Genomic DNA, 54473 nt, shown 5'->3' with positions numbered 1-54473 from the left:
TCCACGGGGCTCCCCGACGGCGACGCTCGTTCAGTGGGAGGATCGAACCATGACCACGCCGCCCTCCGACGACGCCCTGCTCGCCCTGCCGAAAGCCGAGCTCCACCTGCACATCGAGGGCACCCTCGAGCCCGATCTGGCGTTCGAGCTCGCCGGGCGCAACGGGGTGGACCTGCCCTACGCCTCGGTCGAGGAGCTCGCCGCGCAGTACGACTTCTCCGACCTGCAGTCGTTCCTCGACCTCTACTACGCGACGATGGCCGTGCTGCGCACCGAGGACGACTTCGCCGAGCTCACCCGCCGGTACCTCCGGACGGCCGCCGCGCAGGGCGTGCGGCACGCCGAGCTGTTCTTCGATCCGCAGGCGCACGTGGCGCGCGGCGTCCCGATCGAGGCGGTCGTGGACGGGATCAGCGGAGCCCTGGCGGAGGCCGAACGCGACCTCGGGATGTCGGGCGGGCTCATCCTGTGCTTCCTGCGCGACCAGCCGGTGGAGTCCGCCGACGCCATCCTCACCGCCGCGCTCACCCGGCCCGAGCGGTTGCTCGGGGTCGGGCTCGACTCGGCCGAGGTCGGCTATCCGCCCGAGCTGTTCACGGATGTGTTCGCCCGGGCGAAGGACGCCGGGCTGCGCGCGGTGGCGCACGCGGGCGAGGAGGGTCCGCCCTCCTACATCGTCCAGGCGCTCGACCTGCTCGGCGTGGAGCGCATCGACCACGGCATCCGGGCGGCAGAGGACCCGGAGCTGTTGGCGCGCCTGGCCGCGGACGGCATCCCGCTCACCGTGTGCCCGCTGTCCAACGTCCGCCTCCGCACCGTCCCCGAGCTGAGCGACCACCCGCTGCTGCGGCTCGACCGCGCTGGGGTCCGCGTCACGGTGAACTCGGACGACCCGGCGTACTTCGGCGGCTACGCCGGCGACAACTACCTCGCGATCCGGGACGCGCTCGGAGTCACGTCCGAACAGGCCGAGCGGTTCGCGCGCACCTCCATCGCCGCCTCGTTCGCGACCGCAGAGCGGAAAGCCGAACTGCAGCGGGAGGTCGACGCGTGGCGGAGCTGACGGGAGGCCGGGTCGGGAGCATCATCCGGCCCGACGGACGCTCCGTGCGGTTCTTCGACACCGGAGCCCCGGAGGGCCCCGGAGCAGCGGACGACACCGACGCGCCGGTCGTCGTCTGGCACCACGGCACTCCCCAGACCGGGGCCGTCATCCAGCCCGTCGCTGACGCGGCCGCAGCCCGCGGCCTCCGCGTCGTCTCGGTCGCCCGGCCCGGCTACCCGGGGTCCGCCGCCCGGGCCGGACGCACGGTCGCCGACGCGGCGGCCGATGTGCTCGCCGTCCTCGACGCGCTCGGCGTCGACGGCTTCACCACGCTCGGCGCCTCCGGCGGCGGCCCGCACGCACTCGCCTGCGCCGCGCTCGCCCCGTCACGCGTGAGAGCGGTGGTGTCGCTCGCCGGCATCGCTCCGTTCTGGGGCGACGTCGACTGGTTCGCCGGGATGGCCGACCCGGGCGGCCTCCGCGCCGCGCTCGCCGGCCGGGACGCCCGCGCAGCGCACGCCGAGACCGCCGAGTTCGAGCCGGAGTCGTTCACCGACCGCGACTACGAGACCCTCAAAGGCCCGTGGGCCGCGCTCGGTGCCGACGCCGGAGCCGGCGCCGCCGAGGGGCACGCCGGCGAGGTGGACGACGACCTCGCCTTCGTCACCCCCTGGGGCGTCGAGCTGGGCGCGGTGTCCGCCCCGACCCTCCTCGTGCAGGGCGGACGCGACCGCGTCGTCCCGGCCACGCACGCCGGCTGGATGCTCGAACGGCTCCGCCGCGGCGAGCTCTGGCTGCGTCCGCGCGAGGGCCACGTCTCGGTGCTGACCGCGCTCCCCGTTGCGCTGGACTGGGTGGTCGCGACCTCCACCCGCTGACCGAAACGCTCACGTTTCTGTGGGTTCTTTCAGAAAAGCGCCCTTCTCCTGCTAGGGTCGCGGGAAGTCACCGGCTGGGCCACTGCGAGGCACGCCGCCACCCCGTTCCCGAAGGAGAGCTCATGACGACGACGTCCACTGCGCCCGCGCCCGCACGCTCCGGCACGCTGCGCCGCAGCCTGGGGCTGTGGGCCATCGTCGGCCTCGGCCTCGGGTACATGACGCCGACCGTCGTCTTCGACACCTTCGGCATCGTCTCCGATGAGACCAGCGGCGCCGTCCCCGCCGCGTACCTGGTCGCGCTCATTGTGATGATGTTCACGGCCGTCAGCTACGGCAAGATGGCGGGCGCCATCCCGAGCGCCGGGTCGGCGTACACGTATGTGCGGGAGTCCATCCACCCGAACCTCGGCTTCATGGTCGGCTGGACCTCCCTCATCGACTACGTGCTGCTGCCGATGGTGAACTGCCTGATCATCCGGCTCTACCTGGAGCAGGTCTTCCCCGGCGTCCCCGGCTGGATCTGGGTCGTGATCTACTGCGCAGCGGTCACGACGCTCATCTACTTCACGATGCGCGGCACCTCGAACATCAACATGATTTTGCTCGTCTTCGCCATCGTCGTGATGACCGTGTTCGTGGTCATGGTGATCGCGCAGCTCGCGAACGGCGCGGGCGACGGCACGGTCGCCTCGGTGAAGCCGTTCTTCCACGACGGCGTCACCCTGTCGGCCGTGCTCACCGGCGCGACGGTGGTCTGCTTCTCGTTCATCGGCTTCGACGCGGTGACCATGTACGCCGAGGAGGCAAAGACTCCGAAGGTGATGCCGCGGGCGATCCTGCTGACGGTGGCGATCGGCGGGGCGATCTTCCTCATCGCCGGTTTCTTCACGCAGCTCCGGTTCCCGACGAACGCTCCGTTCGGCGAGTTCACCGACGACCCGCTCCCCCAGATCGGCCTCATCGTCGGCGGCCCGGTCTTCCAGGCCATCTTCGTCTCGGCCGGCTTCGCTGCCACGCTCGCTTCCGGCCTCGCGTCGCACGCGTCGGTGTCCCGGATGCTGCTGGTGATGGGCCGCAACAACGTCCTCCCCCGCCGGTTCTTCGGCTACGTCCACCCCCGGACGCACACGCCGACGCTGAACATCGTGCTCGTCGGGGTGATCTGCCTGCTGGCGGCGTCGTTCACGCTCGAGATGATTTCGGCCTTCATCAACTTCGGCGCGCTGATCGCCTTCACCTTCGTGAACATCTCGGTGATCGCGTGGTTCGCGGTCCGCCAGGGCCGTCGCAAGACCGTCCGCGACGTCGTGAGCTTCATCGTCCTCCCGGCGATCGGCATGGCGCTGACGGGCGTCCTCTGGGCGAACCTCCACGCGGACGCGCTGATCGGCGGCCTGATCTGGACCGCGATCGGCTTCGCGTACCTGCTCGTGCTCACGCGCGGCTTCCGCCGCCGGGCCGCGGCCTTCGACGAGAACCAGCCGGTCACCGGGTTCACGACGGCGGTCGGGAAGGACCGGGAGCCGACGCCGTAGGGTCGGCGGATCGTCCACTCACCTGCGAGTCACCCGAACCGCGCGCCCGCACCGCACTGTTCGTTCTAGTGTTGGCTCAAGTGTCTTGTCGTCGGGCGCCGCACGTTTCCGCGCCCGACCCCGGGGAGGAGTTACCGATGTCCGAGCTCGACCTCAATCAGCCGTTGACGCCGCCGGATCAGCCGGCGGCCGGGGTGAGCCTCACGCCTCCCGCCGCGGTGCCGGAGGTCGGCGGCGACCAGGCCGTCGGGATGGTCGCCGTGCCCGCCGACAAGCGGGCGGAGCTCGCCGCGAAGGCGGACGAGTTCGTCTCCGGGCTCGCCGGGGTGGAGCCGGGGAGCCCCGAGTTCACCCGCCGCGTCGACGAGATCGCGCGGATGGGCGTGCAGGAGATCCGGTCGTCCTCCGAGGTGTCCAACCGGATGCTGCAGCGGCCGGAGTCCTCGCTCGCCGCCGCCCGCGGTCGCGGCGGCCCCTCCGACCCGCAGACCCAGGTCGCCCAGACCCTGCAGCAGCTCCGCACGACGATCACCGACCTCGACCCTGGCCACTCGAACCTGTCCGGCTCGAAGGGCTTCCTCGGGAAGCTGCCGGGCGGCAAGTCCCTGATGCGCTACTTCGAGCGCTACCAGCCGGCGCAGAAGCAGCTCGACGCGATCATCACCGCCCTCATCTCCGGTCAGGACGCCCTCCTCAAGGACAACGCCGCCATCGACCTGGAGCGCACCAACCTGTGGGCGACGATGGGCAAGCTCGGCGAGTACACCACGCTCGCGAAGGCCCTGGACGACTCGATCGAGGCGCGCGCAGCGCAGCTCCGCGCCAGCGACCCGCGCCGGGCGGACGCCCTGCTCGCCGACGCGCTCTTCCCGATCCGCCAGCGCAGGCAGGACCTGACGACGCAGATCGCGGTGTCCGTGCAGGGCTACCTCGCGCTCGACGCCATCCGCAAGAACAACCTGGAGCTGATCAAGGGCGTCGAGCGCGCTCGCACGACCACCGTCGCAGCCCTGCGCACAGCGATCATCGTCGCGCAGGCGCTCGGCAATCAGGAGTTGGTGCTCGACCAGATCAGCGCGCTCAACGATGCGACGAACTCCATGATCGACCGCACCGGCGAGTTGCTGCGCCAGCAGACGGCGCGCGTCCACGAGGACGCCGTCTCCACCGGCGTCAGCCTGGAGACGCTGCAGCACGCCTTCGACAACGTCTTCGCGACGATGGACTCCATCGACAGCTACCGCGTGAAGGCGGTCGAGAGCATGGCGAAGACAGTGGACGCCTTGGAGCAGCAGATCTCGCGCTCGCGCAGCTACCTGGACCGGTCGCACTCGGGCACGAGCAGCTGACCCGGCGCCCGGCTCGCGTGCGCGTCGCGCCCGGGGCAATCGAGCTCAGGGCAGGTCGAGCCGCGACGCCCCGAACCGCTCCGACAGGAACCGCCCGTTGACCAGCAGCGCCGACGCGTCCTGCTCGATCGCGGCGTCCCGCATCCGCTTCGCCGCGCGCTCCAGCTCGGAGAGCTGACCGACCAGTGCCCCCGACGCGGTCGTCCCGTCCGGGAAGACGTGGTCGGCCGCCCAGTCGGCCGGCAGCGACAGGTACGCGCGCAGCGTGTCAGGGAGGTAGACGGTTGCCGTCCGCCGCACCACGACCTCCGGCTCACCTTGCCCTGCGACCCGCGGGAGGGCGTCGATGAGGAGGTCCCCGATCCGCCCGACCTGCGCGACCGCCTCGTCCGGCACCCGGTGGCCGAGGCGCGCAGGCAGAGTCCGGAGGTCGCCCTCGATCGTGGCGTCCCGCACCTGGATCTCCGACCCGGCCGGCTCCAGGCCCAGCGTCTGAAGCGCGCGCGAGGAGGTCGCGGCGTCCCCGGCCGCCTCCGCGGCGAGCGCGGCGACCCTGCCGGCGAACGCGGTGAGCCAGTCCCCGAGGCCGAGGGCGCGGCGCGCGATCGTCACGCCGCCGTAGACGCGGTGCGCCTCCCCTTTCCAGTGCGGCCCCGGCTCGTAGCCGAGCGTGAGCGTCTCCTCCGTGCCGATCAGGCTGACCCGGGAGATCACGCCCGGCCTGCCGGAGACGCGGTCGGCGAGCGTCCGTCTGCGCTCGACGACCAGCACCCGGGCGGCGAGCGCTGGTGGCAGCGCGCGCCCGACGCTCTCGACCAAGTCGGTCAGGAACGTCTGCGGGTCGGCCGCCGCCTCAGCGGGTCCGGTCATCGTCCGCCGTCGGTGAGCGGGAGGACGAGGTTCGGTGTCGCGATGACGTGGTCGTCGCGAAGCGGGCGCACCGCGGTGCCGATGGCGAAGAACTCGGTGGTGTGGCCGCCCCAGCGGTGCGGCAGCGACAGGAGCTGGACGCCGACGACGCCCTCCGCGTCGAGCGCCTCCGCCTCGGCCTGCATGCGGCCCATCGCCAGCTCGCGGGCGTCGTAGAGCGCCTCGGTGAACGCCGTGATCTCCACGTTCGAACCGAGGTTGTTCATCGTCGCCATCATGCCCTGGTGGGCGATGTGGTACACGCAGGTGCCCATGACGAGGCCCTGCGGGACATAGCCGGACTGGATGAGCGTCCAGAAGTCCTGACCGGACAGGTCGGAGGTGAACGGCATCCGCTTGTTGTTGCGCCACGTGCCCGTCGGCGGCTTCTCGTCGGCGACGACGGCCGTTCCGACCGCGACGAACTCGGCGAGATCGTTGCCGTACTCCTTGAACTCGATCTCGAGCCGCACGCCGACGATCCCGTCCGCGCCGAGCGCGTCGGCCTCGGCCTCCATGCGGGTCATCGCGAGCTCGCGGGCGTGGTACATCGCCTCGCTCAGCTTCTCGAGTTCCATGTTCTTGCTCCACTTACGAGCCTGGATGCCCACATGGTAGACGCTGGAGCCGAGCACGAGGCCGACGGGACGGAATCCCGCCTGCCGGACCAGGAGGAACTCGTTCACCGACAGGTCGGAGGTGAACAGCCGCGCGCGCCCGTCGGCGAGGCGGGCCCGTGCGTCGCTGGGCAGGGTGACGCTGGAGAACGGGTCGGACACGGTGGTTCCTCTCGGGTGGTGGGTCTCAGGCTCGCGGACGCAGGTCGCTGAGCGGGATCACGGTGGTGACGGCGGACAGCTCGGCGCGGCGGCTGTAGCGCGGGACCGGGATCAGGGTGGCCCCGACCACTGTCGCCTCGGCGTGGAGGTCCTTCTCCTCGCCACAGGGCGTCTCGAACTCGCCGAGGTCGAGGTCGGTCACGACGAGCTGGGCGCCGGCGGTCGCTGTGGCGCGCGTCTCCAGCCGGTGCAGGGCCTCCGCGCGCGCCGCCTGGACGAGCTCGGTCATCCCGGTCACCTCGCCGTTCACCCAGCTCGTCCGCTGGGTGCGCAGCTCGTAGTCCTCGTGCTTGGTGGAGATGGAGATCCCGAGCAGCAGCTCGCCGGGCGAGTACCCGCTGAGGATGGCGGACGCCGTGTCCTCGACCGTCAGGTTCGTGCTCCACACATCGCCGCGGTTCTTCGGGTACGGCACGAGCAGCGGGTCGTCGGAGCGCACCGCTGTGCCGAGCGCCGTGAACTCCCACGTCGACCCGTCCAGCCGGGTGCGCTGCACGGTCGCGCCCACCACGCCGTGGGCTCCGAGCGCGCGGGCCTCGGCGAGCATCCGCCGCACGGCGCCGTACCAGGCGGACTCGAACGCCTTCACGTAGGGCGCGTAGCCCGCGTAGGTGCTGCCGCCGGAGGTCGTGACCGGCGAGCGCCAGGCGGTGCGGCTCAGCATGCCCGGCCCCAGCGTCGGTCCGGTCGCGCTCCACCAGGCGCAGCCCGTTCCGGTCCAGCCGAGGTTGACGACAAGGCCGCCGAAGACCTCGCCGACCGGGAGCAGCCCCGCGCTGCGCGCAGCTGCCGCCGCAGGGGCGGAGAAGAGCGACGACCGCACCCCGCTCGCGGCCTGCCGCTCCACGCGCGAGCGCGCAGCCGCGGGGAGGCCGTCCGGAGTCTGGGTCACGCGCTCATCCAATCACGTCCGCGGCCCCGACGCGTACTGTCGCGGAGGGGCCGAGCCGTGTCAGCGTCCGACGGCCGTGCGGAGGATCTGCGCGACGCGCTCCTTGTCGGCGTCGTCGAGCTTCGTCAGGGCGAACCCGACCGGCCAGAGGCTGCCGTCGTCGAGCGTCGCGGCCTGCTGGAACTCGATCGTGGCGTAGCGGATCTTGAACTTGGAGCCCGGCTTGAACGCGACGACCGTCCTGCCCTCGGCGTCGGCGTACGCCGGCATCCCGTACCAGGTCTTCGCCGCGAGGTCGGTGTTGTCCCTGACGAGCTGATGGAAGGCCTCCGCGAACTCCCTGTCGGTGCCGGTCATCGCGGCGATGGCCTCCTCGCACGCCGCAGCGGCGTCGGCGCCCGCCTTCATCGCCTTCTGTTCGGCGACGGTGGCCCTGATCGCGGCCTTCTCCTCTTTGCTGAATGTGGTGTCGGCCATGATGGTCCCCTTCGTCCGAGTTCGGCGCCGTTCGATCGGCTGAGACACAATCTACGGTCGCGGGAGGCGTGGGCGCTTCTCCAGAACTGCTCGATCGTGGTCGCCCGTGCCGGGGGCCCCAGCGGGTCAGCGGCGCGGCGCGTAATCGATCGGACGCGCTCCGGCGTGCTGGAACGGGTCGACGACGACGACTGCCGTGCTCCGGTCGACCGGGACGACGGCACGGTTCTGCGGCGCTGCCGGCATCGCCAGCAGAGTCGCTGCCACGACCGCGCAGACGGCCGCCCGGATGAGCATCGCGCACCCCCGATCGCTGCGATCGTCGCCGATCCGCGGCGGGCGGCGCCATACGCAGAACTACGGACCGCCGAGCCGGCCCGCGGCGAGGAGCGCGGCCGAGACCCGGTCGTGCACGCCCAGCTTCGCGTAGATGTGCTCGAGGTGCTTCTGGACGGTGCGCGGGCTGACGCGCGTCACGTACGCGATCGAGCTGGCGGTCATCCCGGAGCCGAGCATCCCGAGGATCTCCGCCTCGCGGACGGTCAGACCGGACCGCGCGGCGAACGCCGGCGAGGCAACGGACGATTGCGTGGCGACCGCGACCCGGTCGACCGCGGCCAGGAGCGGCTGCAGCCGGCGGGCGAGCTCGAGCTCGTCGTCGCCGAAGTCGCGGTCCGCCCGGTTGAACACCCACGTCCGCAGCCTGCCGGTGGCCAGCGGCTGGACGGGGAGGGCGACCTGATAGGTGGTGCCCATCAGGCTGAAGAGCTCGGAGTAGACCTCGTGCCGGCGCCACTCCCGCAGCCCGATCCGGTCGCTCAAACGGATCGGGTCCACCGAGCGCGGGCGGCTGCGGAAGGCCAGCATCGTCGGATGCGCGTCCGCCGTCCGCTTCACCGCGTCGACGATGACGGCGCGTTCCGGCCCGTAACGGGCGATCAGGGTGACGTCACCGGGCAGCGACCCGATGTCGGCCCACCCGGAGTGCTCCGACGGCAGGAGCGCGTCGAGCGACTCGGCGATGGCGCGCACACGCGCGTCCCTCCCGGCGACGCCGTCGACGTCGTAGCTGACCGACAGAACCTGCGCCCGAACGTCCATGATCGCGCCCGCGCTGCGCCCCCAACGCACCTGCGCGACAGGATACGACCGTCCCCGGACCCGCGGGGAGGGAGTCTTCGAGGATTCTCAGTGAGGATCGCTCAGGAGCGGTCCGCGGCGTGCGGGACCACGAGGTGCGATCCGTAACCGACCGCGACCCTCATGGTGGGAGACCCGGAGTGCGAAGGGCATACGTGAAGTGCGTAGGCGCGCGGCGAACGGGAACGGGCGACCCGATTCGCCCGTCCCCGCGCTCTACCGGCTGGCGGGCTCGTTCGCGGGATGGGGTTCCGGACCGGTCGCAGGCATCTGAACCTGCTCCCAGTCGATGATGACGCAGTCGATGGCGACGGGCTCGACCGGCGTGCTCAGGACGTTCATGGTGATCGCCTCCGCTGTCATGGTGCGCCGGCGGGGGCGTGAACGGTATTCGCAGTTCTACGCAGAGGGCGACGGGGCGGATGGCCTCACGTCACGAGCGCCCGCATCAATGACGCCGAGCGTTGGCGATAGCGAGGTTCACGTATGAGGCTCTCACAGCCAGCGGGAACTTCACCTCGGGTGAGACAGCTCCCGGATCGGCGAGGCACGCCTCGACATCCCCGACATTCGTGTGCGTGAGTAGCGCGATGTTCTGCGGGGTGAGCTCGAACTGGATAGTGAGTCCTTCGAGGATCCCGCGGAGTCGATCGTCGTCGGCGATCTCCATCCCCTGGATGAGTTGCCCGGCGAGCACCGAGAGACGCACACTCTCGTCGCCGGAAAGGATCGGCGTCCGCGTCGAGAGCCCCACTTCCGAGCGGTGCACCTCGTCGAGGAACGTCGCAAGGCGCTCGCCGTCGATGCTGGTGATGACCTGCAGCGCGGCTTCCGAGATGCGACCCTCAGCAATCGCGCGCCGTAGCTCGTCCGCCGGGTTGTGCATCGTGCTAGTCATTGCAACGTCTTCCCACTTCTTTCGGTCTGGATGACCGAATGCTAGCCGCGCCGCTACGCGATCCCCGCAGACTCAAGAGCCCTATGTGCGGCGAGAAAGGCCTGACGACCCGTCGGCGTGCCGCAATAGACCGAGACATGGGTCAGCACGTCCCGGAGTTCATCGACAGTGACGCCAGTGGCAAGTGCACCGTTCGTGTAGATCTCGACCTCCTCGAAACGGCCGAGAGCGGCAAGGATGCCGATGCTCAGGATCGATTTCGTCTTCTTATCCAGGGCTGCGCCATCCCATGCGAGCCCCCACGCCAATTCCGTCACGATGTGCTGGAAGGTCATCATGAATTCGTCTGACCCGGACAGATTGTTGTCGACGTATTCGTCTCCCAGCACTTCACGACGAATTTCAAGGCCCCTGGTGAACCTTTCACTGTCTTGCATGCGAACGCCCCCCTGCCAACTCTGCTCTCGCCCTCAGGAATGAGGCACGGACGGCCACCAGTGCTAATGCGCTGGCAACCTCTCTAGAGGCTCCACCCGTCGGACGCGGAGGGCAACGGGTCGCTCCGAGCGATGGTCGGCGTGCGAGAGGCGCCAGTCGCAAGCCGAGACAAAACTGGGGCCCTCTCCGAAACCGGAGAAGGCCCCAACTTCCGCGGAATTCCGCGAACCTCAACAACGCGCGACGACGACCGATTGGTGGAGATGGGGGGAATCGAACCCCCGTCCACTGCTGTGGTCATGTGCCTTCTACGGGTGTAGCCAGTTAAGTCGCTTTCTCAGCCCCGGAACTTGTCTCTGGCACCTGCTCCGACGGGCTCAGTATCAGTGTGAGTCCCTCTGCGCCCTGATGCTCAACGCAGAAGCAAGTCTTCTAGCTGACGTCAGGATCCGGGTAGAAGACAGTTCCCGGTCTGACGGTCTCTTATATAGCGAAGGGGAACTTACGCCGCGAGGGCGAAGTCGGCCTTGGCCGAGACAGTGCTCTTGTTATTGGCACTTATTGTTTTGCATGGATCGTTTACGAGATAACCATGCATCCTCGACCCGCTTCTCACACTCGTGCAGACAATGTCGAAACCGATCATCCCCATGCGACGGCCGTGAGGCCGGGTCGTCATCGCGCGCTGTTGAGTTGTCCAGATACACACCGCTCCTGGCGGCGAGCTTCTCATCCTACAACAACACCGCTCCCACATCTATGCCACGATCGATGGATGGCCGACACCATCATCACCGTCCAGGGCGAGTTCGAGTTGACGCATCCGGCCGAGCGGGGAGCGGTGCGGCTGAGCGTGTCCTACGAGGGCGAGGAGCGCAGCGAGACGCTCGCCCTCGCCACCCAGCGGCATGCCTCCCTCGCCTCCGAGCTGCGCGAGCTGCACAACCCGCAGACCGGACCGGTGACCGCGTGGGCCTCCGATCAGCTCCGCGTCTGGGGCGACCGGCCGTGGAACCAGGACGGGCGGCGGCTCTCACCCGTCTATCACGCGGAGGTCGGGATGGACGTCACCTTCAGCGAGCTGACCGCGCTCTCCGACTGGGTGGGCGTGGTCTCCCTGCTCGACGGCGTCACGATCCAGGGCGTCACGTGGAGTCTGACGGAGGCGCGGCGGCAGTCGATCACGCAGGAGGCACGGCGCCGGGCGGTGGAGAACGCGGTGGCCAAGGCGACGGTCTACGCGACCAGCCTCGGCCTCACGGCCGTGAAGCCGCTCGCGCTCAGCGACCCGGGGATGCTCGGCGACGGGCCGGCGAACGGGCAGCCGCAGCCGCTCATCGCGCGCGCGATGTCCGCCGACTTCGGCGGCGCGACGCTCGCGCTCAAGCCGGAGGACATCACGGTCTCGGTGCAGGTGCACGCGCGGTTCGCGGCGTCCTGAGGCGAGCGCCGGTCGCTAGCTGCTCGGCTTCGGCGTGGGCGTCGCGCTGGACTGGCCTGGCCGCAGCGGGAGGTCGGCGACGTTGAGGATGCGGAGCGCCGTCACGGTGCTGCCCGAGCGCGTGCCGACGATGATCACCTCGTCGCCGACGGCGAAGTCGGACGCCTTCTGGGTCTGGCCGGGGGCGCCGTACAACGTGGACGAGGAGGTCTCGACGGTCAGGGTCGCGCCGCGCTGAGTCGTGATGGTCCAGGACGCGCTGGAGATCTGCGTCACTGTTCCGCGGACGACGCCCTTCGCGATCGGGCCCTCGTCCTGCCTGCCGCTCTGGCCGGAGCCGTTGCCCTTGCCGTTCTGACCGGGGAACCCGGGAGCTCCCGGCTTCACCTGCACCGGGCCGCGGTTGCCGTCGTGCAGCAGCCGGGACACGGACGAACCCGAGTGGAACACGACGGAGCCCACCGCGAACGCGCCTGCACCGGCGATGCCGAACAGCACGATGGCGCCGAGCACCAGCGTCGAGATGGCGAACGCCAGCCCGTGGCGCTTGTAGAACGGCTCCCCCACCGGTCGCGCTGCCGCACCGTAGTGCGGCGGCTGCGGTCCGTACGCGTTCCCGGCCTGCTGCGGCGGGACGTTCTGCTGCGGCGGAACGCCCTGCGGCTGCTGCGCACCGGGCTGCTGCGCGCCGGGCTGCTGCGGGTACAGCGGCTCGGTGGGTTGATTCTCGTCCATGCTCACAAGAACACCTGATCCAGCCGCGATACCGCTGAACGCCGGTTATGGCTTCGATGTGAACTCACGCGGGCTCTACGAGCACGGAGCGCAGCTTCGCCAGCTCCAGCTCGTCCAGCCCGGTGGCGAGCAGGTACGCGCGCACGCTCCCGAACCGGCGCTCGACCAGGTCGAGCGCCTCCTCGAGCGCCTCGGGCGGGCTGCCGCCGAGGATGATGCGGAGGTCGGGCGTGACCTCCACCCCGTGACTGCGCACCAGTTCGAGCATGGCGTCCAGCCAGGGGCCGCGAAGGTTGGCCTGCGTCGCGGAGTAGTCGGCGACGACCAGGTCGCGGTCGACGCCGACGGCGAGCAGGGCGAGCGCGACGACGATGCCGGTGCGGTCCTTGCCGGCCGTGCAGTGCACGACGACGGCCTCCTCCCCGGTGTCCGCGATCTCGCGCAGCGCGGTCACGACGACGTCGCCGTGCTGCAGCAGGATCTTCTCGTAGAGCCCCACCAGCGTGATGCCGATGGTCGACTGCGACGCGCCGGAGCCCTCGAACACCGGCAGGTGGAGGCGCTGGAGGCCGAGGCCCGCGACGTCGTCCGGCAGCACGGAGACCTCGAAGTCGTCGCGCAGGTCGATCACGACGCGCACGTCCAGGTCGCGCAGCGCCTGCCGCCCCTCGTCGCCGAGCCGCGCCAGCCCGTCCGAGCGGAACAGCTTGCCGCGGCGCACCACGCCCTCCGCGACCGGATACCCGCCCGCGTCGCGGAAGTTGTAGGTGCCGTTCACCGGGATGCGCGCGGCGACGACGCCCGCCGTCACCTCGTCGTTCGTACTCATGCCCTCATCCTGCCACCGGGGGCCGACAGGGCGTCGTGCGCCCGCCGTCACTCGCCGAGATGACGCCTGCTGGACATCGCCCGTTCGGCCTCGCGGTTGTCCTGCCGCTCGCGGAGGGCCTGGCGCTTGTCGTACTCTCGCTTGCCCTTGGCGACCGCGATCTCGACCTTCGCGCGCCCGTCGCTGAAGTAGATCTGCAGCGGGACGATCGTGTAGCCGCCCTGCTTGACCTTGTTCTCGATCTTGACGATCTGCGCCTTGTGCAGCAGGAGCTTGCGCTTGCGCCGCGGAGCGTGGTTGTTCCAGGTGCCGTCGAGGTACTCGGGGATGTGCACGGCGTCGAGCCAGGCCTCCCCGCCGTCGACGAACGCGTACCCGTCGACCAGCGACGCACGGCCCTCCCGCAGCGACTTCACCTCGGTGCCGGTGAGCACGAGGCCCGCCTCGTAGGTGTCCTCGATGGTGTAGTCGTGGCGCGCTCGGCGATTGGTGGCCACGACCTTCTGACCACGTTCCCTGGGCACAGCGTCTCCTGACGTCAAGATGGTGCTGCCCGGCACAGCGCCGGGCAGCAGATCAGTCTATCGGGTCAGACCCTCAAGTACCGCTTGATCGCGAAGTTCGCGGCGCCCGCCGCCAGCACCACGCCGACGACGATCAGCAGCGGTATCACCAGCCAGCCCTGATCCATCCCGACGAAGTTGATCGACGGGATCTTCGGGCCGAGGAAGCCGCGCACGAAGTACTGCACCAGCAGCCAGATCACCACGCAGCTCAGGATCGATCCGATCAGCGCGGCGATCACGCCCTCGATGATGAACGGAGTCTGGATGAAGCGGTTGGACGCGCCGACCAGCCGCATGATCCCGATCTCCCTTCGTCGCGAGAACGCCGAGAGCCGGATCGTGGTCGCGATCAGCAGCACCGCGGCCACCAGCATGAGTATCGCGATGCCGACCGCGGTGATGCTGGCCGCGTTGAGGATGCTGAAGATCTGGTCGAGGTAGCTGCGTTGGTCCACGACGCTCTGCACGCCCGGCGTGCTGGACAGCGTCTCGCTCAGCACGTCGGAGCGGTTCGGGTCCTTGAGGTTCACCCAGAACGTCTGCGGGATCATCTCCGGCGTGACGTAGTTCGCGATCTGGTTGCCCTTGAACTGCTGCTTGAACTGCTCGTAGCCCTGCTTCTGATCCTGGAAGTAGAACTTCTGGATATAGGGCGCGATCTCCGGGGACTGGAGCTGCTTCTGGACGGCCGCCACCGACTGCGCGGTCGCCGCGCCGCCCGGGCAGTTGTCGGTCTCGGTGCACATGTACACCGCGACCTGGGCTCGGTCGTACCAGTACGTCTTCATCTGCGCGATCTGCAGCTGGAGCAGCGCGGCCGTGCCGACGAAGGTCAGCGAGATGAAGGTGACGAGCACGACGGAGATGACCATCGAGAGGTTGCGGCGCAGGCCGTTGCCGACCTCGGACCAGATGAGCCCGAATCTCATTTCGTGGGCCCCACATTCTGTTCGCCGTCGCGGTCGGACGCGTCGCGCAGCCCGCTCAGGTCGAGGTTGGCGGTGAAGTTCAGGTGATCCGGGAGGTCCTCGCCCGCGGAGGCGGGCACGGCGACCGGGACGGGAGCGGGGACAGCCGGAGCGGGCGCAGGCGGCTGCTGCGCGGGAGGCTGCTGGTATGCAGGCGGCTGCTGGTACGCCGGAGGCTGCTGGTACGCCGGAGGCTGCTGGTACGCCGGAGGCTGCTGGTATGCAGGCGGCTGCTGCACGGGCGCGGCCTGCACCGGCTGCACCGGACCGGTCGCACCGACCGGGACCGGCCCCGTCGGGTTCGCGACCGGCGTGTGCGGGCGCGTCATCGGCTCCGACGGCGCGGGCGCCGCCGCAGCGGCCTGCACCGGTACGACAGGCAGTGGCGCCGACGCGACCTGGGTGTGACCGGCCGGAGCCGCCAATCCCTCCGCGGTCGGCCGCGGCAGCGGGATGGCGGCCGTCACGCCGTAGCCGCCGTGACGCTCGTCGCGGACGATCTGGCCGCCGACGAGCTCGATCACGCGCTGCTTCATCTGGTCGACGATCGCCGCCTCGTGCGTGGCCATCAGCACCGTGGTGCCGCCGGCGTTGATCTGGGCGAGCACCGACATGATCCCCGCGCTGGTGGCGGGGTCGAGGTTTCCGGTCGGCTCGTCGGCGAGGAGGATCTGCGGCTTGTTGACGACCGCCCTGGCGATCGCAACGCGCTGCTGCTCACCGCCGGAGAGCTCGTGCGGCAGGCGCTGCGCCTTGCCGTCGAGGCCGACCATCGCGAGCACATCGGGCACGGCCTCCTGGATGAAGCCACGCGACTTGCCGATCACCTGGAGGGTGAACGCGACGTTCTGGAAGACCGTCTTGTTCGGCAGGAGCCGGAAGTCCTGGAAGACCACGCCGATGTTGCGGCGGAAGTAGGGGACCTTGCGCGACGAGATCGTGCCGAGGTCCTGGCCCAGGACATGGATGCCGCCCTTGGTGGGCCGCTCCTCCTTGAGGATCAGCCGCAGGCAGCTCGATTTACCCGAGCCGGACGCGCCGACCAGGAAGACGAACTCGCCGCGCAGCACTTCCAGGTTGATGCCGTTGAGTGCCGGGCGTGCGGTTCCCGGATACTGCTTGGATACGTGTTCGAACCGGATCATGACTGTTAGAGACTAAGCAACACTTCCGCGTTCCACAGTAGCGACATGCCAGCGGGCCGCAAGCCTGACAGTCCCCGGCACACGCGCTGAGCGCCGGCGACGGGAGGGCTGTGACCCGGTCTAGTCCTCGTCCTTGGATCCTGCGCGCCAGCGGATGCCCGCCGCGATGAAGCCGTCCAGGTCGCCGTCGAACACCGACGCCGGGTTTCCGGACTCGTAGCCCGTGCGCAGATCCTTGACGAGCTGCTGTCCGTAGAGGAAGTAGGAGCGCATCTGGTCGCCCCAGCTCGCGGTGATGGTGCCGGCGAGCTCCTTCTTCTTGGCGGCCTCCTCCTCCTTCTGGAGGAGGAGCAGACGAGTCTGGAGCACGCGCATCGCTGCCGCGCGGTTCTGGATCTGCGACTTCTCGTTCTGCATCGAGACGACGATGCCGGTCGGGAGGTGCGTGATGCGGACCGCGGAGTCGGTCGTGTTGACCGACTGGCCGCCTGGGCCGGAGGAGCGGAACACGTCGACGCGGATGTCGCCCTCGGGGACCTCGACCGCCGTCGCCTCCTCCATCAGCGGGATGACCTCCACCGCCGCGAAGGAGGTCTGGCGCTTGTCCGCCGACCCGAACGGGCTGATCCGGGCGAGCCGGTGCGTGCCGGCCTCGACCGAGAGCGTGCCGAACGCGTACGGGGCCTCGACCTCGAAGGTCGCCGACTTGATGCCCGCGCCTTCCGCGTAGGAGGTGTCCATGACCTTCACCGGGTACTTGTGCTGCTCCGCCCAGCGCAGGTACATGCGCATGAGCATCTCGGCGAAGTCGGTGGCGTCGTCGCCGCCTGCGCCGGAGCGGATGGTGACGATCGCCGAGCGCTCGTCGTACTCGCCGCTCAGCAGCGTCTGCACCTCGAGGTCGCCCAGCGACTTCTGGAGGGACTCCAGCTCGGTGCGCGCCTCGGCGGCCGACTCCTCGTCGTCGCCCTCGTTGGCGAGCTCGACGAGCACCTCGAGGTCGTCGAGGCGCCGCTCCACCGACGTGATGCGGCCGAGCTCGGCCTGGCGGTGGCTGAGCGCGCTGGTGACCTTCTGCGCGTTCACCGTGTCGTCCCAGAGGTCGGGCGCCCCGGCCTTCTCGCTGAGGTCGGCGATGTCGGCGCGGAGCTTCTCGACGTTGACGACGGCGATGATGTCGTCGAGGGTCGAGCGGAGCTCCGCGATCTGCGGGGAGAGGTCTAGTTCGATCATGGCGTCCTCCAGCCTACCGGCGACGACCGGCGAGGCACCCACCGGACAGTTGTACTGTGTTAAGCAAATGACTTCCGACGAGCGACCGTTCTCCTTCCGCTCCGTCGCACTCGCCGCCTTCCTCCCTACGCTGCTCTTCTCGATCGGCGAGGGCGCGATCATCCCGATCATCCCGATCGCCGCAGGCAACCTCGGCGCGACCCTGGCGATGGCGGGCTTCATCGCGTCGATGCTCATGCTCGGCGAGCTGGCCGGCGACATCCCGAGCGGCTGGGTGGTCTCCCGGATCGGCGAGCGCACCGCCATGATCGGCGCCGCCGCGGTCGCGGTGGCGGGCGTGGTGGTCTGCCTGCTCGCCCCGAACTACTGGGTGCTCATGGTGGGCATCTTCGTTGTCGGGCTCGCGACCGCCGTCTTCGCCCTCGCCCGGCACGCGTTCATGACGACGTACGTCCCTGTGCGCTACCGGGCACGCGCCCTGTCCACGCTCGGCGGCATCTTCCGCGCCGGCTGGTTCATCGGCCCGCTGATCGCCTCCGTCGTGATCGCCGCAACCGGATCGACGCAGTCGGTGTTCTGGATCTTCATCGTGAGCTGCCTCGGCTCCGTCGTCGTCCTGCTGGTGCTCCCCGACCCCGAGCGCATGTTCGGCCCGGCGCCGACCACTGCCGGCCACGGCGGCGAGCTGCTGACGGAGGGCGAGGAGGACGCCGACGAGCGCACCCGCGGGCTCTTCGCGACGATCTGGGCGTTCCGCGGCGTGCTCGCGCGGATGGGCTCCGGCGTCTCCCTCGTCGCGGCCGTCCGGTCGGCGCGGACCGTGATGATGCCGCTCTGGGCCGTCTCGATCGGACTGAGCGAGGCGAACACCGCCCTCATCATCGGCATCGCCGGCGCCGTGGACTTCGCCCTGTTCTACGCCAGCGGCCAGCTCATGGACCGGTTCGGCCGGATGTGGAGCGTCGTGCCCTCGATGCTGGGCCTCGGCCTCGGCTTCCTCGTGCTCTCGGTCAGCCACGACCTGCCCGGCGCGGTGGTCTGGTACATCGGCGTCTCACTGTTCCTCGCGTTCGCGAACGGCATCGGCTCGGGCATCATCATGACGCTCGGGGCCGACCTGGCCCCCAAGGAGAGCCCTGCGGCGTTCCTCGGCGCGTGGCGGTTCACCGGCGACGCGGGCCAGGCCGTCGCGCCGCTCGTGGTCTCGCTGTTGACCGCCCTGGTCTCGATCGCGTTCGCGAGCGGAGTGATGGGCGTGCTCGGCCTGGTCGGCGCCGGGCTGCTCGCCCGGTTCATCCCGCGCTACATCCCGCGCCGGGCCCGGTCGGCGGACGGCCCCGCTGAAGGGCTGACGGAATAGCGCCGGCTCCCGTACCGTTCGATTCGTATGCATACGCATCGAGCAGGAGGACGGACATGGCCGCACGGCTGGAGATCGGGATCGACACGTTCGGCGACATCACGCTGGACGCCGACGGGAAGCCGCTGCCGCACGCGCAGGTGCTGCGCAACGTCGTCGCGGAGGGCGTAGCGGCCGACCAGGCGGGTCTCGACTTCATCGGCGTCGGCGAGCACCACCGCAAGGACTTCTCCGTAGCAGCCCCGGAGGTCGTCCTCGCGGCGATCGCGGGCCAGACCGAGCGCATCCACCTCGGCTCGGCGGTCACCGTGCTCAGCTCGGACGACCCGGTCCGGGTGTTCCAGCGCTTCGCGACCCTCGACGGCGTCTCGAACGGACGGGCGGAGGTCATCCTCGGCCGCGGCTCGTTCATCGAGTCCTTCCCGCTGTTCGGGTTCGACCTCGGCCAGTACGAGGAGCTCTTCGACGAGAAGCTCGACCTGTTCGCCGCCGTCCGGCAGCAGGAGCCCGTGACGTGGAGCGGCACGCTGCGACCCCCGCTCGACGGGCAGTCCGTCTACCCGCCGGTCGAGCACGGCCTCCTGAAGACCTGGATCGGCGTCGGAGGCAGCCCGGAGTCCGTGGTCCGCGCCGCGCGGTACAGCCTCCCGCTCATGGTCGCGATCATCGGAGGAGGACCGATGCGCTTCCAGCCGCTGACGCAGCTCTACCGCAACGCGCTGGAGCAGTTCGGCCAGGACACCGACCTCCCGATCGGCGTGCACTCCCCCGGCTTCGTCGCCGAGACCGACCAGGAGGCCAAGGACCTGCTCTGGCCGCACTGGGAGGCCATGACGAACCGGATCGGCCGCGAGCGCGGCTGGCCGCCCGCGACCCGCGCGCGCTTCGAGCACGAGGCGGCCGAGGACGGCGCCCTCGTCGTCGGCTCGCCGGAGACGGTCGCGCAGAAGATCGCCTACGCCGCGCGCGGCCTCGGACTCACCCGGTTCGACGTCAAGCTCAGCAACGGCACCCTCGGGCACGACCACATCATGCGGGCCATCGACCTGCTCGGCCGCGAGGTCGCGCCGCGCGTGGATGAGCTATTGTCGTAGCCGCGCGCAGCGCGAGCGCGGGAGTGGTGAAACTGGCAGACACGCAGGATTTAGGTTCCTGTGCTTCACGGCGTGAGGGTTCGAGTCCCTTCTCCCGCACTTCATCGTCCATCCACGGGATGAACACCGACCGCATTCAGTGGGTCCACAGGGTGATGTTGGCCGGGAGAGCCCTGATTCGCACGGTTCATGGAGGTTGCGCCCACTAAACTCGGGGCTGAATCCACCACCCGAAACCCTGGAGACACGTGATCCATCACGCCGGCCTCATCCCCTGGCTCGACCCCACCACGATCATCGGCGCGGCCGGCCCGTGGGCGCTGCTCGTGGTGTGCGGCATCGTGTTCGCCGAGACGGGCCTCCTGGTCGGCTTCCTGCTGCCCGGCGACACGCTGCTGGTGATCTCCGGCCTGCTCACCCACACGTCGCGCGTCTTCGGCGTCGACATCTGGTGGGTCTGCCTGGCGATCTCGTTCGCGGCGTTCCTCGGCGGCGAGGTCGGCTACCTGATCGGGCACAAGGCGGGTCCGCGCGTGTTCGAACGCAAGGAGACCGGGCTGTTCAGCATGGAGAACGTGCGGCGCACCAACGCGTTCTTCGACCGGTTCGGCGCGCTCGCGGTCATCCTGGCGCGGTTCGTGCCGATCGTGCGCACCTTCGCCCCGGTCGCCGCGGGCGTCGGGCACATGAACTACAAGAAGTACTCGCTCTACAACGCGATCGGCGCGCTGCTCTGGGGCGCGGGACTCACCCTCTTCGGATTCCTCATCGGCTACATCCCGCCGATCGCGAACTTCGTCACCCATTACATCGACCTGATCCTCATCGGTGCGGTGGTGATCACGCTCATCCCGACGCTGTTCCACTACTTCCAGTCGCTGCACAAGGCGAAGAAGAAGCGCCAAGCCGCCGAGGCGACCGTCACCGAGCCGCGCCCCACCCCCGACGCCTGACCATCTGACGCCGAGGTGGCTCAGCGGTGGAACTCGTCCTCGTGCGCGGCGTGCTCGGCCGGCTCGAGCTGGAACGTCGAGTGCTCCACGTCGAAGTGCTTCGCCAGGCAGCCGGAGAGCTCGTCCAGCAGCTCCCCCGTGGCGCCGGAGCGGAACACCCCCGCGTCGACCACGACGTGCGCGGTGAACACCGGCGCGCCGGAGGTGATCGCCCAGACGTGCACGTCGTGCACCGCCACGACTCCCGGGGTGCCGAGGATGTGGTCGCGGATCTCCGCGACGTCCGTGTCCGCGGGAGCCGCCTCGCTCAGCACGCGCACCACGTCGCGCAGCAGCAGCACCGCGCGTGGGACGATGAACGCGGCGATCAGCAGCGACGCGATGGCGTCGGCGGGTGCGAAGCCGGTGAACATGATCACCAGCGCCGCGACGATGACGGTCAGCGAGCCGATCAGGTCGCCGAACACCTCCAAGTAGGCGCCGCGCATGTTGATGGAGTGATCGGCGGCGGGACGCAGCAGCAGCAGGGCGCCGAAGTTCGCGACCAGGCCGATGACGGCGACCACGAGCATCGGGCCGGACTGGACGTCCGCCTCCCCCGACACGAGCCGGCCGATCGCCCCGACGGTCACGAACACCGCCACCACGACCAGGATCAGCCCGTTGATGAGCGCGCCGAAGACCTCGGCCCGGCGATAGCCGAACGTCTGCCGGTCGGTCGCCGGGCGGGCCGCCACGATGGTGGCCATGAGCGCGACGACCAGGCCGGTCAGGTCGCTCAGCATGTGCCCGGCGTCGGCGAGCAGCGCGAGCGATCCGCTCAGCCACGCGCCCACGACCTGCACGACGAACACCGCGGCGACGATCCCGATGGCGATCAGGAGGCGGTTGCGGTTGGCGGAGTGGCCGTGGTCGTGACTCATGGTTCTTCTACGGTATGTCGAAGTCGTCGCGACGTGCCAGCGCTGCGGCTAGATAGGAATGAGTGCCGTTCTCATTCTCAGTGCGCGGCTGCTCAGCGCCCGGCCGCGACCAGCTCGTGCAGGGCGGGAACTATGGCGGCGAAGGCGCGGGAGCGGTGGCTCTCGGCGTTCTTGACCTCCGGCCCGAGCTCCGCCGCTGTGGCATCGTGGCCGTCCGGCACGAAGATCGGGTCGTAGCCGTGGCCGTGCCCGCCGCGTGCCTCGTGCGCGATGCGGCCGGGCCAGAGCCCCTCGACCACGGTCTCCCGCCCGTCCGGCGACACCAGCGCCAGCGTCGCGGTGAAATGCGCCGCGCGCGAGCCGTCCGGGAGGTCGGCGAGCTGGTCGAGCAGCAGCCGGAGGTTGGCCTCCGCGTCGCCGTGCCGCCCGGCCCAGCGCGCCGAGAAGATCCCGGGCGCGCCGCCCATCGCGTCCACGCAGATGCCGGAGTCGTCGGCCAGCGCCGGCAGCCCGGTGTGGCCGGCCGCGGCGCGCGCCTTGATGAGTGCGTTCGCCTCGAACGTCACGCCGTCCTCCACCGGCTCCGGCCCGTCGTAGCCGACGATCTCCAGCCCGGGGACGGCGTCGCCGAGGATCTGCTGGAACTCCCGCGCCTTGTGCTGGTTGTGCGTGGCGAGGACGACGCGGACCATCAGCCCTCGATGCCGAGCGCCGACGACTCCAGCGCCGCGCGCTGCACGGCGGCGAGCTCGGTCGTGCCGCCGAGCGCCAGGTCGAGGAGGGAGTTCAGCTCGGCGCGGTCGAAGGGCGCGCCCTCCGCCGTGCCCTGCACTTCCACGAACAGGCCGCGGCCGGTGACGACGACGTTCATGTCGGTCTCGGCGCGGACATCCTCCACATAGGCCAGGTCGAGCATCGGCGTACCGTCGATGATGCCGACGGAGACCGCGGAGACGGAGTCGATCAGCGGGCTGGCCTTCTGGCCGATGAAGCGGTGCTCGCGGCCCCACTCCAGCGCGTCGGCGAGGGCGACGTAGGCGCCGGTGATCGCCGCGGTGCGGGTGCCGCCGTCGGCCTGGAGCACGTCGCAGTCGATCACGATCGTGTTCTCGCCCAGCGCCTTCATGTCGACCACCGCGCGGAGGCTGCGGCCGATCAGGCGGCTGATCTCGTGGGTGCGGCCGCCGATCCGGCCCTTGACCGACTCCCGGTCCATGCGCTCGTTCGTGGAGCGCGGCAGCATGGCGTACTCGGCGGTGACCCAGCCCTTGCCCTTGCCGGTCATCCAGCGCGGCACGCCGTTGGTGAAGGAGGCCGTGCAGAGCACGCGCGTGTTGCCGAACGAGACGAGCGCGGAGCCCTCGGCCTGCCGGCTCCAGCCGCGCTCGATCGTGACGGGCCGGAGCCCGTCGGGGGTGCGGCCATCGGCGCGGGTGATGTCGGTCACAGTTCTCTCCTCAGTCGGAAACGGTGGTCGGAAAACGGCGTTCGGGGTCAGAGCGGGAGGTCGATCACGCCGGTCTGCACCAGATCGACCCGGAAGATCTCCGGGCCGACGAACCTGTGCGCGAGGCGCAGGAAGTAGTCGGTGTCGAGGCCGGTCGCCTCGTAGCGGATGCTGGGCGGCGTGGTCTCCGTGCGCTCCAGGCCGCCGCTGACGAGCGTGCGGTAGACGTCCTTGGCGGTCTCGGTGTCGCTGGAGACGAGGGAGACGCCCTCGCCCATGACGTAGGAGATCGCGCCTTTGAGGAACGGGTAGTGCGTGCAGCCGAGCACCAGCGTGTCCACGTCGGCCTCGCGCAGCGGCTGGAGGTACTCGGCTGTGACGCGCAGCACCTCCTCGCCGCTGGTGATCCCGGCCTCCACGAACTCGACGAAGCGCGGGCAGGCCTGGGTGAAGAGCTGCAGCGACGGCGCGGCGGCGAAGGCGTCCTCGTAGGCGCGGGAGGAGATCGTGCCCGCCGTGCCGATGACGCCGACGCGGCCCGTCCTGGTCGCGGACACGGCGCGGCGCACGGCCGGCTGGATGACCTCGATCACCGGCACGGAGTAGCGCTCGCGGGCGTCGCGCAGCATCGCCGACGATGCGGTGTTGCACGCGATCACGATCAGCTTGACGCCCTGGTCGACCAGGAAGTCGAGGACCTCCAGGGAGTAGCGGCGCACGTCCGCGATCGACTTCGGCCCGTACGGCGAGTGCGCGGTGTCGCCGACGTAGAGCAGCGACTCGTTCGGGAGCTGGTCGCGGATGGCCCGGGCGACGGTGAGCCCGCCGACCCCCGAGTCGAAGATCCCAATCGGCGCATCCGTCACAGCAGTCCAGCCTACCCGTCCGCGCCGTGGCTAAGGTGGAGCCGTGACCGAGTCCTCCGCGCTCCTGACCGACCGCTACGAGCTCACGATGCTCGACGCCGCGCTGCTCAGGGGCACGCACGATCGCGAGAGCGTGTTCGAGGCGTTCACCCGCCGTCTGCCCACCGGCCGCCGCTACGGCGTCATCGCCGGCACCGGGCGGCTGCTGGAGCTGATCGAGCGCTTCCGCTTCGGCGACGCCGAGCTCGAGTACCTGCGCGACAACGACGTCGTGCGCCAGGAGACGCTCGACTGGCTTGCAGACTTCCGGTTCTCCGGCACCATCCGCGGGTACCGGGAGGGCGAGGTCTACTTCCCGGGGTCGCCGTTCCTGATCGTGGACGCGCCCTTCGCCGAGGGGGTCATCCTGGAGACGCTCATCCTCAGCGTCTTCAACTACGACTCCGCCGTCGCCTCCGCCGCCGCCAGGATGGTCACCGCCGCCGCCGGCCGGCCGCTCGCCGAGATGGGCTCGCGCCGCGCCAACGAGCGCAGCGCCGTCGCGGCTGCCAGGGCCGCGTACATCGCGGGCTTCGGGGCGACCTCCAACCTGGAGGCCGGCCGCACCTGGGGCGTGCCGACGATGGGCACGGCGGCGCACGCGTTCACCCTGCTGCACGACAGCGAGGAGGACGCCTTCCGCGCCCAGGTCGCGGCTCTCGGACCCGGCACCACGCTGCTGGTCGACACCTTCGACGTGGAGCGCGCGATCGAGACCGCCGTCCGGGTCGCCGGACCGGAGCTGGGCGCCGTCCGCCTCGACTCGGGCGACCTCCCGAAGCTCGTCCGCCGGGTGCGCGACCAGCTCGACCGGCTCGGCGCGACCCGCACGCGGATCACGGTGACGAACGACCTCGACGAGTTCACCATCGCGGCGCTGTCGTCGTCGCCCGTCGACTCCTACGGCGTCGGGACGGCGGTCGTCACCGGCTCGGGCTCACCGGCCTCCGGGATGGTCTACAAGCTCGTCGCGCACCGCGGCGACGACGGCGCGTGGGTGCCGGTGGCCAAGAAGTCCGACGGCAAACCGAGCATCCCCGGCCGCAAGCACCCGGTGCGCCGGCTCGACGCGTCGGGGCACGCGGTCGCGGAGGTCGTGCACATCGTGGAGGCAGGCGACGTCCCCGACGACACCGGCCGCGACCTGCTCGTGCCGCTGGTCACGGACGGCGAGCTCCACCGCGAGCACCTCGGCCCGGAGGGCACGACGCGGGCGCGCGAGCACCGCGCGAGCGCGATGCGGGAGCTGCCGGACGAGGCGTTCCGGCTGGGCCGGGGCGACCCGGTGCTGCCGACGATCTTCGGCTGAGCGCCCTACTCGTCCAGCTTCACTCGTCCCGCATCTTCTCGTAGATCTCCTTGCAGGTGGGGCACACCGGGAACTTGTCCGGGTCGCGGCCCGGGGTCCACATCTTGCCGCAGAGCGCCTTGACGGGTTTGCCGGTCATCGCGGACTCGAGGATCTGCTCCTTCTTCACGTAGTGCGAGAAGCGCTCGTGGTCGCCCGGCTCGGAGACCTGCGGGGTCTCCCGGACATCGGGCCGCTCCAGGGTGGAGGTGCCACCGCCGCCCGGCTCGCCGCCGGGTTCGAGGATGCTGGCGTCGTTCATCCTCCCAGTCTAGGCACGTCGCTCAGTCGTTGCGGTTGGCGAACGCCATCAGCTCGGGGCCGCGCTTGTCGAACGCCCGCGCGCCCGCCCACAGGCCGCCGCCGAGCGCGGCGAAGCCGACCAGCACCGACGCGATGGGCGAGATGCCGAGCCAGAACGGGCTGACCGTCAGGCCGAGCGCCAGGAAGATGACCGCGGGCGACGCCAGGATGACGATCGCGAAGAAGCTGAACGCCTGCGCGAGCGCGGCCGACGCTCCGGAGTTCTGCGGCTGCATGAACGCGCTGTCGCCCGGCTTGGTCGCCGGGTACGGGAACAGCGCGGAGAACGCGCTCGACAGGCCGAGGCCGATCACCAGGATGGACCCGCACAGCGCGGCGACCGCGGGCAGCACGGCCCAGTCGCCGTACACCGCCGCGGTCACGATCGAGCCCACCACGATGACCGGGATGCCGATGAGCACCGGCGGGAACATCCTCCCGAGCCGGTCCGAGATGCCGCGGGTGCCCGACACCAGGTGCAGCCAGACCGCTGTGCTGTCGAACGCGACGTCGTTGTGGATGGTCCAGCCGAGGAACAGGCAGACCAGCGGCAGCGGCACCAGCGAGGCGAAGTGGATCGGGAGGCCGCCGGCCGCGAGCGCCGCGACCACGAACACCGGGATGACCGGAACCACCACCAGGGCCACCCAGTAGCGCGCGTCCCTCCCCCAGTACGTCATCGACCGCGCGGCGATGGCCGCCGTCGGGCCGCCGGGGAGCCGGGCGAACCAGCCGAGGCCGTGGTGGTCGCGCACATGCTCTTCCCGCTCCGGCGCGACGAGCACCAGCGCGACGAGGGTGCGCCAGACCAGCCAGAGCACGCCGACGGTCGCCACGGCGATCAGGAACTGCACGAACGCCGCTCCCCCGTCGCCCTCGGCCGCAGCGCCCGGCATGCTCCAGACCGCGCCGAGCGGGGTCCACTGCAGCCACCCGGCGAACCCGTTCAGGGTGCCGAGGCCGTCGCGGCCCCAGTCGACGGTGAGCAGCAGGATCAGCACGGGGGCGAGCAGCACGAGGGCGAGGATCGCCACGACGCCTCCTGCCTCCTTCGACCGGCGCGGCGGGACCAGGAGCGACGCGAACGCCGTCGAGACCCGCGACGCGAGGACGCAGGTGGGCACGGCGATCAGCGCCGAGAGCACGGCGAGCACGGCCGCGCCGGGGTCCCGGGACCAGGTGATGACCGTGCCCAGCGAGCAGACGAACAGCACGAGGGCGGGCACGCCGACCAGCGCGGCGAGGGCCAGCCCGCGGGCGAGCTCCCGGTCAGGGATCCCGAACAGCGCGAACTTGCGCGGGTCGAGCGCGTCGTCCACTCCGAACAGCAGCGGAAGCAGGAGGAAGCCGGCGACGACGATCGAGCCGACGACGACGAGCACGCCGTGCACGTCGGCGACGTCCGGCGCGAGGCGCGCCGCCACCAGGGCGCCGAACACCAGCACGATCGTCACGATGCCGTACGCCAGCGCAAGCACCAGGCCGAACACCTGCCACGGGCTGCGCCGGAAGGAGTTGCCCAGGAGCCTGAGCCTCAGTCCGAGAAGCTGTGCAACCACTCCATGCCCTCCGCCGCCTTGCGTCCGCCGGCCAGGTCGACGAACCGTTCCTCCAGGGTCTGCTCTCCGCGCACCTCGTCGATGGTCCCGGCCGCGAGCACCTGGCCGCGGACGATGATGGCGACGCTGTCGCAGACCCGCTCGATCATGTCCATGCCGTGGCTGGAGAGCACGACCGTGCCGCCCGCCGAGGTGTAGCGCTGCAGGATGTCCACGACGTTCGCGGCGGAGACCGGGTCGACGGACTCGAAGGGCTCGTCGAGCACCAGCAGGCGCGGCGAGTGGATCATGGCGGCCGCGAGGGCGATCTTCTTGGTCATGCCCGCCGAGTAGTCGGCGACCAGCCGGTCGAGGGCGTCGGCGATGCCGAAGGCGTTCGCGAGGTCGGCGGTGCGCGCGTGGACCGTCTTGGCGGAGAGTCCGCGCAGCGTGCCGGCGTAGTGCAGGAACTGCGCGCCGGTGAGGCGGTCGAACAGGCGCAGCTTGTCGGGGAGGACCCCGATGACGTGCTTGGCCCGCACCGGCTCGGTCCAGGCGTCGACGCCGTGCACCACGACGCGGCCCTCGTCGGGACGCAGCAGTCCGGTGATCATCGACAGCGTCGTGGTCTTCCCTGCGCCGTTCGGTCCGACGATGCCGTAGAACGAGCCCTCGCGCACGTCCAGCGAGACGCCGTCCACGGCGACGATCGAGCCGTAGCGCTTGCTGAGCCCGTGCACAGTGAGGACGCTCGGCCGCGTGTCGACGACCGGCGCCGGACGCACCGGCTCAGCCGGCTCGGCGGGCGCAGGAACGGCAGGGACCGTCTCGACGACGGCCTTCACCGTGCGCGGCTTCTGCGTCGTCTTCGCGGCGGTGGTGCGCTTGCGCGGCGTCGGCGTGCGCGTGCTCGACCCCGCAGCGGCCGCGGCCGTCTTCGGCTGTGTGCGCTTGGCCGCTTGGCGCGCCGCCGGCGCCGCCTGCTCCGGCTCGGACTGCGCGATCTCGGACATCCGCTCCCCCTCGTCGTCCCCCCGAGTTTCGGGCGCGCCGGACTCCGGATCGGTGCTGCTGCCGGGTCGCGCGCGCTCGAAACTCACCACGCAACCGTACCAAGACAGAACCGCTTGCGTACCCCCCGACGGGTTACCTCGCAGTCACGGCCTCAGGCTTCTCAGACTGCCTAGGAAAGTCCTGTGAGGAACATAACGACCGCGCAACGACCGACGTCAACCCCTGCCCCCGGATGAGGGCCCCCGGTATTCTGGTGCAGGCATGAAGGCGTGTCGAAACACGTAAAGCGTGAATGGACTCCCGGTGACATCCCGGGAGTGGCGGGCGCCGAAGCCCCGCAGCATCACACCCACACGGGGTTCGCGCGGATTCAAGGAGAAGATTGTGACGACCCAGGTAGTGATCCTCGCGGCCGGAATGGGCAGCCGGCTCGGCCGCAGCCTCCCGAAGCCGCTGACGGAGCTGAACGACGGCCGCACCATCATGCAGCAGCAGTTCGACAACATCCACGCGGCTTTCGGCAAGGACGTCACGGTGACAATCGTCGTCGGCTACAAGCTCGAGCACATCATCGAGGCGTTCCCCGACGCCGAGTTCGTCTACAACGAGCAGTACGACCAGACCAACACCTCCAAGAGCCTCATGCGCGCCCTCCAGGCCTCCGGCCCCGGCGGCGTGCTCTGGATGAACGGCGATGTCGTGTTCGACCCGGCCGTCCTCGTCCGCGGCGCGGCGATGGTGTCCCGCGACCAGACCTTCGTGACCGTCAACACCTCGTCGGTCGCCGACGAGGAGGTCAAGTACACCACCGGCCCGGAGGGCTACATCCGCGAGCTGTCCAAGACCGTCAAGGGCGGGCTGGGCGAGGCCGTCGGCATCAACTACATCTCGGGCAAGGACAAGGCCGCCCTGCTGCGCCAGCTCCAGCGCGTCGCCGACCAGGACTACTTCGAGCGCGGCATCGAGCTCGCGATCGAGCAGGACCGCCTGCTGGCCGAGCCGGTCGACATCTCCGACCTGTACGCCGTCGAGGTGGACTTCCAGGAGGACCTGGAGCGCGCGAATCTTTTCGTATAGTCGAAGGGCCGCGTGATGCGAACACGCAGCCTGCGATCAATACGATAGGTTCCCGTGACCACTACCTCCGCCGATCTGCGCCCAGCGCAGCGGACGCGCTCCGCCCGGTACCGCCACTCGCTGTGGCTGCTGACGGTGCGCGACCTGCGCGTGCGCTACTCGACCAGCGCGCTGGGTTACCTGTGGTCGATCCTCGATCCGCTCGTCATGAGCGGTATCTACTGGTTCGTCTTCACGGTGATCTTCCACCGCAACGTCGGTGAGAACCCCTACATCGTCTTCCTGCTCGCGGCGCTTCTTCCGTGGATGTGGTTCAACGGCGCGGTGTCCGACAACACCCGGGCGTTCCTCCGCGAGGCGAAGCTGATCCGCTCGACGATGATCCCCCGCACGATCTGGGTGAACCGCATCGTCACCGCCAAGGGGATCGAGTTCCTGCTCTCGCTGCCCGTGCTCGCGATCTTCGCGATCGTGACCGGCGCCCGCGTGAACGTCGACATCCTGCTCTTCCCGCTGGCCATCCTCATCCAGGTCATCCTCTCGGTGGGCGTCGGCCTGATCGTCGCGCCGCTCGTGGTGTTCTTCCGCGACCTGGAGCGCGCCGTGAAACTGGCGCTGCGGTTCCTCTTCTACGCGTCGCCGATCATCTACAGCGCCCGCGACCTCCCGGGCGGCTGCGGCCCCGGCGTGGCCGCCAAGCACTGCGCCGCGTACGTCGCCGCGCACCCAGGGACCCAGACCGAGACGCTGTTCTCTCTGCACTTCTGGTCGGCGTTCAACCCGCTCACCGGCATCTTCAGCCTCTACCGGTCGGCGTTCTTCCCGGAGGAGCTGGACTGGTACCTGGTCATCGTGGCCGCGCTGATGTCGCTGATTCTGCTCGGGGTCGGCTGGCTCGTGTTCAAGCGCTTCGAGCGCGACGTCCTGAAGGAGATCTAGGTGTCAGCCGTCATCGACGTCACCGGCCTGGGCGTGCGCTTCAAGCGCAACCGCGGAGCCCGTCGCTCGTTCAAGGACCTGTTCGGCGGGCGCAAGCGCCGCGGCCGCCCTGACGACTTCTGGCCGCTGCGGAACGTGTCGTTCCGTGTCGCGCCCGGTGAGGCGATCGGCGTGGTCGGCCGCAACGGCCAGGGCAAGTCGACCCTGCTGAAGCTCGTCGCCGGCGTGCTGCTGCCCGACGAGGGCACGGTCAAGGTCACGGAGGGCGTCGCTCCCCTGATCGAGATCACCGGCGGGTTCGTGGACGACCTCACCGTGCGTGACAACGTCTACCTCACGGCCGGGCTGCACGGGATGACCAAGGGCCAGATCGATGCCAGGTTCGAGGAGATCATCGACTTCGCCGAGATCGGCGACTTCGTGGACACCCCCTACAAGCACCTCTCCAGTGGTATGAAGGTCCGGATCGCCTTCGCGGTGATCGCGCAGCTCGAGGAACCCGTCCTGCTGGTGGACGAGGTGCTCGCGGTCGGCGACCGGGGCTTCAGGGAGAAGTGCTACGCGAAGATCGAGGAGCTCCTCGCCAGCGGCCGCACCCTCTTCTTCGTCTCGCACAACGAGAAGGACCTGCGCCGGTTCTGCGCCCGCGGGCTCTACCTCGACAAGGGCCGCCTCGTCCTGGACGGGCCGATCGACGACGTGCTCGACCTCTACAACCAGGATTACGGGGCGTAGAAAACTCCTGGTCGTGGCAGGTTTCTGACCGGGCTGAATGTCCTCCACGAAAAAGAATTCGCGCGAGTTGTCCCCAGAAGAGGTCTGTAGGCCCGATTTCGACGTTGGGGCGTCGGAGGGGGTCGTTACCTTGGTGCGCATGAGACACGTTCGGACCCTTCGCAACCCACTCGCCCCGCTCCGCGACAAGCGCTACGCCTATCGCGTCCCCTGGACCGTCGATCGCAGCGGCGCGCCCCATTTCCGCCTCGTCAACACCAGCGACGACGAGCTTCGCGGCGTCACCGTGAGCATCGCGGGCAGCTCGTCCGTGCGGGTGAGCTCGCCGTCGTCCATCCGCCCCGGTGAGGCCGTGCGCGCCAGCCTCAGCGGCAGCGACGACCCCGCCCGCGACACGCTGCTCATCGTGCGCTGGTTCCCGCCCGACGGCCACGAGTACCTCTGGCAGATCAGCTTCTGAGCCGGGGCCGGCCGCGCCGTGTGCGCGGCCGGCCTCGGCTGCGGGCATGCATTTTCCGAACTCCTCGCCTCAGGCACCAATGACGGGGTGGCGAGCACTCTGGAGAGAGAATCCGCGACGCGATAGGCATGAAGCATGAAACAAACGACGTCTCGTGCCGCAATCCGCTTCGGAGCGAAGGTCCGTCAGGCTCGCCTCGCCCTCGGACTCAGCCAGGAGAGCATCGCCGAACTCGCCCAGATGCACGTCACCAACTACGGCAAGATCGAACGCGGCCTCGCCAACCCCAGCCTCGTGACCATACTGCGGATCGCGAGCGTCCTCGGCACGGACATCGCGCCCCTCACCGAAGGACTGACGAGGGACGACCTGCCAGCCGACTTCGACGTTCTGTCGGCGGACGAGTTCGTCCGGGAGCGCACCAGACGACGCTGAGCGTCCGACTCCGCGGCTCGGCTGCACGCATGCATTTTCCGCCCTCCTGGCCTCAGGCACGAATGACGGGGTGGCGAGCGCTCTGGATCGAGAATCCGCAACCGGATAGGCATGAAGCATGAAACAAACGACGTCTGCTGCCGCGATCCACTTCGGAGCCAAGGTACGTCGCGCACGCATCGCCCTCGGACTCAGCCAGGAGAGCATCGCCGAGCTCGCCCAGATGCACGTCACCAACTACGGCAAGATCGAACGCGGCCTCGCCAACCCCAGCCTCGTGACCATGCTGCGAATCGCCAGCGTCCTCGGCACCGAGATCGCACTCCTGACCGAAGGACTGTCGCGGGACGACCTGCCAGCCGAGTTCGACGTCCTGAGCGCGGACGAGTTCCTGCAGGAGCGCGACAGGCGACTCTGAGGGGTCGATCGCGCCGCCGGCCTGGTCGCATCGGCGTGGAGGCATACACTCGGTAAGGATGACCAAGCGACCCGAGCCCATCGTCTCCCCGACCGGCGGTCCGCCCCGCGGTGGCGACACCCCGCGCGCCGTCGACAACACCCTCGACCGGTTCCTCGGCATCCAGCGCCCTGTGGTCCTCGCGCACCTGCGCGGCCTGCGGCGGCGATTCCCGGATGCGACGGCCGGCGAGCTCGCCGCCATCCTCGAACGGCGGTATCTTGCTGCGGTCACCACCGGTGGCGCGGCCGTCGGCGCCACAGCGGTCATCCCCGCGATCGGCACGGGCGTGACGCTGGCGCTCTCCGGGCTGGAGACCGCCGCGTTCCTGGAGGCCACCGCGCTGTACGCGCAGTCCCTCAGCGAGCTGCACGGCATCGCGGTGGAGGATCCGGCGCGTGCGCGCGCCCTCGTCCTCACCATGATGCTCGGCCGCGAGGGCTCCGACCTGGTGCGCCAGCTCGCCGGACAGGTGGCCGGCTCCGGGGTGACCCGCACGGCGTACTGGGGCGAGCTCGTCACGACCACGCTTCCATCGATGGTCGTCGGGCCGCTCGTGGACCGGCTGCGGAACGTCTTCATCCGGCAGTTCGCCGTGCGCGGCGGGGTGTCGATCGTCGCCAGGGCGATCCCGTTCGGCATCGGCGCGGTCGTCGGCGGCACCGGCAACCACATCCTGGGCCGGCGCGTCGTGACGAACTCCCGGCTGGCCTTCGGGGCGGCGCCGCTCGTCATCCCGGCGGCGCTGACGCCCGCGGAAGGGCCTGGGGCCGTGCGGCGCTTCGGCGCGAGCACCGGACGCCGCGTGGTGCAGGCGGGGTCGGTGCTGCGCGGCGCCATCCCGGCGCGTGCGCTGCGACGCGGCACGAAGGACGAGGACGCTGCGGCGCTGGGGACCACGGAGGATCAGGCCGCCATCGAGGCCGCCGGCACACCGCCCGAACGTTAGACGATCGGCGGGCGCCCCGCGGCGGTCATCCGCAGCACCGTGCGCCAGCGGATGGGACGGCGCTCGCCCGGGTCGGCGCTCCAGCCCTCGCGCCAGCCACCGAACCACGCGCGCAGGACGTCAGGCTTCCGGAACCAGCGCAGGAGCTGGATGCCCGTCCACGAGCCGACATAGAGCGGGACCAGCACCGCGGGCAGGTTGCGGCGGGCCAGCCACACGCGGTTGCGCGCGTTCAGCCGGTAGTAATACGAGTGGCGGGTGGGCGAGACGGCCGGATGCTCGGCGACCAGGTCGCCCGCATACCAGACGCGCTTGCCCTGGTCCCAGACCCGCCAGGAGAGCTCGATGCCCTCGTGGGCGTAGAAGAACGGGTCGGCCCAGCCGCCCGCGCGCTCGAACACGTCGCGCGGGAGCACGATCACGGCCTCCAGCACCGAGAACACGGCGGACGACTGCTCCGGGTCGCCCTTGCGGATCCGAGGGATCCACCGGCGCGGCGACGGCTTGCCGTCGCGCGCCCGCAGCCGGGGCTGGATCATCCCGATGCCGGTGTCGCTCTGCAGCAGCCCGACCGCGTCGCTCAGGAAGCCGGGCGACGGGATGTCGGCGTCGTCGTCGAGGAACAGCAGGTACTCCCCCGCCACCCGCGGAACGCCCCGGTTGCGCCCGGCCGGGATGCCGAGGTTCTCCGGCAGCGCCAGCGTCGCGACCCCGGGCGGCAGCGGCGGGTCCGACGTCGCCGGGTCCCAGCCGTTGCCGACCACGACGATGTCGGTGGTCACGCCCTCCTGGGCGAGGACGGACCGCACGCCGCGCAGCAGGTCGTCCGGCCGCGTGCCCTGCGTGAGCACGACGACGCCGACCGTGGGGTCAGCCACGGACCCGCTTGGAGGACATGATCGCCACGAAGTGCCCGATCGCCGCCAGCAGCGCCAGTGGGACCAGGATCGACAGCAGGACGCGGTCGGCGAGCGGCGAGCCGATGAACAGCCCGACGATCGAGAAGACGAAGATCAGGATGGTCAGCTCCACCGAGTGGTACATCCGGTGGAACGGGATGAACTTGGCGGCCTTGCGCAGCGTGGCGACGACGCCGTGCGTCGGCGCGTAGGCGGCCTCCGTGTCGGCCAGCTTCGGCAGACCGGCGCTGGCCCGCGCGACGCGCACCATGTCGTTGAGCGCCTTGTTGAGCACGATGATGAGGGCGAGCAGCGTGCCGAGGTTCGTCCAGAGGAAGTCCTGCGGCGCCTCGAACGGAAAGCCGGCAGCGCGGACGCCGAGCGCGATCGCGATCAGCGTCTCGGTCGTGTAGTGGCCGACGTTGTCGAGGAACATCCCGGCCGGGGACGACGTCTTGCGCCAGCGCGCCACTTCGCCGTCGCAGCAGTCCACCAGCATCTGCAGCTGGCCGAGGACGAGCGCCAGCGCGGCGCCGCCGATCCCCGGGATGAGGAGGCTGGCCGCGGTCGCCCAGCCGGTCAGGATCATCAGCCCGGTCACGCCGTTGGCCGAGATGGAGGTCTTGAGCAGGAACCAGGTGAGGTACGGCGACAGGTTGCGCAGATACAGCGACGCCGTCCAGTGCTCGGCGTTGCGACGCCCGCGCACCTCCGGAGGCTGCGCCACCGCCTTGAGCTCGGCGATCGACGTTGGCCGCGCTCCGTGCGCCGCCGGTCCCGCTGCAGTCATGCCTACCTTCCGGTGTGTGCCGTGATGTTCCGCGTGAGCGACAGGTATCCGAGGATGAACCCGATGCCCCAGCTGAAATGGATGCACGGCAAGACTACGAGAAACCAGAGGAACGACGAAAAGCCGTCGCGGCGTCCCCAGACGAACGCGGACGCCACCACGATGATCAGGTAGACCACGGGGACCGCGAACGCCCAGAGCAGCCACGGGGCAGCGCCGAGCAGCGCCTGCAGCACGCCGCCGAGGCCGAGCAGCACGCCGAGCGCGACGCCGAGCACCATCACCGGCGGGGCGAAGTAGCGCACGCCGTTGGAGGCCGGGAAGCGGCGCGCGAGCTCGCCGCGCCAGATGCCGGTCGAGAAGAACTGCCGGGCGAGCCGGTACAGGTTGGGGCGCGGCCGGTAGACCACGCGCAGGCGCGGCGTGAACCAGACCGTGCCTCCCGCCTGCCGGATGCGCCGGTTGAGCTCCCAGTCCTGGCCGCGCTTGATCTCCTCGTCGAAGAGGCCGACCTCCAGGAGCCGGTCACGGCGGAACACGCCGAGGTACACCGTCTCGGCGGGGCCGGCCGCGCCGCCGACGTGCAGTTTGGTGCCGCCGAGCCCGATCCGGCTGCCGTACGCGCGGGCGACCGCGCGCTCGAACGCCGTCGTGCCCTGGGCGTCCATGAGGCCGCCGACGTTGTCGGCGCCGGTCTCCTGGATGGCCTCCACCGCGACGCGGGCGTAGTCCGGAGGCAGGACGCTGTGCGCGTCGACACGGATGACGACCGGGTACTGCGAGGAGCGGATCGCCAGGTTCAGGCCGGCCGGGGTCGAGCCAACCTCGTTGTCGACGACCCGGATCCGGGAGTCGACGGAGGCGAGCTCCGCGACCAGCTCCGTGGTGCCGTCGATGCTCGGCCCGAGGGCGATGGTGACCTCGAACGGACCGGCGTAGTCCTGCGCCAGCAGGCTGTCGACCGCCGCCCGGACGTGGGTCGCCTCGTTGAGGACGGGCATCACGTAGGACACACCTGGGAGGGTGTTCACGCTGTCGTCCGGCATCTGATCCATTCGTCGTTCGGGTCGCGCCGAGCTTATCAGCCGGCGCCTGGGCGACCTGTCTGACCCAGGACGGCGGACGCAGTGACGACGGAAGGCCGCCCCGCGGTGCGGGACGGCCTTCCTTCGTCGGTCCGGGTCAGTTCGCCGGGAGCGAGCCCAGGGTCACCGAGGTGGTCTTGGACTGGCCGCCGCGGATGTACGTGACGTCGGCCTTGGCGCCGGCCGGGAGCGCCCGCACCTGAGCGGTCAGGTCGGTCGCGTCGGTGATCGGGAGGCCGTTGAAGTTGACCACGATGTCGCCGGCCTGCAGGCCCGCGCTCGCCGCCGCGCCGCCGGAGGTGACCGACTTGATCGACGCGCCGACGGTGGTCGCCTTGCTGTCAGCGCTGGCGTCGCCGACCGAGGCCCCCAGGAGGCCGTGGGTCGCCGAGCCGTTCTTGATCAGCTCGTCGGAGATCCGCTTCGCCAGGTTCGACGGGATCGAGAAGCCGACGCCGATGCTGCCCGACTGGGTGCCGGAGGAGCTGCTGCCGCTGGCGCTCGCGATCGCGACGTTGATGCCGATCAGCTCGCCCTTGCTGTTGAGCAGGGCGCCGCCCGAGTTGCCGGGGTTGATCGACGCGTCCGTCTGGATGACCGGGAGCGAGATCGTGCCCTGGGTCCCGCTCTGCGACGAGCCGCCGCCCTGGTTCGGGAAGTCGAAGTTGAACGGGTTCTGCGTGCTTCCGTTGCCGCTGCCTCCACTGCTGGAGCCGTCGCTGGACTTCGGCGCCGCCGAGGACGCGATGCTGATCGACCGGTTCAGCGCGCTCACGATGCCGTCGGTGACGGTGCCGGAGAGGCCGAGCGGGGCGCCGATCGCGACCGTGGTGTCGCCCACGTTCAGCTTGCTGGAGTCGGCCCAGTTCATCGGGGTCATCCCGCTGGCGCCGTCGAGCTTGATGACCGCGAGGTCGGTGGTCGGGTCGGTGCCGACGATCTTGGCGGTGTAGATCTTGCCGTTGTTGTCGGTGACGCTGACGCTCACGTTGGACGCGGCGCCGTCGAGGGTGACGACGTGCGTGTTGGTGAGGATGTAGCCGTCCGAGCTGAGCACGATGCCGGAGCCGGTGCCGCCCTCGCTGGAGGCGCTGACGGAGATGGTGACGACGCTGGGCGACGCCTTGGCGGCGACCGCGGTCACCGTCGTGGCGTTGTTCGTGTCGTTGACGGTGATGTTCTGCGGGCCGGAGACGGTCTTGATCGTCGCGTTGCTGCCGGTGGCCGAGTACAGGCCGATCCCGGCGCCGGCGCCGGCGATGCCGCCGATCAGCGCGCCGATGGCGAGAGTGGCGATGATGAGGCCGGTGTTGCGCTTGCGGGGCGCCTTCTCGCCGGTGCCGGGCGCGGTGGCGTAGGGCTGGTGAGCCCCGGGCTGCTGGGCGCCGGGCTGCTGGGCATAGGGAGCCTGCGCGTAGGCGGGCTGGCCGAAGGAGCCGTTGCCGTAGTTGGGCTGCGGCTGCGGCTGGTGCTGCGCGCCGGCCGGCTGGCCGTACGGCTGCTGGGGCGCGACCGGCTGGGTCGGCTGCGTGTGGTTCGCCACGGGGTAGGGACCCTGGGGCGCGGTCGGCTGCTGTGCGGTGGGCTGCTGCGCCGTGGGCTGCTGCGCCGTCGGCTGCTCGGCCGTGGGCTGCTGCGCCGTCGGCTGCTCGGCCGCAGGCTGAGCGGCCGGAGCGGTCCAGCCGTGGTCCGCGGCCGGGGCGGCGGGCTGCTGGGCGGCGGGCTGCTCGGCGGCGGGCTGCTCGGCGGCCGGAGCCGCGGGCTGCTCGGCGGCCGGGGCCGGAGCCGCAGCGGGGGTCTCGGCGGGACGAGCCGCGCCGGCATCCACGACCGCGTCGGCGTCGGCGTCGTTCTGGGGCTTCGCGGGCTCCGGGGTGATCGGGGTGTCGGTCATGGTGTGGTGCTCCTTCCAAGCACTAGACAGCTTGGGATGCCAACCTGAGCGTTCTATTTGCGGGTCCTGTGGGCGACCTTCCGCCTCCCGATGACTCCTCCCAACGTAACGAATGGATGCGATGGGAGCGAGGCCCTAGGTTGGATCCATGACGGTTTCCGGCGCATGGAGGGCCGCCGCGCGCGGCGCGGGACTGCTGGGCGCGGACGGCGTCGTCCGGCCGACGATCTTCGCCGAGATGAGCGCCCTCGCGGTGCGCACCGGCGCGATCAACCTCGGGCAGGGCTTCCCCGACGAGGACGGCCCCACCGTCGTGCTCGACGCCGCCGTCGACGCCATCCGGGGCGGCGCGAACCAGTACCCGCCGGGCATCGGCATCCCGGAGCTGCGGCAGGCCGTCGCCGCTCACCAGCGGCGCTTCTACGGACTGGAGGTCGACCCTGACCGCGAGGTGCTGGTCACCGCCGGCGCGACCGAGGGCATCGCCGCAACGCTGCTCGCGCTGCTCGAGCCGGGCGACGAGGTCGTCACGTTCGAGCCGTTCTACGACGAGTACGGCGCCGTCATCTCCCTCGCCGGCGGCGTGCACCGCACCGTCCCGCTGGAGCCGCCCGCGTTCCGGCCCGACCTCGACCGGCTGCGCGACACGGTGACCGACCGCACCAGGGTCATCCTGGTCAACACGCCGCACAACCCCACCGGAGCGGTCCTCGACCGGGAGACGCTGACGACGATCGTCGAGCTCGCCCACCGGCACGACGCGATCATCGTGACGGATGAGGTCTACGAGCACCTCACCTTCGGACCGCAGCACATCCCGATCGCGACGCTTCCCGGCGGCCGGGAGCGGACCGTGACCCTCTCCTCGGGAGGCAAGACGTTCAACACGACCGGCTGGAAGGTCGGCTGGCTGACCGCGCCCGCGGAGCTCGTGACGGCCGTCCTGGCCGTGAAGCAGTTCCTCACCTACGTGAACGGCGCGCCGTTCCAGCCGGCGATGGCCGCCGGCCTCGCTCTCCCCGACGAGTTCTTCACCGGGATCGCGGAGGCCCTCGCGCACAAGCGCGACGTCCTGTCAGCAGGGCTGCGGGCGGCAGGGTTCGAGGTGCACCGCAGCGACGGCACCTACTTCGTCGTCGCGGACGCCGCGCCGCTCGGGCATTCCGACGCCGTCGAGTTCTGCCGCAGGCTGCCCGAGCTCGCCGGGGTGGTCGCCGTTCCGCTGTCCGCGTTCTGCCGCGACGACTACGCGCAGCGGACGGCGTCGCTGGTGCGGTTCGCGTTCTGCAAGCGCGTCGAGGTGCTCGAGGAGGCTGCGGCCCGCCTGGCCACGCTGAGCGGCTGATCGGTGCACTGGCCGGCGCCGAGGCCGCTCAGTCGATCGGCTCCACCCGGTAGCGCCGCAACGCGAGCGCCGGGTTCCTCCGGCGCACCTCCTGCACGCGCTCGGCGGACGCCTCCGCGACGGCGACGCCCGAGGTCTCCCCCAGCCCCGCGAGCACGACGCCCATCGGGTCGATGATCGCGCTGGAGCCGACGCCGATCGGTGGCGTGTGGTCGGCCGCCGCGATGTACAGGGTGTTCTCGATCGCGCGCGCGGCCAGCAGGGTCGACCAGTGCTGCTCCTTGAGCGGCCCGCGCACCCACTCGGCGGGCACGGCGACCAGCTCGGCGCCCGCGTCCGCCAGCCGGCGCGTCACCTCGGGGAAGCGCAGGTCGTAGCAGGTCTGCATGCCGATCCGGAGGCCGTCCACCTCGAACACTTCGGGCAGGGCGAGGTCGCCTGGGACCACCCAGTCGGACTCGGTGGAGCCGAACGCGTCGTAGAGGTGCTGCTTGCGGTAGACGGCGAGCCGCTCGCCTGTCGGGCCGACCGCGACGAGCGTGTTGGCGAACTTGTCGCGCACGCCGGTCTGCTCGACGAGCCCGGCGATCACGTACACCTCGTGGTCCCGCGCCGAGGCCTGGAGCGACTGGACGAACTCCCCGTCGAGCGGCTCGGCGTTGCGCGCGAAGGACGGCCCAAGCGGGTCGGTGAAGTAGGAGGAGTACTCGGGCAGCACGACGAGCCGCGCCCCGCGCGCGGCCGCGACGGCGATCAGCGCCGCCGCCACGTCCCGGTTGTGCACCCGGTCGTCGCCCGGGGTGAACTGCGCGACACCGACACCGGTCACGGCCGGGCCTCCGCGCCTGGCACGGCCTCCGCGACCGGGCGCGGCGTCTCGATCGGGAGCCGGAGGCTGATCGAGGTGCCGACGCCCTCCTCGCTCGCGATGTCGAGCCGGCCGCCGTGCGCGGTGACGATCGCCTTGGTGATCGTGAGGCCGAGGCCCACGCCGGGGACCGCGTTGCGCGTCGCGGTGGAGGCGCGGAAGAACCGCTGCGAGAGCTGGCTGAGCTCGACCGCCGGGATCCCGATGCCGGTGTCCGTCACGGCCACCACCGCATCGTCCCCCTCGCGGTGCAGGGAGACGGTGACCTTCCCGCCTGCCTGGGTGAACTTCATCGCGTTGGAGACGAGGTTGTCGACGGCCTGGCCGAGCCGCACGGTGTCGCCGCGCACCTCCACCGACTCGTCCGGCACGTCGCAGACCAGCTCGACGCCTGCGGTGGCGGCGACGGGGGTCGCCGACTCGACGGAGGCGGCGACGACCGAGCGCAGCTCCGCGTCCTTGATGTCGATCGGGAACCGGCCGGACTCCACCTGGGCGGTGAACAGCAGGTCGCCGACGAGTCGCAGCAGCCGGTGCGCGTTGCGCTCGGCGACGCCCAGGTACTGCAGCTGCTCGTTCGACAGCGGGGCCTCGTCGTCGTCGCGCATCAGCTCCAGGTAGCCGAGGATCGAGCTGAGCGGCGTGCGCAGCTCGTGCGAGATGAGGCCGACGAACTCGTCCTTGAGGCGGGCGAACTCCCGCGCCTGCGTCATGTCGGTCGCCACGAAGATGAAGCCGACGCGGTGGCCGTTCTCGTCCAGGCGGGGCGTCGCGGCGACCTGGACGGGCACCTGCTTGCCGTCTGCACGCACGTAGGTCCAGTCGCGCACGTCGGCGTAGCCCGCCCGGACGGTGTCGACGAGAGCGGAGAAGTCGTCCATCCCCGACACCGTCGTGAAACGCGCGTCCATGTCGCGCAGCCGCTCCTCCAGCTCGCTCACGAGGTGGAACTCGATGACCTTGCGGTCCGCGCCGACGACCTGCTTCTCGGTCAGCCCGAGCATCTTCTCTGCGCCCGGGTTCCAGACGTCGATCACGCCGTCGAGGTCGGTGCCGATCACGGACTGCTCCGTCACCGCGTTCCAGATGCTCTGGATGAGCCGGTTCGCGGTCTTCAGCCTGGCCTCGTTGAGCACCAGCTCATCCTGCGTGCGCACGGCCTGCGCGAGCAGCTCCTCGCGCTGCTCCGCGGCGGCTCGGGTCGCCTTCAGCTGCCTTCGCGAGCGGTGGGCGATCTCGTTGACCACCGCGGCGACGATCGCGTAGATGACGGGAGAGAAGAAGGCGCGGATCAGGTCGGCGGGACTCGTCGAACCCACATCGACCAGGATCGGACCGATCAGCACGAGGAAGATCCCGACCGCGGCGATGAGGATGTTGCGCCGGCCGTCCTCGGTCGCGATCCAGACGAACGGCAGCAGCAGGATGACGCCGATGGACGACGTGCTGCCCCCGGTGCCGATCCGCATCAGGCCGATCGAGAGCATCGCCACCAGCGGCACGACGACGTTCCAGTGCGCGTCGATCCGCGTCCACGGCACCAGGATCGCCAGCAGGAAGGCGCCGATCATCACGGCCACCGAGCCGGCGACGAAGAGCGGGATGTGCGCGCTCACCACCCCGGGGATGAGCGACAGGCCCAGCGCGATGATGTAGCCGACCAGGGTCGGCACGAGCTTCACGAAGACGGAGGGCGATTCGAGCGGGATGCGGCTGAGCCAGCGGTCGACCGTCATGCGGGTTCTCCCAGTCCGAGCATCGAGCGGATGCGCTCGGAGAGCACCCGGGGGCTGAACGGCTTGATGAGGAAGCTGTCCGAGCGGTCGGCGACGATGCCGTGGTCGGTGAGGAGCTGAACGGAGGCCGACACCATGAGGATGAGCGTGCTCCTGGTCAGCTCGCCGCCGCGGATCGCCTCGGCGACCTCCACGCCGTTGAGCCCGGGCATCGAGATGTCGAGCACCGCCAGGTCGATGCCGCCGGCGTTCACCGCGTCGAGGGCCGACTGGCCGTTGTCGACGGCGGCCACGATCTCCACCCCTGCGCGGTTGGCGGCGATGACCATGAGCCCGCGGATGTCGGCGTCGTCGTCCGCGATCACGACTCTCTTGACGGTCACGAGAAGAACACCAGCCTCACGACGACGATCGCGGCGATGAACAGGAGGGCCACGCCGGCGTAGATCGGCAGCCGCAGCTCCCAGCGCCGGTTGCGGTCGAGCTCGCGCTGCAGCTCCTCGCGCTGGACGCGGGTCAGGTCGACGGGGCTCATGCCTGCTCCTCCGGTTCGACGGCGTCGAGCACGGCCGCCACCCGGTCGTAGCGGCCCACGTCGGCGGCGTCATGACTGTCGGTCGAGGCAACGATACGCGCACCGGCGGCACGCAGCGCGCGCACAGCGTCGGGGCCGGGGCAGGCCCACTTCTCGTTGACCTCCACGATCGTGCCGGTCGCTGCGGCCGCGGCGGCCCAGGCGGCCAGCCGGGAGGCGCCGAGCTGCTCCTCGGCCAGCCCGACCTTCGGCAGGATGGAGAACCAGTGCGCGAGCTGCGCGTGCGGTGTGCGCTCCATCGCGCGGATGCTCGCCTCGATCAGCAGGTCGAGGGCGTCGTCCGCCGAGAGGCCGGCCGCGAGTCGCTCGCGGGTGGCCTCGGGCGACCACGGCCCGTCCGTCCCGGGGAACTGGTGGTCGCCGATGACGACGGCGTCCACGCCGCCCGGACCGACGACGAGGTCGGCGGGGGTGTCGACGGCGCCCGTGACGTCGAGGAGCTTCGCCTCCACGCCGGTGAGAACGGTGAGGCCGTCCGGCACAGGCTCGGCCGCGACCGCGGCGACGAACTCCGGCACCCACGCGGTGGAGGCGCGCACGTGGTCGGTCAGCCGCACGGTCCGCAGTCCGGCCGCGTGCGCCGCCGCGATGTTCTCGGCGAGCGTGCTGCGGGCGTCGTCGGAGAAGGTGGAGTGCACGTGGTAGTCGCCCTGCAGAAGCGGACTCAGCCCGGTCACTCCCCCGGCCCTTCGGCGTGGGCGGCGTTCTCGGACACCAGCACGTCGGCCGGGTCGAGGAAGACGTCCTCCAGGAAGCGCACGTTGGCGAGCTCGGCGAAGTCCACGGCGGACGGCACGGGACGGCCGAGAACCAGGTCGAGCAGCAGCGACGGCATGTCGACGCCCGCGGCGATCGTCAGCGGCATGGCCCCTGGAAAACGCGGGTTGACCTCGAGCAGGGCGGGGACGCCGTCGCTGCTGTAGCGGAGCTGGATGTTGGCGACCCCGGTCAGGCCGATGGCGCGCGCGACGTCCGCCGCGGTCTCCGACAGCTCGGCCATGCGCACCGTGCGGCCGGCGATCGAGACCCCGGAGTCGACCCGCTCCCTGGACCGCGGGACGGCGGCGATCACGCTGCCGTCGAGAGCGGCGAGCACGTCGACCGAGAACTCCTCGCCCGGCAGGTTCTCCTGGATGATGATGCTGCGGTCCTCGCCCAGCGCCTCCAGCGCGGCGCGGTCGGCGATCAGCCGGACACCGCGCGAGCCGGCGCCGCTGCGCGGCTTGACGATCACCGGGAAGACCCACTCCGCGCCGACGCCGTCGCGGTCGAGCAGCCGGGTCTCCGGGAGGCGCGCGTGGCCGTCGACGGCCTGCGCGAGCCGGTACTTGTCGAGGCAGGTCACGAGCGTCTCGTGGCTCGGCGCCGCAAGCGACGTGCCGACGGCGGCCAGCTCGTCCCGCCGCGCGGCGAGCCCTGGCAACTCGACGTCCACTGTCGAGAAGAGCACGTCCACGTCGTCGGCGGCGCACAGCGCGATCACGTCGTCCACGAACTGCGGCGACTTCCCCGCCGGCACGATCCGGCGTGCCGACTCCGGCACGAGGTACAGCCCGCTCGCCCAGCCGTCCATGTCCGCGGCGAACACCTCGACGTCGGGGCGCTTGAGCAGCGAGCGGATCACGGCGATCCCGGCCGGTCCCCCGGCTCCGGTGACGAGGACGCGGGTGGTGCTCTGGGTCATTCCTGGGTCCTTCTGATCCGGGCGTCGGTGTGGATGCTCGCGGCCGGCACCGAGATGTCGGCGGTGTCGCGCATCACCTCCAGCGGCTCGCAGCTCGTGCCGCCGCCGAACCGCGACCAGTAGCGCGCGGTGGCGAGCACGAAGTCGTGCTCCAGGTACGCGCGCTGCTCGGTCTGCGAGCGGAAGCAATCGATGAGCCGCAGCTTGGACTCCGTGAACCCGTCGATCGGCACGAACCGGGTCGGCCGGAAGTCGATGGTCGCCGACGGGCTCTGGAAGCAGCACACCGTGCGCACGTCGCGGGTCGCGACGTTGACGGCGGCGTGCACGGCGCGGTGGTCCTGATGGCGGTCGTGCGCGGAGTGGGTGTAGACGATGTCCGGCTTCACCTCGGCGACGACGCGCTCGATGATGGTCACGGTGGGGTCGGCCGCCGAGATCCGGGTGTCCTCCAGGTCCTCCAGGAACAGGCGGGCGCCGAGCAGCTCGGCCGCCGCGAGCGACTCGTGCTGGCGGTCGTCCGCGTCGCCGCCGCGGGCTCCGCGGGAGAGCGTGAGGATGACGACCTGGTTGCCGGCGTCGCGGTGCGCGGAGAGGATGCCGCCGACGCCGATCTCGACGTCGTCGGGGTGCGCGCCGATCGCGAGGACCACCTGCTGCTGGCTAGCGGCGCGCTTGGCGCGGCCCTCCTCGGCGAGGCGCCCGACGATCGCGACGAGCTCGGAGGAGGCGATCGGCTTGGTGAGGAACTCGTCGGCCTGGGCGCGCAGGGCGGAGACGGCGTAGTCCACCGAGACGTGCGCGGTCATCACCACGACCGGCATCCCCGGGTGGCGGCCGCGCAGCTCGCGCAGGAGGTCGATGCCGGAGATGCCCGGCATCTCGATGTCGGTGATGACGACATCGGGGTCGAACGCCGCGATGGTTTCGAGGGCGATGGAGGGGTCCGTCACGGCGACGACCTGCGCGTCCGCGCGCTTCTCGAGCACAGTCTTCATGTAGAACGCGACGTCCGGATCGTCCTCGATCACGCAAACGCGGTACTTCTGAGCAGGGTTCGCCATTCGCCGTCCTCCGGGTCCTGGGAAAACTCTACTGGGACGACCGGTCTACGTGATCCGGACTCGCCCGGGCCTGCAGCCGATTTCGCGCTGCCCCGAGCTCGTGATAGGCTTTTTCTTGTGCCGCGGGGTGGAGCAGCTCGGTAGCTCGCTGGGCTCATAACCCAGAGGTCGTAGGTTCAAATCCTGCCCCCGCAACCAACTGGCCCGGACTTGAGGAGAAATCCCCAGGTCCGGGCCGATTTTTGTCTGCACCGGAGGATGATGGACGAGGCTCTCGACGCCGGGCGCGTCGCAGCGGTCTGGGAGGAGCATCCCACCTGGGCGCTGCTGCGCAGCTACAACGGCCGCTGGGTCCTGCCGCTCTTCTCGCGCCATCTCGAATACGCCGACGGCACCGTCTCGGCCGACTGGTTCCACCAGAAGGTCGCCGAGGCGCTCGACGACGACGGCGGCGACAGCGAGGCGCCGGCCGACGCCGAGTCCTCGCGCACCTCGCCGGTCGAGTACTGCCGGAGCTGGGTGGACAGCCGCTGGCTGGTCCGCACCCGCGCCGGCGCCGGCGAGGGCCGCGCGCGCTACCGGCTCTCGCAGCACGCCCTCCAGGCGCTGCGGATCGTCCGCGAGCTCGCCGAGCCGGACAGCGCGGTGTCGGAGGCGCGCTTCGCGAGCATCGCCCACGCCGTCCATCACCTCGCCGCGCTCACCGACCCCACCGCGGAGTCCCAGCTCGAACGCCTCGACCGGGAGATCGCCGAGCTGCAGGCGCGCCGGGACGCCATCGCGCGCGACGGAGCGGTCGCGGCCTCCCGCGAGACGGTCGCCCGCCAGCTCCGCGAGGTGCTCCGGCTCACCGCCACGCTGCCGGAGGACTTCCGCCAGCTCGGCGCGATGGTGGAGCAGCGCCACCGCGAGGTCGCGCGCGCCGCCTCCTCCGAGCACGTCGGCAAGGGCGCGCTCGTCGACCGCTTCCTGCGCGACAACGACCTGCTGGAGCAGACGCCGGAGGGCCGCGCCTACCGCGGATTCGCGGCGATGCTGTCCTCGCGCCAGCTCGACGGGATGCGCGCCGACATCGACCGCGTGCTGTCCCGCCCGGACACCGAGCTGACCGAGCGGCAGCGCGCCCAGCTCGAGACGCTGATCACCTCGCTGCTGGCCGAGGAGCAGACGGTCCAGGAGACCTACGTGCGCTGGACCTCCTCGCTGCGCCGGTTCCTCAGCCGCAGCGGCTCCGACCGGCATGCCCGGCTGCTCTCCCTCGCCGCCCGCGCGCTCGACGCCGGGGCGCTCTGGACCGAGCGCCGGCCGGGACCGGTGCTGGTCGACGGCGACGTGCTCGGCATCGGCGGCTGGGATCTCGTGGACGTGACCCAGACGCAGCTCTGGCGCGACCGCGGGCGTCCGGAGGTCGGCGTGACGATCACCGAGAACGACGACCCGCTGCCCGACCACGAGCGGGAGGCGCTCCGGCTCGCCGTCGGGACCAGCGCGGCAGCGGTGCGGGAGACCATCGACTCCCTGCTCGCGCGTGCGGAGACCGTGACCGGCGCCGACGTGTACGCCGAGACCCCGCCGGAGTTCCGCCGGCTCGGACTCGCCGTGAGCCTCATCGAGCTCGGCGCCGAGCATGACGCCGTGGCCGAGGGCGTCCAGACCGTGCCGCTGAGGCTGGCCGACGGCGACCGCGAAGTGACCATGCCGCTGCTCGTCTTCGGACGGGACGCGCTCGAGACGGAGGCGGAGGACCGGTGACGGACACGCTCGAACAGGACCAGATCGGCAGCGAAGGGGTCGAGGAGGCCGACGCCTTCGGCGACCCCGCTCCCGACGCCCTCCCCCGCGAGGCCCGCACGGCCCTCGTCACGCTGCTGACGAGCCGGTTCATCACGCGCACCAAGCAGCCGGACGCGTGGCGCGGCCTCCTCGATCACGAGGACGACATCCGCGCCAGGCTCGGCGAGCTGTTCCTGACCCTGCACCTCGACCGCGAGCACGAGGTCGCCTTCAAGCGGCAGAACGGCGAGGACGGCGTCCCTGTGCTGCTGCGCCGCGAGAAGCCGCTCTCCCGCGACGCCTCGCTGCTGCTGGTGATGCTGCGGCAGGAGCACGCGTTCACCGACGCGCAGGACGAGCCGGTCACCGTCAGCCGCGACCACATCGCGGAGTTCCTCGGCCGGTTCCAGGGCGACTCCGCCCACGACGAGGTGCGCGTGGACCGCCGCATCCGCGCGGCGATCGCCGCCCTCGACCGGCTGGAGCTGCTGACGCCCGCGCCGGACGACCCCGAGCTCTTCGTGGTCTCGCCCGCTGTCGTGCCGCTGATCGGGACCGCCGAGCTGCTCCACTTGGAGCGGATGTTCCTGGAGGGCGCAGGGGCGCCCAGCGAGACCGCCGCCGCCGCCGAGGAGGACGCCGAGTGACCGACCTGCCCGCCGACGAAGGACTGCTGCGACGCGGCCAGTTCCGCATCGAGCTCGTCCAGCTCCTCAACTGGGGAAGCTACGAGGGCCTCCACCGCATGCCCGTCGGCCGCGGCGGCATCGCCATCCTCGGCCCGACCGGGCGCGGGAAGTCCACCGTGCTCGACGCGATGTCGGCCGTCATCATGCCGAACCCGCAGGAGTTCAACCGCGCGGCGCGCGACGACTCCCGGCAGCGCTCCGAGCGCACCGTCTACAGCTACGCCCGCGGCAAGACCGACGAGGTGAAGGACGCCGGCTCCGACACCACCACGACGCACTTCCTCCGCCCGCTCGGCACGGCGTTCCCGAGCGGCGCCGCCGTCACCTGGCGCACCGAGCTCGGCGAGACGATCACCGCCGCCCGCCTGGCCTGGATCGGGCCGGAGACCTCCACCCAGGACGAGGTCACCAGCTCGACCGTCTACCTTCTCGCCCACGGCGAGTTCCCGCTCGGCCGGCTCAACGAGCTGGTGCAGGAGCCCGGCAGCTCGTCGCCGCTCACCCGCGCCTCCCTCGCCCGGCTGGTGCACCCGGAGCGCGACCTGGTCACCTCCTCGCAGCCCGAGCTGCGCGTGCGGCTGTGCGAGGAGCTCGGCATCGGCGGCAGCGACGAGTCGCAGCTCAAGGCGCTCACCCTGCTGCGCCGCGCCCAGGCGTCCAAGGGCGTCTTCTCCATCGACGAGCTGTTCAAGAGCTTCGTGCTCACCGAGCCGCGCGCGCTCTCCCGCTGGGAGACCACGCTCAGCAGCTACCGCGAGGCGTCGGCGCTCTACGACGTGTTCGAGACGACGCGCCGCAAGCTGGAGGTGCTCGCCGACGTCCCCGCCCGCGCCGAGCAGTACGCGGCGGCGGCGGAGGACGCGACCGGCAAGCGCCGCCTGCTCTCCCCCGCCGACGGCGAGACCGGCCCGCGCCTGCGGGTCTGGCTGGCCGAGCGCATCCGCGACTGGGTGTCCGGCCAGGTGGACGAGGTCCGCGACCGCAAGCGCGATCAGGAGACGCTGCGCCGGGAGGCCGACACCCAGGAGCGCGCGGCGCACCGTGCGCACCAGGACGCCCAGGCCCGGCTCGCCGCGGCCGGAGGCGACCCGTCGGTGGCTCTCCGCCGCGAGCACGAGTTCGCCGAGCGCGTGCTCACCGCGCAGACCCGCGGGCGCGCGGCGGCCGACGCCCTGTTCGCCCGCGCGGGCCTGACCGCGCCGGAGTCCGCCGACGGGCTCGCCGAGCTGCAGCACGAGGCCGAGTCGCGGCTCGCCGCGGTCACCGCCGACGATGAGCAGCAGGCGCACCGCTACGAGCTGGCCGGCCGCGTCGACGCGGCGAAGAAGGCCATCGCCGCCGCGACCGCCGAGAAGCGGTCGTTCGAGCAGCGCCGCAGCAACGTCCCCGCCGACGCCGACGAGCGCCGCCGCCGGATCGCCGAGGGCGCCGGGCTGTCTCCGGAAGAGCTCCCGTACGCGGGCGAGCTGTTCGAGGTCGCCGCGGGCCGCCGGGACTGGAGCCGCGCGGTGGAGTCCGTGCTCGGCGAGGTCGCGACGCACCTGATCGTCGACGAGGGCAGCTTCGACGCCGTCCGCCGGTTCGTGAACGGGGCCGACATGCGCGGCCGGGTCGTGCTGGTCCCTGCCGCCGCCGGACGCGCCCCCGGGCTCGACCCGGTGGACCGCACCGTGCCGGACCTCCTGCAGTTCGACGACGCCAGCCCGTTCTGGGGCTGGCTGCACGACGAACTCGTGGCCGACCGCAGCGTGCTCTGCGTCGAGTCGCCAGAGGAGTTGGACGCACCACGGCCCGCCGGCGTCTCCGGCGCCGTCACCCGCTCCGGCATGCGCTCGGCCGCACGCGGCCGCGTCGTGAAGGACGACCGCCGCACCGCCTCCTGGATCGGCCTCGACAACACCCCGCGCATCCACGAGCTCGCTTCCCGCATCGCCTCCCTCGAGGCCGAGCTGGCGGAGGCCCGGGCCGAATCCGACCGCGCGGAGGCCGAGCACGGCGACGCCCGCCGCCGCAGCGAGGCCCTCGGCGCGATCCGCGCGATCGAGTGGGAGGCCATCGACGTCGCGTCCCACGCGGCGCGGGTGGCCGAACTCGCCGAGCAGCTCGCGAACGTCTCTGTCGAGCACCCCGAGGCGGCCGCCCTGCAGGAGGAGGCCGAGCGCCACGACCGCGAGCGCATCGACGCCGCCAAGCGCGGCGCCGCCCTCCAGACCCGCGTGGACGAGCTGGAGGCGCAGCACGCGGACCTCATCGACATCGAGGACAGCGTCGCCGACGCCCTGGAGGACAACAGCGCGCTGACCGACGAGGAGCGCCTCCTGCTCGGCACGCTGCCGTTCGCGGCGCCGCGGGAGCCGGCCGACGTCGACCGCCGCTACGCCGAGGCGCTGGCGGCGCTCCGCGACCAGATCGACGCCCACCAGCAGAACGTCGAGCACTACGAGCAGCTCCTCGTCGTCACGTTCGAGCGCTACCGCGACCTCGACCCCGGCGCCGAGATCGACGCGACCATCGACAGCCTCCCCGCCGTGCAGGCCATCCACCGGGTGCTCGTGGACGACGACCTCCCGCGCGCGAAGTCCGACTGGCTGGTCAAGGCGGGCGCGAGCATGGGCGACAGCCTGCGCGCCCTCCTCACCCAGATCGAGGAGGACGGCCACGCCATCCGCCGCGGCGTCCGCCCCATCTCGAGCGCGCTGCGCGGCATCGAGTTCCGGGAGGGTTCGACGCTCGACATCGACCCGCGGCCGGTGTCCAACAGTGACCTCCACGAGTTCACGCGCACGCTGCGCAAGCACACCGCGGCCGCCTCAGGAGCCGACCGGAGGGACGCCGCGTCGATCGAGCGCGACTTCCTCGACCTCCGCCGCGACCTGTCCCGGCTGGAGGAGCGCTCCCGGGCGGGCGAGGCGTGGCGGCGCCGCGTGCTCGACGCCCGTGAGCACTACCAGTTCCGGGCGATCGAGACCCGCGCCGACGGTGCGCAGATCGTCCATGAGGGCGTCGCGGGCAAGTCCGGCGGCGAGGGCCAGGAGCTCATCGCCTTCGTGCTCGGCGCCGCGCTGCGCTACCGGCTCGGCGACGGGACCGACGCCACCCCCACCTACGCCCCGATCGTCCTCGACGAGGGCTTCGTGAAGGCGGACAACGAGTACACCGGGCGCGCGCTCGCGGCGTTCCGCGGGCTGGGCTTCCAGCTCATCGTCGGCGCTCCGCGCGACAAGGTGAACGCGTTCGAGGAGCACGTGGAGTCGGTGGCGTACGTCACCGGCGACCCGGCGCGGCCCGGCCTGTCGCGGATCTACTCGCTCAGCATCCGGGAGGCGCTGGAGGGCGAACGGATCGGGGCGCTGCAGGGCTAGGCGGGGCGTCGGCGGCCTCTAGCCGAACGTCACCTCGTCCAGCTCCGGAACCTCCACCCCGGCCGCGATGAGGTCCAGCGTGACGCGCTCGACGATGTCGGCCGCCGGCTCGCCGTCGGCGTAGGTCGCGTGCGCCCCCGCGGGGACGATCACGTCGAACCCGCGCTCCAGAGCGCCGATCGCGGTCGCCTGCACGCAGTACTCGCTCTGCAGGCCGGCCACGACCAGGGTGTCGACGCCCATCGCCCGCAGCACGTCCGCCAGCGCCGGGTTGGACTCGAAGGTGTTCGCGGCGTCCTTGCGCACGACCGGCTCGCCGGGCAGCGGGGTGAAGACGAGCTCCCAGCCCGGCGTGTCCGGCTCGTCGGGGTCGCCGCGGCGTCCGTCGTTCTTCACATGCACGATCGCGGCGTTCGCGTCCCGTGCAGCGTCCAGCAGGTCGGCGAGCACCCCCCGGAAGTCCGCGGCGCCTTCGACGGCGCTCTCGCCCTCCAGCATGTTGCGCTGGACGTCGACGAGGATGAGGCCATATCCCATGCGTTCCATCATGCGCCGCATTCGCTATGGTCGTAAACCGGGGGCCCCACGAGAGACGCGCGCCGCGAGGAGGACTGTGGCTGACGATCACGGCAAGGCGACGCAGTCCGCCGTGCGCGAGCGCAACCTGACCAGCGCGCTGCAGCTCGTGCTGTCCGGGGAGGGACTGGCCACCCGGGCGAGCATCGCGCGCCGCACCGGGCTGACCTCGGCGACCGTGTCGTCGCTGCTGGCCGGCCTCATCGCCGACGGCCTGGTCGTGGAGGGGAGCCTGGCCGAGAGCACCGGCGGCAAGCGCGCGACCACGCTGCGCGTCGAGGCCTCCCGCAACGTGCTGCTGTCGGTGATCGTCCAGCCCGGGCTCGTCCGCGGCGCCGTGGTCGACCTCCTCGGCGACGTGGTGCAGTCCGTCGCCCACCGCACGACCGCGACCGCGACGGTGGAGGATGTGCGCGCGATCGTCCGCCGCCTCGCCGGCACGACCACGTCCCGCGTGGTCGCCGTTGCGGTCCAGGTGCCCGGCATCGTGGACGCCGACCTGATCCGCGAGAGCGTGCAGCTCGGCTGGGTCGACGTCGACCTCGGCCGTGAGCTCGCCGGCGTCGTCTCCGCCCCCGTGCACCTGGTCAACGACGCGGACGCGGAGGCGATCGCCGACTACGCGATCTCCGAGGAGTTCGGCGCCAACCAGCTCTTCGTCTCGCTCAGCACGGGCGTCGGCGCCGCTATCATCGTGGACGGCGACGTACTCGCGGGCGCGACCCACCGCGCGGGCGAGATCGGCCACGTGCCCGTGCTGTTCGGCGACGACGCGCCGCTCTGCGCCTGCGGCAACCGCGGCTGCCTGGAGGAGGTGGTCTCGGTGACGAGCCTCCTCGGCCTCCCGCACGGCGCCGACCTGGAGGCGGTGGACGTCGCTGGGCTCGCCGCCCTCCCCGAGTCCCGTGAGCGCATCGCCGCGGGCGCCCGCGTGCTGGCGCGGGCGCTGCTGATGGTCGGCGCCGCCCTCGACGTGCCGAACGTCGTCCTCGGCGGCGCCGCGCCGAAGCTCGGACCGGACTTCATCGGGCATGTGCGCGCCGAGGCCGCCCGTCACCCGGTCCGCGCCGCCATGCCGCTCAGCTTCCGCTACGCGAAGACCGCGCAGGAGCAGCCGTTCCGCGGGGCGGCGCAGTACGCGCTGCAGGCGACGCTCGGGGTGAGCTGGGCGCGGTGAGAGGTGCGCTGCCTCAGGCCCCGCGCACGCCGCACAGCAGAGAGAGCAGCCGCTCCCCGTGCTCGCGCCCGTACCCGCCTGTCGCGATGTCGGCGTAGCCGGGGACGACGATCGCTCCCATCTCCACGACCAGCACCCGCGCCCCCAGTGCCCGCACCGCGTCCACCACGGCACGCTGCCACGGCATCGTCCCCAGCCCCGCTCCGAGGACGATCACCGGCGCCCCCGTCGCGAGCACGGGCTCCGGGGGGTCGTCCCTGTCCACGTCGATGACGGGGTTGCGCGACCAGAGCGCGTCCTCCGGGGAGCCCGGCTCGGTCCAGGCCTCGGCCAGCGTGTACCAGCGCGGGACGCCGAGGCGCTCGTTGTCGAGGCTGGCCAGGCGGACCACCGTGCAACGCGTGCGGAAGGCCGGGAGCCCCTCGCGCACGCCCGGCGCGAAGCGGAAGCCGGCGGCCGTGTCCTCCGGCGCCCGCGTGGTCGCGACCAGGGTCATCAGGAGACCCCGAGCTGGGCCGACAGCACCATGACCACGCAGCCGCGGAGGACGATGTCGCGGCCCTGGCTGGTCATCCCGATGGTGACGTCCGAGTGGAAGCCGGCCATCGTGCGGTTCTGCAGCGTCTCGCGGACAGCGTCGAGGAGCGTGCCCGCGAGCAGCTCGTCGGGGCCGCTCAGGACCACCTCCGACAGGTTGAGCGCGCCGACGATCGGCGCGAGGGCGACGCCGAGGCGCTGCCCGGCCTGGCGCAGCACGGGCTCGACCGGCTCGCCATCGCCCGTGGCCGCGGCCACTTTCGCCTCCAGGCGCGGGACCGCCAGCCAGGCCTCCAGGCACTTCTCGCGGTCGTACGGACCCTGGGCGCCGTCGTCGGTGCCGACCATCACCTGGCCGATCTCGCCCGCGGCGAAGCGGCTGCCGAAGACCAGTGCGCCCGCGACCAGGAGGCCGGAGCCGACGCCGTGGCCGATCTTGACCAGCATCATGTCGCCCTGCGCGTCCGCGAAGCCGTGCTCGGCGAGCACCGCCACATTCGCGTCGTTCGCGACGAACACCGCCAGGCCCGTCCGCTCGGCGAGGCGCCGCTGCAGGGGCTCGTCGGTCCAGCCGAGGTTGGGGGCGGCGACGACCGTCCCCGTCGCGTCGACGATTCCGGGCGACCCGACGCCGATGCCGAGGATGGGAGCGGTCGCGGCGGTCACCAGCTCGTCCACCAGCGCGAGCACCTTCGCCACGGCCTCCTCGCCGCGGCTGCCGGCCAGCTCGACCGACGCCGAGCGCAGCACCACGCCGTCGATGTCGAGCACCGCGCCGCGGAATTCGGCGTGCTCGCTGAGGTCGACGCCGACGATCTGGGTGGCGGCGCGGTTCACGTCCAGCAGCACGGCCGGTTTGCCCGGGCGGGCGTCGTCGCGCTGGCCAAGCTCGATCACGAGGCCCTCCGCGATCAGCTCGCCGATCAGGTCGGAGATCGTGACGCGCGTGAGGCCGGTCTCCCTCGCCAGGTCGGCGCGGCTCGCGCGGCCGCTCCGGTAGAGCGACTGCAGCACCAGCGAGCGGTTGTGGTTGCGGGCGTGCTCGGGAAGCACCTTCGTGCGCGGACGGAGCGCGCGGCCCGGGACCATCGCGCCGTCGACGCCGACCTGGCGCCGATCGGAGGGGCCGGAACGCCGCGCTT

At 71.0% G+C, this 54473-nt stretch carries 57 protein-coding genes, 2 tRNA genes and 1 other RNA gene (1 of these 60 only partly in view); 23 read left to right on the top strand and 37 right to left on the bottom strand.

Annotated features, from left to right (window positions below):
- Window positions 1-49 precede the first annotated feature (49 nt).
- The 4 genes from ACFQ9V_RS09500 (at window position 50) to ACFQ9V_RS09485 (ending at window position 4810) form a co-directional block, all read left to right on the top strand.
- Entirely contained in the window at window positions 50-1063 is a 1014-nt protein-coding gene (locus ACFQ9V_RS09500; protein WP_382458921.1) for an adenosine deaminase, read from the top strand.
- Window positions 1051-1923, top strand: coding sequence for an alpha/beta fold hydrolase (locus tag ACFQ9V_RS09495; RefSeq protein ID WP_382458920.1), 873 nt, complete (start codon window positions 1051-1053; stop codon window positions 1921-1923). Before ACFQ9V_RS09500 ends, ACFQ9V_RS09495 begins: the two co-directional genes overlap by 13 nt.
- 122 nt (window positions 1924-2045) lie before the next feature.
- Window positions 2046-3461, top strand: coding sequence for an APC family permease (locus ACFQ9V_RS09490; RefSeq protein ID WP_382458919.1), 1416 nt, complete (start codon window positions 2046-2048; stop codon window positions 3459-3461).
- Window positions 3462-3598: 137 nt separating this feature from the next.
- Window positions 3599-4810: a toxic anion resistance protein gene (locus ACFQ9V_RS09485; protein WP_382458918.1), complete on the top strand. Its 1212-nt coding sequence runs from the start codon at window positions 3599-3601 to the stop codon at window positions 4808-4810.
- Between the two features lie 45 nt (window positions 4811-4855).
- Here the strand turns inward: ACFQ9V_RS09485 and ACFQ9V_RS09480 are convergent, their stop codons facing one another.
- From ACFQ9V_RS09480 to ssrA, 10 genes are all read right to left on the bottom strand, one after another.
- On the bottom strand, window positions 4856-5680 hold the full coding sequence (locus ACFQ9V_RS09480; RefSeq protein ID WP_382458917.1) for a hypothetical protein: 825 nt from the start codon (window positions 5678-5680) through the stop codon (window positions 4856-4858).
- Window positions 5677-6498, bottom strand: a complete 822-nt coding sequence (locus tag ACFQ9V_RS09475; RefSeq protein WP_382458916.1) for a heavy metal-binding domain-containing protein — start codon at window positions 6496-6498, stop codon at window positions 5677-5679. Before ACFQ9V_RS09475 ends, ACFQ9V_RS09480 begins: the two co-directional genes overlap by 4 nt.
- A 25-nt stretch (window positions 6499-6523) precedes the next feature.
- Entirely contained in the window at window positions 6524-7450 is a 927-nt protein-coding gene (locus ACFQ9V_RS09470) for a heavy metal-binding domain-containing protein (RefSeq protein ID WP_382458915.1), read from the bottom strand.
- Window positions 7451-7510: 60 nt separating this feature from the next.
- Complete coding sequence (locus ACFQ9V_RS09465) at window positions 7511-7927, bottom strand: hypothetical protein (protein ID WP_382458914.1); 417 nt, start codon at window positions 7925-7927, stop codon at window positions 7511-7513.
- 126 nt (window positions 7928-8053) lie between these two features.
- Window positions 8054-8224, bottom strand: a complete 171-nt coding sequence (locus ACFQ9V_RS09460; RefSeq protein WP_382458913.1) for a hypothetical protein — start codon at window positions 8222-8224, stop codon at window positions 8054-8056.
- A gap of 60 nt (window positions 8225-8284) precedes the next feature.
- Window positions 8285-9058, bottom strand: coding sequence for a response regulator transcription factor (locus ACFQ9V_RS09455; protein ID WP_382458912.1), 774 nt, complete (start codon window positions 9056-9058; stop codon window positions 8285-8287).
- A 225-nt stretch (window positions 9059-9283) separates the two neighbouring features.
- Complete coding sequence (locus ACFQ9V_RS09450) at window positions 9284-9409, bottom strand: hypothetical protein (protein ID WP_382458911.1); 126 nt, start codon at window positions 9407-9409, stop codon at window positions 9284-9286.
- Window positions 9410-9515: 106 nt separating this feature from the next.
- Window positions 9516-9965, bottom strand: coding sequence for an HTH domain-containing protein (locus ACFQ9V_RS09445; RefSeq protein WP_382458910.1), 450 nt, complete (start codon window positions 9963-9965; stop codon window positions 9516-9518).
- A 53-nt stretch (window positions 9966-10018) separates the two neighbouring features.
- The gene (locus tag ACFQ9V_RS09440; RefSeq protein WP_382458909.1) at window positions 10019-10402 is read right to left on the bottom strand and encodes a carboxymuconolactone decarboxylase family protein; all 384 of its coding nucleotides are present in this window, start codon (window positions 10400-10402) and stop codon (window positions 10019-10021) included.
- Window positions 10403-10658: 256 nt separating this feature from the next.
- Window positions 10659-11053, bottom strand: a transfer-messenger RNA (tmRNA) gene (gene ssrA, locus ACFQ9V_RS09435).
- A 125-nt stretch (window positions 11054-11178) separates the two neighbouring features.
- On the opposite strand from ssrA, the gene ACFQ9V_RS09430 reads away from it, so the two are divergent.
- On the top strand, window positions 11179-11844 hold the full coding sequence (locus ACFQ9V_RS09430) for an SIMPL domain-containing protein (protein ID WP_382458908.1): 666 nt from the start codon (window positions 11179-11181) through the stop codon (window positions 11842-11844).
- A 15-nt stretch (window positions 11845-11859) separates the two neighbouring features.
- Here the strand turns inward: ACFQ9V_RS09430 and ACFQ9V_RS09425 are convergent, their stop codons facing one another.
- The 6 genes from ACFQ9V_RS09425 to prfB all read right to left on the bottom strand — a co-directional run bounded on the left by ACFQ9V_RS09425 (window position 11860) and on the right by prfB (window position 17320).
- Entirely contained in the window at window positions 11860-12579 is a 720-nt protein-coding gene (locus tag ACFQ9V_RS09425; protein ID WP_382458907.1) for a hypothetical protein, read from the bottom strand.
- A gap of 64 nt (window positions 12580-12643) precedes the next feature.
- Window positions 12644-13408, bottom strand: coding sequence for a tyrosine-protein phosphatase (locus ACFQ9V_RS09420; protein ID WP_382458906.1), 765 nt, complete (start codon window positions 13406-13408; stop codon window positions 12644-12646).
- Between the two features lie 47 nt (window positions 13409-13455).
- Window positions 13456-13932, bottom strand: coding sequence for an SsrA-binding protein SmpB (smpB, locus tag ACFQ9V_RS09415; protein WP_179606746.1), 477 nt, complete (start codon window positions 13930-13932; stop codon window positions 13456-13458).
- Window positions 13933-13997: 65 nt separating this feature from the next.
- Complete coding sequence (ftsX, locus tag ACFQ9V_RS09410) at window positions 13998-14903, bottom strand: permease-like cell division protein FtsX (RefSeq protein WP_382458905.1); 906 nt, start codon at window positions 14901-14903, stop codon at window positions 13998-14000.
- Window positions 14900-16087, bottom strand: a complete 1188-nt coding sequence (ftsE, locus tag ACFQ9V_RS09405) for a cell division ATP-binding protein FtsE (protein WP_382458904.1) — start codon at window positions 16085-16087, stop codon at window positions 14900-14902. Before ftsE ends, ftsX begins: the two co-directional genes overlap by 4 nt.
- Window positions 16088-16207: 120 nt before the next feature.
- Window positions 16208-17320 (bottom strand): peptide chain release factor 2, encoded by a 1113-nt coding sequence (gene prfB, locus ACFQ9V_RS09400; RefSeq protein ID WP_382458959.1) that lies wholly within the window; start codon window positions 17318-17320, stop codon window positions 16208-16210.
- A gap of 67 nt (window positions 17321-17387) precedes the next feature.
- Here prfB and ACFQ9V_RS09395 point away from each other — a divergent pair, with 67 nt between their 5' ends.
- The 4 genes from ACFQ9V_RS09395 to ACFQ9V_RS09380 all read left to right on the top strand — a co-directional run bounded on the left by ACFQ9V_RS09395 (window position 17388) and on the right by ACFQ9V_RS09380 (window position 20727).
- Complete coding sequence (locus ACFQ9V_RS09395; protein ID WP_382458903.1) at window positions 17388-18680, top strand: MFS transporter; 1293 nt, start codon at window positions 17388-17390, stop codon at window positions 18678-18680.
- Window positions 18681-18736: 56 nt separating this feature from the next.
- Window positions 18737-19774, top strand: coding sequence for an LLM class flavin-dependent oxidoreductase (locus ACFQ9V_RS09390; protein WP_382458902.1), 1038 nt, complete (start codon window positions 18737-18739; stop codon window positions 19772-19774).
- A gap of 17 nt (window positions 19775-19791) precedes the next feature.
- A tRNA-Leu gene (locus ACFQ9V_RS09385) sits at window positions 19792-19873 on the top strand.
- 149 nt (window positions 19874-20022) lie between these two features.
- Window positions 20023-20727, top strand: a complete 705-nt coding sequence (locus ACFQ9V_RS09380; RefSeq protein ID WP_382458901.1) for a DedA family protein — start codon at window positions 20023-20025, stop codon at window positions 20725-20727.
- Window positions 20728-20747: 20 nt separating this feature from the next.
- On the opposite strand, the gene ACFQ9V_RS09375 is transcribed toward ACFQ9V_RS09380, so the two are convergent.
- From ACFQ9V_RS09375 to murI, 4 genes are all read right to left on the bottom strand, one after another.
- A complete protein-coding gene (locus tag ACFQ9V_RS09375; protein ID WP_382458900.1) occupies window positions 20748-21650 on the bottom strand; it encodes a cation diffusion facilitator family transporter in 903 nt (300 codons plus the stop codon).
- Window positions 21651-21742: 92 nt separating this feature from the next.
- On the bottom strand, window positions 21743-22342 hold the full coding sequence (gene rdgB / locus ACFQ9V_RS09370; RefSeq protein ID WP_382458899.1) for an RdgB/HAM1 family non-canonical purine NTP pyrophosphatase: 600 nt from the start codon (window positions 22340-22342) through the stop codon (window positions 21743-21745).
- Window positions 22342-23097: a ribonuclease PH gene (gene rph, locus ACFQ9V_RS09365; protein ID WP_382458898.1), complete on the bottom strand. Its 756-nt coding sequence runs from the start codon at window positions 23095-23097 to the stop codon at window positions 22342-22344. Before rph ends, rdgB begins: the two co-directional genes overlap by 1 nt.
- 47 nt (window positions 23098-23144) lie before the next feature.
- Entirely contained in the window at window positions 23145-23963 is an 819-nt protein-coding gene (murI, locus tag ACFQ9V_RS09360; RefSeq protein WP_382458897.1) for a glutamate racemase, read from the bottom strand.
- Between the two features lie 43 nt (window positions 23964-24006).
- Between murI and ACFQ9V_RS09355 the strand changes: the two genes are divergently transcribed.
- Window positions 24007-25311: a nicotinate phosphoribosyltransferase gene (locus ACFQ9V_RS09355; RefSeq protein ID WP_382458896.1), complete on the top strand. Its 1305-nt coding sequence runs from the start codon at window positions 24007-24009 to the stop codon at window positions 25309-25311.
- A gap of 19 nt (window positions 25312-25330) precedes the next feature.
- Here the strand turns inward: ACFQ9V_RS09355 and ACFQ9V_RS09350 are convergent, their stop codons facing one another.
- The 3 genes from ACFQ9V_RS09350 to ACFQ9V_RS09340 are packed head-to-tail and all read right to left on the bottom strand — an operon-like array spanning window position 25331 to window position 28204.
- A complete protein-coding gene (locus ACFQ9V_RS09350) occupies window positions 25331-25612 on the bottom strand; it encodes a DUF3039 domain-containing protein (RefSeq protein ID WP_382458895.1) in 282 nt (93 codons plus the stop codon).
- A gap of 22 nt (window positions 25613-25634) precedes the next feature.
- A complete protein-coding gene (locus tag ACFQ9V_RS09345) occupies window positions 25635-27212 on the bottom strand; it encodes a hypothetical protein (RefSeq protein WP_382458894.1) in 1578 nt (525 codons plus the stop codon).
- Complete coding sequence (locus ACFQ9V_RS09340) at window positions 27188-28204, bottom strand: ABC transporter ATP-binding protein (protein ID WP_382458893.1); 1017 nt, start codon at window positions 28202-28204, stop codon at window positions 27188-27190. Before ACFQ9V_RS09340 ends, ACFQ9V_RS09345 begins: the two co-directional genes overlap by 25 nt.
- A 385-nt stretch (window positions 28205-28589) precedes the next feature.
- On the opposite strand from ACFQ9V_RS09340, the gene ACFQ9V_RS09335 reads away from it, so the two are divergent.
- The 7 genes from ACFQ9V_RS09335 (at window position 28590) to ACFQ9V_RS09305 (ending at window position 33257) form a co-directional block, all read left to right on the top strand.
- Complete coding sequence (locus ACFQ9V_RS09335) at window positions 28590-29282, top strand: NTP transferase domain-containing protein (RefSeq protein ID WP_382458892.1); 693 nt, start codon at window positions 28590-28592, stop codon at window positions 29280-29282.
- 54 nt (window positions 29283-29336) lie between these two features.
- Window positions 29337-30221: an ABC transporter permease gene (locus ACFQ9V_RS09330; protein WP_382458891.1), complete on the top strand. Its 885-nt coding sequence runs from the start codon at window positions 29337-29339 to the stop codon at window positions 30219-30221.
- On the top strand, window positions 30222-30956 hold the full coding sequence (locus ACFQ9V_RS09325; protein WP_382458890.1) for an ABC transporter ATP-binding protein: 735 nt from the start codon (window positions 30222-30224) through the stop codon (window positions 30954-30956).
- A gap of 139 nt (window positions 30957-31095) precedes the next feature.
- Window positions 31096-31416, top strand: a complete 321-nt coding sequence (locus ACFQ9V_RS09320; RefSeq protein ID WP_382458889.1) for a hypothetical protein — start codon at window positions 31096-31098, stop codon at window positions 31414-31416.
- A 135-nt stretch (window positions 31417-31551) separates the two neighbouring features.
- Window positions 31552-31851 carry a helix-turn-helix domain-containing protein gene (locus ACFQ9V_RS09315; RefSeq protein WP_382458888.1) on the top strand — a complete coding sequence of 100 codons (300 nt, stop codon included), beginning with the start codon at window positions 31552-31554 and terminating at the stop codon, window positions 31849-31851.
- 118 nt (window positions 31852-31969) lie between these two features.
- Window positions 31970-32269: a helix-turn-helix domain-containing protein gene (locus ACFQ9V_RS09310; RefSeq protein ID WP_382458887.1), complete on the top strand. Its 300-nt coding sequence runs from the start codon at window positions 31970-31972 to the stop codon at window positions 32267-32269.
- Between the two features lie 58 nt (window positions 32270-32327).
- Complete coding sequence (locus ACFQ9V_RS09305) at window positions 32328-33257, top strand: hypothetical protein (protein ID WP_382458886.1); 930 nt, start codon at window positions 32328-32330, stop codon at window positions 33255-33257.
- On the opposite strand, the gene ACFQ9V_RS09300 is transcribed toward ACFQ9V_RS09305, so the two are convergent.
- From ACFQ9V_RS09300 to ACFQ9V_RS09285, 4 genes are all read right to left on the bottom strand, one after another.
- Window positions 33254-34135, bottom strand: coding sequence for a glycosyltransferase family 2 protein (locus ACFQ9V_RS09300; protein ID WP_382458885.1), 882 nt, complete (start codon window positions 34133-34135; stop codon window positions 33254-33256). The genes ACFQ9V_RS09305 and ACFQ9V_RS09300 overlap by 4 nt on opposite strands.
- A complete protein-coding gene (locus tag ACFQ9V_RS09295) occupies window positions 34128-34946 on the bottom strand; it encodes a CDP-alcohol phosphatidyltransferase family protein (RefSeq protein WP_382458884.1) in 819 nt (272 codons plus the stop codon). Before ACFQ9V_RS09295 ends, ACFQ9V_RS09300 begins: the two co-directional genes overlap by 8 nt.
- Before the next feature lie 2 nt (window positions 34947-34948).
- Complete coding sequence (locus ACFQ9V_RS09290; protein WP_382458883.1) at window positions 34949-35992, bottom strand: glycosyltransferase family 2 protein; 1044 nt, start codon at window positions 35990-35992, stop codon at window positions 34949-34951.
- 136 nt (window positions 35993-36128) lie between these two features.
- The gene (locus tag ACFQ9V_RS09285) at window positions 36129-37925 is read right to left on the bottom strand and encodes a trypsin-like peptidase domain-containing protein (protein ID WP_382458882.1); all 1797 of its coding nucleotides are present in this window, start codon (window positions 37923-37925) and stop codon (window positions 36129-36131) included.
- Between the two features lie 148 nt (window positions 37926-38073).
- On the opposite strand from ACFQ9V_RS09285, the gene ACFQ9V_RS09280 reads away from it, so the two are divergent.
- Window positions 38074-39270 (top strand): pyridoxal phosphate-dependent aminotransferase, encoded by a 1197-nt coding sequence (locus tag ACFQ9V_RS09280; protein ID WP_382458881.1) that lies wholly within the window; start codon window positions 38074-38076, stop codon window positions 39268-39270.
- A gap of 28 nt (window positions 39271-39298) precedes the next feature.
- Here the strand turns inward: ACFQ9V_RS09280 and ACFQ9V_RS09275 are convergent, their stop codons facing one another.
- Genes ACFQ9V_RS09275 through ACFQ9V_RS09245 form a run of 7 tightly spaced genes read right to left on the bottom strand, consistent with a single transcriptional unit; the run spans window position 39299 to window position 45217 of the window.
- Complete coding sequence (locus ACFQ9V_RS09275) at window positions 39299-40099, bottom strand: carbon-nitrogen hydrolase family protein (protein ID WP_382458880.1); 801 nt, start codon at window positions 40097-40099, stop codon at window positions 39299-39301.
- A complete protein-coding gene (locus ACFQ9V_RS09270; protein WP_382458879.1) occupies window positions 40096-41874 on the bottom strand; it encodes a sensor histidine kinase in 1779 nt (592 codons plus the stop codon). The genes ACFQ9V_RS09275 and ACFQ9V_RS09270 overlap by 4 nt, the downstream gene beginning before the upstream one ends.
- The gene (locus ACFQ9V_RS09265) at window positions 41871-42257 is read right to left on the bottom strand and encodes a response regulator (protein WP_382458878.1); all 387 of its coding nucleotides are present in this window, start codon (window positions 42255-42257) and stop codon (window positions 41871-41873) included. Before ACFQ9V_RS09265 ends, ACFQ9V_RS09270 begins: the two co-directional genes overlap by 4 nt.
- Window positions 42254-42409 (bottom strand): hypothetical protein, encoded by a 156-nt coding sequence (locus ACFQ9V_RS09260; protein ID WP_382458877.1) that lies wholly within the window; start codon window positions 42407-42409, stop codon window positions 42254-42256. The genes ACFQ9V_RS09265 and ACFQ9V_RS09260 overlap by 4 nt, the downstream gene beginning before the upstream one ends.
- Window positions 42406-43146 carry a PHP domain-containing protein gene (locus ACFQ9V_RS09255; protein ID WP_382458876.1) on the bottom strand — a complete coding sequence of 247 codons (741 nt, stop codon included), beginning with the start codon at window positions 43144-43146 and terminating at the stop codon, window positions 42406-42408. The genes ACFQ9V_RS09260 and ACFQ9V_RS09255 overlap by 4 nt, the downstream gene beginning before the upstream one ends.
- Window positions 43143-44153: an ATP-grasp domain-containing protein gene (locus ACFQ9V_RS09250; protein WP_382458875.1), complete on the bottom strand. Its 1011-nt coding sequence runs from the start codon at window positions 44151-44153 to the stop codon at window positions 43143-43145. The genes ACFQ9V_RS09255 and ACFQ9V_RS09250 overlap by 4 nt, the downstream gene beginning before the upstream one ends.
- The gene (locus tag ACFQ9V_RS09245) at window positions 44150-45217 is read right to left on the bottom strand and encodes a response regulator (protein ID WP_382458874.1); all 1068 of its coding nucleotides are present in this window, start codon (window positions 45215-45217) and stop codon (window positions 44150-44152) included. Before ACFQ9V_RS09245 ends, ACFQ9V_RS09250 begins: the two co-directional genes overlap by 4 nt.
- 121 nt (window positions 45218-45338) lie before the next feature.
- Here ACFQ9V_RS09245 and ACFQ9V_RS09240 point away from each other — a divergent pair.
- From ACFQ9V_RS09240 to ACFQ9V_RS09225, 4 genes are all read left to right on the top strand, one after another.
- A tRNA-Met gene (locus ACFQ9V_RS09240) sits at window positions 45339-45415 on the top strand.
- Window positions 45416-45478: 63 nt separating this feature from the next.
- Window positions 45479-46969 carry a DUF3375 family protein gene (locus ACFQ9V_RS09235; protein WP_382458873.1) on the top strand — a complete coding sequence of 497 codons (1491 nt, stop codon included), beginning with the start codon at window positions 45479-45481 and terminating at the stop codon, window positions 46967-46969.
- Complete coding sequence (locus ACFQ9V_RS09230) at window positions 46966-47637, top strand: DUF4194 domain-containing protein (RefSeq protein WP_382458872.1); 672 nt, start codon at window positions 46966-46968, stop codon at window positions 47635-47637. The genes ACFQ9V_RS09235 and ACFQ9V_RS09230 overlap by 4 nt, the downstream gene beginning before the upstream one ends.
- On the top strand, window positions 47634-51041 hold the full coding sequence (locus tag ACFQ9V_RS09225) for an ATP-binding protein (protein ID WP_382458871.1): 3408 nt from the start codon (window positions 47634-47636) through the stop codon (window positions 51039-51041). The genes ACFQ9V_RS09230 and ACFQ9V_RS09225 overlap by 4 nt, the downstream gene beginning before the upstream one ends.
- A gap of 18 nt (window positions 51042-51059) precedes the next feature.
- On the opposite strand, the gene ACFQ9V_RS09220 is transcribed toward ACFQ9V_RS09225, so the two are convergent.
- Window positions 51060-51578, bottom strand: a complete 519-nt coding sequence (locus ACFQ9V_RS09220) for an isochorismatase family protein (protein ID WP_382458870.1) — start codon at window positions 51576-51578, stop codon at window positions 51060-51062.
- 76 nt (window positions 51579-51654) lie between these two features.
- Between ACFQ9V_RS09220 and ACFQ9V_RS09215 the strand changes: the two genes are divergently transcribed.
- Window positions 51655-52794: an ROK family protein gene (locus ACFQ9V_RS09215; protein WP_382458869.1), complete on the top strand. Its 1140-nt coding sequence runs from the start codon at window positions 51655-51657 to the stop codon at window positions 52792-52794.
- Window positions 52795-52807: 13 nt separating this feature from the next.
- Here the strand turns inward: ACFQ9V_RS09215 and ACFQ9V_RS09210 are convergent, their stop codons facing one another.
- Entirely contained in the window at window positions 52808-53290 is a 483-nt protein-coding gene (locus ACFQ9V_RS09210) for a hypothetical protein (RefSeq protein ID WP_382458868.1), read from the bottom strand.
- Window positions 53290-54473, bottom strand: the 3' portion of a protein-coding gene (locus ACFQ9V_RS09205) for an ROK family protein (protein ID WP_382458867.1). 13 nt of this gene lie beyond the right edge of the window; the window shows 1184 of its 1197 coding nt (coding positions 14-1197); the start codon falls outside the window, past its right edge — the gene reads right to left on this strand; the stop codon is at window positions 53290-53292. The genes ACFQ9V_RS09210 and ACFQ9V_RS09205 overlap by 1 nt, the downstream gene beginning before the upstream one ends.

The sequence above is a fragment of the Leifsonia sp. NPDC056665 genome, assembly GCF_042791795.1.
GTDB lineage: Bacteria > Actinomycetota > Actinomycetes > Actinomycetales > Microbacteriaceae > Leifsonia.
Note: the sequence above shows the minus strand (reverse complement) of the source record. Positions and strands in the feature narration are given on the sequence as shown.

What these genes read in the sequence shown, in the direction of transcription:
- ACFQ9V_RS09220 (WP_382458870.1), bottom strand. Translation starts at nt 51,578, where the DNA reads ATGGGATATGGCCTCATCCTCGTCGACGTCCAGCGCAACATGCTGGAG.
- ACFQ9V_RS09320 (WP_382458889.1), top strand. Translation starts at nt 31,096, where the DNA reads ATGAGACACGTTCGGACCCTTCGCAACCCACTCGCCCCGCTCCGCGAC.
- ACFQ9V_RS09235 (WP_382458873.1), top strand. Translation starts at nt 45,479, where the DNA reads ATGGACGAGGCTCTCGACGCCGGGCGCGTCGCAGCGGTCTGGGAGGAG.
- ACFQ9V_RS09460 (WP_382458913.1), bottom strand. Translation starts at nt 8,224, where the DNA reads ATGCTCATCCGGGCGGCCGTCTGCGCGGTCGTGGCAGCGACTCTGCTG.
- ACFQ9V_RS09280 (WP_382458881.1), top strand. Translation starts at nt 38,074, where the DNA reads ATGACGGTTTCCGGCGCATGGAGGGCCGCCGCGCGCGGCGCGGGACTG.
- ACFQ9V_RS09260 (WP_382458877.1), bottom strand. Translation starts at nt 42,409, where the DNA reads ATGAGCCCCGTCGACCTGACCCGCGTCCAGCGCGAGGAGCTGCAGCGC.
- ACFQ9V_RS09465 (WP_382458914.1), bottom strand. Translation starts at nt 7,927, where the DNA reads ATGGCCGACACCACATTCAGCAAAGAGGAGAAGGCCGCGATCAGGGCC.
- ACFQ9V_RS09420 (WP_382458906.1), bottom strand. Translation starts at nt 13,408, where the DNA reads ATGAGTACGAACGACGAGGTGACGGCGGGCGTCGTCGCCGCGCGCATC.
- ACFQ9V_RS09310 (WP_382458887.1), top strand. Translation starts at nt 31,970, where the DNA reads ATGAAACAAACGACGTCTGCTGCCGCGATCCACTTCGGAGCCAAGGTA.
- ACFQ9V_RS09250 (WP_382458875.1), bottom strand. Translation starts at nt 44,153, where the DNA reads ATGACCCAGAGCACCACCCGCGTCCTCGTCACCGGAGCCGGGGGACCG.
- ACFQ9V_RS09315 (WP_382458888.1), top strand. Translation starts at nt 31,552, where the DNA reads ATGAAACAAACGACGTCTCGTGCCGCAATCCGCTTCGGAGCGAAGGTC.
- ACFQ9V_RS09490 (WP_382458919.1), top strand. Translation starts at nt 2,046, where the DNA reads ATGACGACGACGTCCACTGCGCCCGCGCCCGCACGCTCCGGCACGCTG.
- ftsX (WP_382458905.1), bottom strand. Translation starts at nt 14,903, where the DNA reads ATGAGATTCGGGCTCATCTGGTCCGAGGTCGGCAACGGCCTGCGCCGC.
- ACFQ9V_RS09395 (WP_382458903.1), top strand. Translation starts at nt 17,388, where the DNA reads ATGACTTCCGACGAGCGACCGTTCTCCTTCCGCTCCGTCGCACTCGCC.
- ACFQ9V_RS09480 (WP_382458917.1), bottom strand. Translation starts at nt 5,680, where the DNA reads ATGACCGGACCCGCTGAGGCGGCGGCCGACCCGCAGACGTTCCTGACC.
- ACFQ9V_RS09270 (WP_382458879.1), bottom strand. Translation starts at nt 41,874, where the DNA reads ATGACGGTCGACCGCTGGCTCAGCCGCATCCCGCTCGAATCGCCCTCC.
- ACFQ9V_RS09430 (WP_382458908.1), top strand. Translation starts at nt 11,179, where the DNA reads ATGGCCGACACCATCATCACCGTCCAGGGCGAGTTCGAGTTGACGCAT.
- ftsE (WP_382458904.1), bottom strand. Translation starts at nt 16,087, where the DNA reads ATGATCCGGTTCGAACACGTATCCAAGCAGTATCCGGGAACCGCACGC.
- ACFQ9V_RS09305 (WP_382458886.1), top strand. Translation starts at nt 32,328, where the DNA reads ATGACCAAGCGACCCGAGCCCATCGTCTCCCCGACCGGCGGTCCGCCC.
- ACFQ9V_RS09500 (WP_382458921.1), top strand. Translation starts at nt 50, where the DNA reads ATGACCACGCCGCCCTCCGACGACGCCCTGCTCGCCCTGCCGAAAGCC.
- ACFQ9V_RS09485 (WP_382458918.1), top strand. Translation starts at nt 3,599, where the DNA reads ATGTCCGAGCTCGACCTCAATCAGCCGTTGACGCCGCCGGATCAGCCG.
- ACFQ9V_RS09445 (WP_382458910.1), bottom strand. Translation starts at nt 9,965, where the DNA reads ATGACTAGCACGATGCACAACCCGGCGGACGAGCTACGGCGCGCGATT.
- prfB (WP_382458959.1), bottom strand. Translation starts at nt 17,320, where the DNA reads ATGATCGAACTAGACCTCTCCCCGCAGATCGCGGAGCTCCGCTCGACC.
- ACFQ9V_RS09295 (WP_382458884.1), bottom strand. Translation starts at nt 34,946, where the DNA reads ATGACTGCAGCGGGACCGGCGGCGCACGGAGCGCGGCCAACGTCGATC.
- ACFQ9V_RS09375 (WP_382458900.1), bottom strand. Translation starts at nt 21,650, where the DNA reads ATGAGTCACGACCACGGCCACTCCGCCAACCGCAACCGCCTCCTGATC.
- ACFQ9V_RS09450 (WP_382458911.1), bottom strand. Translation starts at nt 9,409, where the DNA reads ATGAACGTCCTGAGCACGCCGGTCGAGCCCGTCGCCATCGACTGCGTC.
- ACFQ9V_RS09340 (WP_382458893.1), bottom strand. Translation starts at nt 28,204, where the DNA reads ATGTCCGAGATCGCGCAGTCCGAGCCGGAGCAGGCGGCGCCGGCGGCG.
- rdgB (WP_382458899.1), bottom strand. Translation starts at nt 22,342, where the DNA reads ATGGTCCGCGTCGTCCTCGCCACGCACAACCAGCACAAGGCGCGGGAG.
- ACFQ9V_RS09390 (WP_382458902.1), top strand. Translation starts at nt 18,737, where the DNA reads ATGGCCGCACGGCTGGAGATCGGGATCGACACGTTCGGCGACATCACG.
- ACFQ9V_RS09285 (WP_382458882.1), bottom strand. Translation starts at nt 37,925, where the DNA reads ATGACCGACACCCCGATCACCCCGGAGCCCGCGAAGCCCCAGAACGAC.
- ACFQ9V_RS09210 (WP_382458868.1), bottom strand. Translation starts at nt 53,290, where the DNA reads ATGACCCTGGTCGCGACCACGCGGGCGCCGGAGGACACGGCCGCCGGC.
- ACFQ9V_RS09290 (WP_382458883.1), bottom strand. Translation starts at nt 35,992, where the DNA reads ATGCCGGACGACAGCGTGAACACCCTCCCAGGTGTGTCCTACGTGATG.
- ACFQ9V_RS09350 (WP_382458895.1), bottom strand. Translation starts at nt 25,612, where the DNA reads ATGAACGACGCCAGCATCCTCGAACCCGGCGGCGAGCCGGGCGGCGGT.
- ACFQ9V_RS09440 (WP_382458909.1), bottom strand. Translation starts at nt 10,402, where the DNA reads ATGCAAGACAGTGAAAGGTTCACCAGGGGCCTTGAAATTCGTCGTGAA.
- ACFQ9V_RS09245 (WP_382458874.1), bottom strand. Translation starts at nt 45,217, where the DNA reads ATGGCGAACCCTGCTCAGAAGTACCGCGTTTGCGTGATCGAGGACGAT.
- ACFQ9V_RS09425 (WP_382458907.1), bottom strand. Translation starts at nt 12,579, where the DNA reads ATGGACGAGAATCAACCCACCGAGCCGCTGTACCCGCAGCAGCCCGGC.